The 57,671-nt window shown below is 41.0% G+C and carries 47 protein-coding genes (1 of these 47 only partly in view); 31 read left to right on the top strand and 16 right to left on the bottom strand.

From position 1 onward, the window contains the following. Nucleotides 1-122: 122 nt before the first annotated feature. The 7 genes from ACSFXN_RS00480 to ACSFXN_RS00450 all read left to right on the top strand — a co-directional run bounded on the left by ACSFXN_RS00480 (nucleotide 123) and on the right by ACSFXN_RS00450 (nucleotide 10,756). Complete coding sequence (locus tag ACSFXN_RS00480) at nucleotides 123-1,544, top strand: trypsin-like peptidase domain-containing protein (RefSeq protein WP_437148237.1); 1,422 nt, start codon at nucleotides 123-125, stop codon at nucleotides 1,542-1,544. Between the two features lie 228 nt (nucleotides 1,545-1,772). After that, complete coding sequence (gene galE, locus ACSFXN_RS00475; protein WP_437148236.1) at nucleotides 1,773-2,780, top strand: UDP-glucose 4-epimerase GalE; 1,008 nt, start codon at nucleotides 1,773-1,775, stop codon at nucleotides 2,778-2,780. A 44-nt stretch (nucleotides 2,781-2,824) separates the two neighbouring features. Continuing rightward, a complete protein-coding gene (locus ACSFXN_RS00470; protein WP_437148235.1) occupies nucleotides 2,825-3,616 on the top strand; it encodes an ABC transporter permease in 792 nt (263 codons plus the stop codon). A 26-nt stretch (nucleotides 3,617-3,642) separates the two neighbouring features. Then, nucleotides 3,643-5,274 (top strand): ABC transporter ATP-binding protein, encoded by a 1,632-nt coding sequence (locus ACSFXN_RS00465; protein ID WP_437148234.1) that lies wholly within the window; start codon nucleotides 3,643-3,645, stop codon nucleotides 5,272-5,274. Between the two features lie 31 nt (nucleotides 5,275-5,305). Next, the gene (locus ACSFXN_RS00460) at nucleotides 5,306-6,469 is read left to right on the top strand and encodes a glycosyltransferase (RefSeq protein WP_437148233.1); all 1,164 of its coding nucleotides are present in this window, start codon (nucleotides 5,306-5,308) and stop codon (nucleotides 6,467-6,469) included. Between the two features lies 1 nt (nucleotide 6,470). Next, complete coding sequence (locus tag ACSFXN_RS00455) at nucleotides 6,471-9,143, top strand: bifunctional glycosyltransferase/CDP-glycerol:glycerophosphate glycerophosphotransferase (RefSeq protein ID WP_437148232.1); 2,673 nt, start codon at nucleotides 6,471-6,473, stop codon at nucleotides 9,141-9,143. A gap of 17 nt (nucleotides 9,144-9,160) precedes the next feature. Further along, nucleotides 9,161-10,756, top strand: coding sequence for a glycosyltransferase family 2 protein (locus ACSFXN_RS00450; RefSeq protein WP_437148231.1), 1,596 nt, complete (start codon nucleotides 9,161-9,163; stop codon nucleotides 10,754-10,756). Between the two features lie 461 nt (nucleotides 10,757-11,217). On the opposite strand, the gene ACSFXN_RS00445 is transcribed toward ACSFXN_RS00450, so the two are convergent. Both ACSFXN_RS00445 and tagD read right to left on the bottom strand, forming a co-directional pair. Beyond that, nucleotides 11,218-12,288 carry a CDP-glycerol glycerophosphotransferase family protein gene (locus ACSFXN_RS00445; RefSeq protein ID WP_437148230.1) on the bottom strand — a complete coding sequence of 357 codons (1,071 nt, stop codon included), beginning with the start codon at nucleotides 12,286-12,288 and terminating at the stop codon, nucleotides 11,218-11,220. A gap of 122 nt (nucleotides 12,289-12,410) precedes the next feature. Continuing rightward, a complete protein-coding gene (gene tagD, locus ACSFXN_RS00440) occupies nucleotides 12,411-12,803 on the bottom strand; it encodes a glycerol-3-phosphate cytidylyltransferase (RefSeq protein ID WP_301854977.1) in 393 nt (130 codons plus the stop codon). Between the two features lie 467 nt (nucleotides 12,804-13,270). On the opposite strand from tagD, the gene ACSFXN_RS00435 reads away from it, so the two are divergent. The 3 genes from ACSFXN_RS00435 to ACSFXN_RS00425 all read left to right on the top strand — a co-directional run bounded on the left by ACSFXN_RS00435 (nucleotide 13,271) and on the right by ACSFXN_RS00425 (nucleotide 16,927). Continuing rightward, a complete protein-coding gene (locus ACSFXN_RS00435) occupies nucleotides 13,271-14,392 on the top strand; it encodes a CDP-glycerol glycerophosphotransferase family protein (protein ID WP_437149137.1) in 1,122 nt (373 codons plus the stop codon). 227 nt (nucleotides 14,393-14,619) lie between these two features. Further along, entirely contained in the window at nucleotides 14,620-15,696 is a 1,077-nt protein-coding gene (locus ACSFXN_RS00430) for a hypothetical protein (protein WP_437148229.1), read from the top strand. 130 nt (nucleotides 15,697-15,826) lie between these two features. Beyond that, entirely contained in the window at nucleotides 15,827-16,927 is a 1,101-nt protein-coding gene (locus ACSFXN_RS00425; RefSeq protein ID WP_437148228.1) for a threonine aldolase family protein, read from the top strand. Between the two features lie 80 nt (nucleotides 16,928-17,007). On the opposite strand, the gene ACSFXN_RS00420 is transcribed toward ACSFXN_RS00425, so the two are convergent. From ACSFXN_RS00420 to ACSFXN_RS00395, 6 genes are all read right to left on the bottom strand, one after another. Then, nucleotides 17,008-17,418, bottom strand: a complete 411-nt coding sequence (locus ACSFXN_RS00420) for a GIY-YIG nuclease family protein (protein ID WP_437148227.1) — start codon at nucleotides 17,416-17,418, stop codon at nucleotides 17,008-17,010. Between the two features lie 273 nt (nucleotides 17,419-17,691). Then, nucleotides 17,692-18,396, bottom strand: a complete 705-nt coding sequence (locus ACSFXN_RS00415) for an MBL fold metallo-hydrolase (protein WP_437148226.1) — start codon at nucleotides 18,394-18,396, stop codon at nucleotides 17,692-17,694. Nucleotides 18,397-18,642: 246 nt separating this feature from the next. Beyond that, nucleotides 18,643-19,389, bottom strand: a complete 747-nt coding sequence (locus ACSFXN_RS00410; protein WP_437148225.1) for a hypothetical protein — start codon at nucleotides 19,387-19,389, stop codon at nucleotides 18,643-18,645. A gap of 538 nt (nucleotides 19,390-19,927) precedes the next feature. Further along, nucleotides 19,928-20,692 carry a WecB/TagA/CpsF family glycosyltransferase gene (locus ACSFXN_RS00405; protein ID WP_437148224.1) on the bottom strand — a complete coding sequence of 255 codons (765 nt, stop codon included), beginning with the start codon at nucleotides 20,690-20,692 and terminating at the stop codon, nucleotides 19,928-19,930. 423 nt (nucleotides 20,693-21,115) lie between these two features. Then, nucleotides 21,116-21,778 (bottom strand): class D sortase, encoded by a 663-nt coding sequence (locus ACSFXN_RS00400; RefSeq protein ID WP_437148223.1) that lies wholly within the window; start codon nucleotides 21,776-21,778, stop codon nucleotides 21,116-21,118. 3 nt (nucleotides 21,779-21,781) lie between these two features. Continuing rightward, nucleotides 21,782-22,978, bottom strand: coding sequence for a processed acidic surface protein (locus ACSFXN_RS00395; protein WP_437148222.1), 1,197 nt, complete (start codon nucleotides 22,976-22,978; stop codon nucleotides 21,782-21,784). A gap of 618 nt (nucleotides 22,979-23,596) precedes the next feature. On the opposite strand from ACSFXN_RS00395, the gene ACSFXN_RS00390 reads away from it, so the two are divergent. The 10 genes from ACSFXN_RS00390 (at nucleotide 23,597) to ACSFXN_RS00345 (ending at nucleotide 35,203) form a co-directional block, all read left to right on the top strand. Then, nucleotides 23,597-24,604, top strand: coding sequence for a peptidoglycan bridge formation glycyltransferase FemA/FemB family protein (locus tag ACSFXN_RS00390; protein WP_437148221.1), 1,008 nt, complete (start codon nucleotides 23,597-23,599; stop codon nucleotides 24,602-24,604). Nucleotides 24,605-25,035: 431 nt separating this feature from the next. Further along, a complete protein-coding gene (locus ACSFXN_RS00385; RefSeq protein WP_437148220.1) occupies nucleotides 25,036-26,058 on the top strand; it encodes a lipid II:glycine glycyltransferase FemX in 1,023 nt (340 codons plus the stop codon). Nucleotides 26,059-26,414: 356 nt separating this feature from the next. Then, on the top strand, nucleotides 26,415-27,929 hold the full coding sequence (gene murJ, locus ACSFXN_RS00380; RefSeq protein WP_437148219.1) for a murein biosynthesis integral membrane protein MurJ: 1,515 nt from the start codon (nucleotides 26,415-26,417) through the stop codon (nucleotides 27,927-27,929). A 51-nt stretch (nucleotides 27,930-27,980) separates the two neighbouring features. Beyond that, nucleotides 27,981-29,261: a hypothetical protein gene (locus ACSFXN_RS00375; RefSeq protein WP_437148218.1), complete on the top strand. Its 1,281-nt coding sequence runs from the start codon at nucleotides 27,981-27,983 to the stop codon at nucleotides 29,259-29,261. After that, the gene (locus ACSFXN_RS00370) at nucleotides 29,258-30,547 is read left to right on the top strand and encodes a nucleotide sugar dehydrogenase (RefSeq protein ID WP_437148217.1); all 1,290 of its coding nucleotides are present in this window, start codon (nucleotides 29,258-29,260) and stop codon (nucleotides 30,545-30,547) included. The genes ACSFXN_RS00375 and ACSFXN_RS00370 overlap by 4 nt, the downstream gene beginning before the upstream one ends. A gap of 12 nt (nucleotides 30,548-30,559) precedes the next feature. Further along, nucleotides 30,560-31,180 (top strand): sugar transferase, encoded by a 621-nt coding sequence (locus tag ACSFXN_RS00365; protein ID WP_437148216.1) that lies wholly within the window; start codon nucleotides 30,560-30,562, stop codon nucleotides 31,178-31,180. Between the two features lie 104 nt (nucleotides 31,181-31,284). Next, complete coding sequence (locus ACSFXN_RS00360) at nucleotides 31,285-32,466, top strand: glycosyltransferase family 4 protein (protein WP_437148215.1); 1,182 nt, start codon at nucleotides 31,285-31,287, stop codon at nucleotides 32,464-32,466. Between the two features lie 30 nt (nucleotides 32,467-32,496). Next, nucleotides 32,497-33,549 carry a hypothetical protein gene (locus ACSFXN_RS00355; RefSeq protein WP_437148214.1) on the top strand — a complete coding sequence of 351 codons (1,053 nt, stop codon included), beginning with the start codon at nucleotides 32,497-32,499 and terminating at the stop codon, nucleotides 33,547-33,549. Between the two features lie 52 nt (nucleotides 33,550-33,601). Further along, nucleotides 33,602-34,780: a glycosyltransferase family 4 protein gene (locus ACSFXN_RS00350; protein WP_437148213.1), complete on the top strand. Its 1,179-nt coding sequence runs from the start codon at nucleotides 33,602-33,604 to the stop codon at nucleotides 34,778-34,780. 156 nt (nucleotides 34,781-34,936) lie between these two features. Next, the gene (locus tag ACSFXN_RS00345) at nucleotides 34,937-35,203 is read left to right on the top strand and encodes a YciI family protein (protein WP_437148212.1); all 267 of its coding nucleotides are present in this window, start codon (nucleotides 34,937-34,939) and stop codon (nucleotides 35,201-35,203) included. A 132-nt stretch (nucleotides 35,204-35,335) separates the two neighbouring features. On the opposite strand, the gene ACSFXN_RS00340 is transcribed toward ACSFXN_RS00345, so the two are convergent. After that, nucleotides 35,336-35,722, bottom strand: coding sequence for a DUF805 domain-containing protein (locus ACSFXN_RS00340; protein ID WP_437148211.1), 387 nt, complete (start codon nucleotides 35,720-35,722; stop codon nucleotides 35,336-35,338). Nucleotides 35,723-36,024: 302 nt separating this feature from the next. Between ACSFXN_RS00340 and ACSFXN_RS00335 the strand changes: the two genes are divergently transcribed. The 3 genes from ACSFXN_RS00335 (at nucleotide 36,025) to ACSFXN_RS00325 (ending at nucleotide 39,386) form a co-directional block, all read left to right on the top strand. Continuing rightward, nucleotides 36,025-36,729 carry a DUF459 domain-containing protein gene (locus tag ACSFXN_RS00335; protein ID WP_437148210.1) on the top strand — a complete coding sequence of 235 codons (705 nt, stop codon included), beginning with the start codon at nucleotides 36,025-36,027 and terminating at the stop codon, nucleotides 36,727-36,729. 189 nt (nucleotides 36,730-36,918) lie between these two features. Continuing rightward, the gene (locus ACSFXN_RS00330) at nucleotides 36,919-37,965 is read left to right on the top strand and encodes a HEAT repeat domain-containing protein (protein ID WP_437148209.1); all 1,047 of its coding nucleotides are present in this window, start codon (nucleotides 36,919-36,921) and stop codon (nucleotides 37,963-37,965) included. After that, the gene (locus tag ACSFXN_RS00325) at nucleotides 37,962-39,386 is read left to right on the top strand and encodes a glycosyltransferase family 2 protein (protein WP_437148208.1); all 1,425 of its coding nucleotides are present in this window, start codon (nucleotides 37,962-37,964) and stop codon (nucleotides 39,384-39,386) included. The genes ACSFXN_RS00330 and ACSFXN_RS00325 overlap by 4 nt, the downstream gene beginning before the upstream one ends. 36 nt (nucleotides 39,387-39,422) lie before the next feature. On the opposite strand, the gene ACSFXN_RS00320 is transcribed toward ACSFXN_RS00325, so the two are convergent. Beyond that, complete coding sequence (locus ACSFXN_RS00320; RefSeq protein ID WP_437148207.1) at nucleotides 39,423-42,623, bottom strand: hypothetical protein; 3,201 nt, start codon at nucleotides 42,621-42,623, stop codon at nucleotides 39,423-39,425. A 225-nt stretch (nucleotides 42,624-42,848) separates the two neighbouring features. Here ACSFXN_RS00320 and ACSFXN_RS00315 point away from each other — a divergent pair, with 225 nt between their 5' ends. Next, nucleotides 42,849-43,412: an HD domain-containing protein gene (locus tag ACSFXN_RS00315; RefSeq protein ID WP_437148206.1), complete on the top strand. Its 564-nt coding sequence runs from the start codon at nucleotides 42,849-42,851 to the stop codon at nucleotides 43,410-43,412. Between the two features lie 33 nt (nucleotides 43,413-43,445). Here the strand turns inward: ACSFXN_RS00315 and ACSFXN_RS00310 are convergent, their stop codons facing one another. Next, on the bottom strand, nucleotides 43,446-44,477 hold the full coding sequence (locus tag ACSFXN_RS00310; RefSeq protein WP_437148205.1) for a LysM peptidoglycan-binding domain-containing protein: 1,032 nt from the start codon (nucleotides 44,475-44,477) through the stop codon (nucleotides 43,446-43,448). 271 nt (nucleotides 44,478-44,748) lie between these two features. On the opposite strand from ACSFXN_RS00310, the gene ACSFXN_RS00305 reads away from it, so the two are divergent. The 4 genes from ACSFXN_RS00305 to ACSFXN_RS00290 all read left to right on the top strand — a co-directional run bounded on the left by ACSFXN_RS00305 (nucleotide 44,749) and on the right by ACSFXN_RS00290 (nucleotide 48,864). Beyond that, nucleotides 44,749-46,110, top strand: a complete 1,362-nt coding sequence (locus ACSFXN_RS00305) for an APC family permease (RefSeq protein ID WP_437148204.1) — start codon at nucleotides 44,749-44,751, stop codon at nucleotides 46,108-46,110. A 101-nt stretch (nucleotides 46,111-46,211) separates the two neighbouring features. After that, complete coding sequence (locus tag ACSFXN_RS00300; RefSeq protein ID WP_437148203.1) at nucleotides 46,212-46,685, top strand: Lrp/AsnC family transcriptional regulator; 474 nt, start codon at nucleotides 46,212-46,214, stop codon at nucleotides 46,683-46,685. 107 nt (nucleotides 46,686-46,792) lie between these two features. After that, on the top strand, nucleotides 46,793-47,671 hold the full coding sequence (locus ACSFXN_RS00295; protein ID WP_437148202.1) for a DUF1028 domain-containing protein: 879 nt from the start codon (nucleotides 46,793-46,795) through the stop codon (nucleotides 47,669-47,671). 53 nt (nucleotides 47,672-47,724) lie between these two features. Continuing rightward, the gene (locus tag ACSFXN_RS00290) at nucleotides 47,725-48,864 is read left to right on the top strand and encodes a nuclease-related domain-containing protein (protein WP_437148201.1); all 1,140 of its coding nucleotides are present in this window, start codon (nucleotides 47,725-47,727) and stop codon (nucleotides 48,862-48,864) included. Nucleotides 48,865-49,030: 166 nt separating this feature from the next. On the opposite strand, the gene ACSFXN_RS00285 is transcribed toward ACSFXN_RS00290, so the two are convergent. Then, on the bottom strand, nucleotides 49,031-52,180 hold the full coding sequence (locus ACSFXN_RS00285; RefSeq protein ID WP_437148200.1) for an efflux RND transporter permease subunit: 3,150 nt from the start codon (nucleotides 52,178-52,180) through the stop codon (nucleotides 49,031-49,033). A gap of 13 nt (nucleotides 52,181-52,193) precedes the next feature. Continuing rightward, entirely contained in the window at nucleotides 52,194-53,012 is an 819-nt protein-coding gene (locus ACSFXN_RS00280; protein WP_437148199.1) for a TetR/AcrR family transcriptional regulator, read from the bottom strand. Between the two features lie 306 nt (nucleotides 53,013-53,318). Between ACSFXN_RS00280 and ACSFXN_RS00275 the strand changes: the two genes are divergently transcribed. Continuing rightward, nucleotides 53,319-53,840 carry a GyrI-like domain-containing protein gene (locus tag ACSFXN_RS00275; RefSeq protein WP_437148198.1) on the top strand — a complete coding sequence of 174 codons (522 nt, stop codon included), beginning with the start codon at nucleotides 53,319-53,321 and terminating at the stop codon, nucleotides 53,838-53,840. 89 nt (nucleotides 53,841-53,929) lie between these two features. Here the strand turns inward: ACSFXN_RS00275 and ACSFXN_RS00270 are convergent, their stop codons facing one another. After that, nucleotides 53,930-54,400, bottom strand: coding sequence for a competence protein ComK (locus ACSFXN_RS00270; RefSeq protein WP_437148197.1), 471 nt, complete (start codon nucleotides 54,398-54,400; stop codon nucleotides 53,930-53,932). A gap of 239 nt (nucleotides 54,401-54,639) precedes the next feature. Between ACSFXN_RS00270 and ACSFXN_RS00265 the strand changes: the two genes are divergently transcribed. After that, nucleotides 54,640-55,125 carry a sigma-70 family RNA polymerase sigma factor gene (locus tag ACSFXN_RS00265; protein WP_437148196.1) on the top strand — a complete coding sequence of 162 codons (486 nt, stop codon included), beginning with the start codon at nucleotides 54,640-54,642 and terminating at the stop codon, nucleotides 55,123-55,125. 544 nt (nucleotides 55,126-55,669) lie between these two features. Here ACSFXN_RS00265 and uvsE read toward each other — a convergent pair. After that, the gene (uvsE, locus tag ACSFXN_RS00260; protein WP_437148195.1) at nucleotides 55,670-56,542 is read right to left on the bottom strand and encodes a UV DNA damage repair endonuclease UvsE; all 873 of its coding nucleotides are present in this window, start codon (nucleotides 56,540-56,542) and stop codon (nucleotides 55,670-55,672) included. A gap of 149 nt (nucleotides 56,543-56,691) precedes the next feature. Between uvsE and ACSFXN_RS00255 the strand changes: the two genes are divergently transcribed. Further along, the gene (locus tag ACSFXN_RS00255; protein WP_437148194.1) at nucleotides 56,692-57,177 is read left to right on the top strand and encodes an SRPBCC family protein; all 486 of its coding nucleotides are present in this window, start codon (nucleotides 56,692-56,694) and stop codon (nucleotides 57,175-57,177) included. Nucleotides 57,178-57,234: 57 nt separating this feature from the next. Here ACSFXN_RS00255 and ACSFXN_RS00250 read toward each other — a convergent pair whose 3' ends face one another. Beyond that, nucleotides 57,235-57,671, bottom strand: the 3' portion of a protein-coding gene (locus ACSFXN_RS00250; protein WP_437148193.1) for an NRDE family protein. It continues 322 nt past the right edge of the window; only the last 437 of its 759 coding nucleotides appear in the window; its start codon lies beyond the right edge, outside the window; its stop codon occupies nucleotides 57,235-57,237.

The following is a 57,671-nucleotide window of genomic DNA, read 5'->3' as shown; positions in this document are numbered from 1 at the left end:
AGATTTATTACAAAATAAACGACTTTATTACAAACTGAAACTCTTGTTAGTTGTTTGGCGTCAATGGGTTATAATGAAAGCAATTAAAGCGGATATCTACTATCCGTTAGGAGGAAATTATCATGTTATGTAAGAATTGCGGACAAGAGAACGAATCGAATGCAAACTTCTGTAAATCTTGCGGGTATTCGCTAACAAATAAAAGAGGAAAAAAACAAAAAGGAAAAAATTGGATTTACGCTTTGGTTTTGCTATTTGGAATAGGCGGCGCAGGATTTGGCGTGTCGCAAATGATGGAGGAACCACCTCAGCAGTCTGCCCCAACAGAAGATTTATCCGATGCAGAAGAACAGGCAGAGCCGGAAAAGCAGGAAGAGCCTAAAACGGAAGAAGCCGTAAAAGTAGAAGAACCGGAAGAACCGGCTAAACCGGAGGGTAATACTGAAGGAACCGTCACAAAAGTGGAAGATATTGTTCCACCTTCCGAACAGCCGGAAAAAGTGGAACCGAAAAAGAAAGATAAACCGGCAGTCATCAAAGAAACACAGCAGAAAGTCTATACTATTTTGACAGAAGGCGGGCAAGGATCCGGTTTTCTTTTCCATAATGCTGGAATGGTCGCAACTAACGCTCATGTGGTAGCAGGATATACTGATGTTGTCGTACGCAATATCAACGGGCAGGATCAGCCAGGCACAGTAATCGGGATTTCCGATGAGTCTGATATCGCGTTGATCAAAGTCGAAGCGTTTGCTGGCATCGATCCTCTTGTAAGTGAAATGAATCCGACAGATGTTGGAACAGAAGTGATTGCGCTGGGCAGCCCGTCCGGTTTTGAAAATACTGCTTCAATCGGTTATTTAACCGGTATTGACCGCGATTTTGAACAAGAATTTATTTATGAAGATATATATCAAATTGACGCGGCCATTGCACCAGGTTCAAGCGGGGGGCCACTCGTTGATGCGGGTACTGGAAAAGTAATTGGCATTAACTCTCTGGTCATGGAAGAAGGCGATTCAATCGGCTTTTCAATTCCCATGTATTCAATGCATGGCATGCTGACGGAATGGGTCAATAATCCGATGTCTGCAGAAGAAGTCACTGCAAAGTTTCATGTCTATGACGATTTCACTGATTATGAAGATGAGAACTATGAATTCGATCCTGATTTGGAATTGAAGTTTGAGGAATCAAGCCTAAGCGAATTTGTCGGCGATTTCCGTTATTATTACGAAACGGCATTAGCAGAAGAAGACTTTTTCTATGTCCAGAATTTGCTGGTATATGAAAGTGAAATTTACAATGGCATACTTGAGTACATTAACGATATTACAGGCAAAGGAATGGAATTCAATTTCACTAAATTAGATATCACCGGCACCGAGATCTTTGAAGACCACGCACTTGTCCATACGGAAGAAGCGTTTGACTTTAAAAATGCGGCAGGCGAATGGTCAGTGGAAGAGCGCAATAAAACTTATACAATTGTGATGGACGAAAATGGATTCTATTATATTTCGGACATCGTCAACAATGAATAAGGTGGAGAACCTTATTAAATAAATTCTTTTAACTGCCCTGCAAATCAATTGATTTGCAGGGCAGTTTTTTTATTGAAATATAAGCTTAATATCATAAATGTTAATAATTTAAATAGAGGAAAGGAAATCTAGGTATGTCAAATAGGATATCTTATCGTATAATTGAGAAAGAAAATGGAATGTTATAAAAAATCTAAATTTTTAAAAAACGGAAAATGAGGGATTCCTATGAAAATTCTTGTGACGGGCGGAGCTGGATATATCGGAAGCCATGCTTCTGTAGAATTATTGGAAAATGGATATGAGATTGTGGTTCTCGATAATTTGTCAAACAGCCGAATCGAGTCAATTGAACGAGTTAAAGAACTGACTGGAAAAGATTTTCCCTTTTATGAAGCAGACCTGCTGGATGCAGGGGCGGTGGATGCAATTTTTGCCGACAATAAAATCGATGCCGTCATGCATTTCGCCGGCCTTAAAGCTGTTGGCGAATCTGTAGACATACCACTTGCCTACTATCATAATAATATTACTGGTACATTGATTTTGTGTGAAGTGATGAAAAAACATAAAGTCAAAAAATTTGTCTTTAGTTCATCAGCTACCGTCTACGGTAATCCGGAACGGGTGCCGATAGATGAGTCCTTTCCTTTATCGGTAGCAAATCCATACGGCCGGACCAAATTGATAATCGAAGAAATTCTCCGCGATATATATAGGTCCGATCCTTCATGGCGCATTGCGATTTTGCGTTATTTCAATCCTATCGGCGCACATGAAAGTGGCAGAATCGGTGAAAATCCTACAGGAATCCCGAATAATTTGATGCCTTATATCACGCAAGTTGCAGTAGGCAAGAGGGAACAGCTTCAAGTATTCGGAAATGATTATAATACACACGATGGAACAGGCGTCCGTGATTACATCCACGTAGTGGATTTAGTGAAAGGACATATAAAAGCCCTGCAATACTTGGAAGACAATGAAGGCATTGAAACCTTCAATCTGGGAACCGGCACGGGGTACAGTGTGCTGGATCTAGTCAATAGCTTCGGGGAAGCCACTTCAAGAAACGTTCCGTACCAGATTGTTGGCCGCCGCCCAGGTGATATCGGAATTTGTTATGCAAATCCGGAGAAAGCAAAAACAATGCTGGGGTGGCAAGCTGAAAAAGATTTAATAGAGATGTGCAAAGATTCATGGAACTGGCAATCGCAAAATCCAGATGGATTTTAATGGATTGCTGGCCATATTCTATCGTGTATTAAAGGAGAAAGCCTATGTTCGATATATACAAGGAAATGTGGAATCGCCGAAAAATGATCCATTCCCTTTCCTTACAGGAAATTAAACGAGAGTATGCGGGTACATTATTAGGCTTTATCTGGGGACTTGTTAATCCGTTAATGCGCATCGCCGTCTTTTGGTTCGTTTTCAGCGTCGGGGCAAGAGCTGGCGGCCCAGTAAACGGGGCACCTTATTTTGCCTGGCTCGCCATCGGGATGGTCGCATGGTTTTTACTGAATGATGGATTCCGGCTGACACAGAAATCATTTCGCAGCAAAAGGTCGATCATCAAAAATACGCCTTTTCCGATTGCCATTTTGCCGGCTGTCCAAATTCTGTATTCCTATTATATCCACTTGATTCTGCTAGCCGTGATTTTTATCGGAATGGCTCTGACATTGCAGACAGTGTCGATTTATAATCTGCAGCTGCTTTACTACGATTTTGCGGCGCTTATGCTTCTTTTAGGCATTGGCTCGGTGACTGCTCCATTGGTGGCTGTAAGCAAGGATTTCGGCCGCTTTTTGGACACGATATTGGTCTTCCTTTTCTGGATGACTCCTATTTTCTGGTCTGCGGAAAATTTAGGAGTGCTGGAAAGAGTCATTAAACTCAATCCATTCCATTATATTGTCCAAGGCTACCGTGATTCCTTTTTCTATGGCGTCGGTTTTTGGGACCAGCCGGTTTACACGCTGTATTTTTGGGTCTTGGTTCTGGCCTTCTTTTTATTAGGGAATTATCTTCATAAACGGATGAAACCGATATTCCTTGATACGTTATAACTTTCACTTGTGAAAGGCGGGTTGAAATGGACATAGCTGTAAGTGTCAAAAATTTAACGAAAAAATATAGTCTCTATAAAGATCCATGGGGACCCATCAAAGAAGTGCTTACCCGGAAAAAGTTCCATAAGGATTTCTATGCGCTGCGTGATGTATCACTGGATTTTCCTCGCGGAGAGTCTATCGGGATATTGGGGAAGAACGGCTCAGGTAAGTCGACTTTGCTGAAAGTGATTGCCGGCATCACGGAACCGACAAGTGGAGCGGTGGATGTCCACGGTTCCATCGTTTTTCTGGATGTCAGCTCAGGCATCGATTCGGAGTTGAGCGGATACGATAATATCTTTATGAAAGGCACGTTGCTGGGCTATACCAAAGAGGAAATGCTGGGGAAAGCTGATGATATTATCGAGTTTTCGGAACTGGGCGAATTTATCGGCCAGCCCGTCAAAAATTACTCGTCGGGGATGAAATCGAAGCTTGGCTTTGCCATATCTGTCAATGTCGATCCGGATATTCTCATTGTCGATGAAGCGCTGGCAGTCGGAGATTCGGTGTTCCGAAAGAAATGCATGGACAAAATGAATGAATTTAAAGAACAAGGAAAAACGATTATTTTTGTCAGCCATGACAATAATGCAGTAGAGTCGTTTTGTTCAAAAGCGGCATGGATCCATCAAGGGGAAATGATTACGTACGGGGACTCGAAATTTGTAGGATCGTTGTATGAAGATTTTATGAGTGGAAGAAAGCCGATTGAATCGGTCCTTGCTGAAATCGAGTACAAGCATTCAATTGAACAAGTCGTTTTCGGAACAACGGATAAAGGTTTTACTATCGAATTGCAAGGCTATTTGCATGACCATAACCAGCAGGAAGTCTCTGAACAATTCGACTTGGCGGTTCGAGACATCCGAACCGGCGAAACTGCTGTGAAATCACTTTCGAAAAATGAAAATGGGTTCTTTGTTGAGCTCAGTTCAAAAGAATTCCCGATGTTCTTCAAACCAGGAAAATTCTCTTTCAATGCACGGTACCACGATGACAGTGGAGAACCGGTCGAATTTTCATTATGGGCTGGCAAAGCGGATATTCGTGAACACACTGATGGAGAAATCAACCGTTTCCAATATAAATTTGATACCCAGAAAAACGCCCTTGAATTGGCAATTGAAAACCGGGAGAAACTCGAACAGCAAGTAAACAAAATCTGGTTTGATGACCAAACTGTCTTCATCGAAGGCGTCGCATTTGTCCGGGGGTACGAAACGAGAACTCAGGATGCAGCCGGTATGGTTTTTTATTTAACCAACCTGGAAAATTTTGAGCGCATTGCTTTTCCGGCTGTCCTTAGTGAAACGGAAGAAATTACAGAAAACCCAGCATACAATCCACAAGGAAAAGTATATAACTTCTCTCAGTTCAATGTTGCCATAAATCTGGCACAGCTCGAAAAAGGCTCTTATGAAAGCCATTTGACTTATCGGATGAACGAAGAACCGGGCAATGAACTGGTCAATCTGGTGTGGGCGTCAAAACAGCCGGCATATCCTGCTGAACCATACCTTATGGATGGGCAATCCATTGAGATTAAAACGGCAACAAAATACCTTCGGTTAGAGAAAAAGGACCGCCAATTACAAGAAGCTATTCAATAGAACCAATAATATGTTCTTAAGGAGTAAATTCATGGATAGTAAGAATATTGTTTTTCTGATAAATGAATACAATAACCATGGAGGCGCACAAAGGGTCGCCTCTATTTTAACTGAAGAATTTTTGGCGGATTCCCATAACGTGGCCATTTTAAGCATAAACGAGCAAAAGAATGTACCCAGTTATTTTTCAGAAGAAGTGCCGGTAAAAGTGCTGCATCCGGAAGGATATCGAGCACCTCTTCCTATTGAACTATCTTCAAACTTGAAGGCTTTTAAACTGAGAAAAGTTCTGAAAGAATTAAAGCGCCGGTACCTCTTAAAGAAAAAAAGAAATGAGGTAATGCGCTTTTTCGAATCGTATGGAAGCGAAGAAGTATTTGTTGTAGTCATTCAAGTCTATGGAATGCAATGGATTCAACCTCTCCTCTATAAACGGAATGTGAAAATTATCGGCCAAAGCCATGAGAGTGTTGCGGCATCCAAAGGCTCACACCGGTATAAGAGAATATTGAGTCATTACCGCCAAGTGTCCAAGTTTTTATTGTTGACTGAGAAAGACGCGGACTACTTTCAAAAAATTGGCTTCACCAATACAGGCGTTATGTATAATCCCGCGCCATTCCGCCAATTTAACGCTCCGGAAGTTTTATATAGCAACAAGAAAATCATCTCTTCAGGAAGGCTTATAGAAGATAAAGGCTTTGATGTTTTGATTGAAGCTTTTAGTGTTGCAGCCAAGGATATGCCAGGTTGGACTCTCCATATTTACGGTGACGGACCGGAGGAAAAATCATTGAAAAGTTTGATCCGGATATTCGGCATGGAAGAACGCATTTTCCTTGAAGGGCAAACAGAGGATATTCAATCTGCATTGGCGGCTTCAAGTTTTTTTGTATTGACCTCAAAAGCGGAAGGCTTGCCGATGTCCTTGATCGAAGCTCAATCATGCGGATTGCCATGTATTTCTACTGACTGCGCACCGGGCATCCGTGAAATTGTAACTGAATACGAAGATGGATATATCACTCCTGTTGGAGATATTCCACTCCTCGCGCGCCAGATTAAGCGTCTTGCAAATAGTCCTGAAACATTCTTGGAGTTTAGTGAAAATTCTTTTATGAACAGTTTGAAGTTCGAAAAAAAGCTTATAAAAAATCAGTGGTATAAGCTTTTTGAAGAATTGGGAGGTCAGTAAAGTGGTCAATATCCTACAAAAAATCAAACAGCCAAAACTCTCAGTAGTTGTAATTGCCTTTAATAATGAATTGTATATAGAAGAAGCATTGGATTCTATAAATGAACAAACGTTTCAAGATTTAGAAGTCGTAGTAGTAAATGATTTCTCCACAGATCGAACAGGAGAATTGATTGACCGCTATATTGAAGACAAGCCAAAGTTTAGAGCTATCCATCTTGCCGAAAATAGTGGAGGATGCAGTACTCCCCGCAATACGGGCATTGAAAACACCACAGGCGAATATGTGATGTTTTTAGACGGAGATGACTGGTACACGATCACGGCTTGTGAAAAGATGGTTGAAGCCATCGGTCGGACCAAGTCCGACTTTGTAGCAGGACAAGCTATCCGCACCAATAATTATGAAGTTTGGTATTATAATCAAATTTATTCAAAAGAACGAATTAACATAAATATCCGGGAGTTCACGATGCTGTTATTCGACAGCATGTCAACCAATAAGATATACAATCGAATTTTCTTAAAAAAGCACAATTTGCGATTTCCGGAAGGCATCCATTATGAAGATGTCCTTTTTACAGGCCAAGCTTACTTTTTAGCTGATTCGGTAAGCATTATCCCAGAGCCGATTTATTATTGGCGTGTTGTGGAGAACGCGGCTGTGAAATCAATTTCCAATCGCCGTTTTGAATTTGAGAACTTTGAAAACAGAATTATTTCCCACCGCTATTATGATAATTTCCTTAAAGAAATAGATGCTCAACAATACCAAGGGTTCAAGAATAATCGGTTTTTGCGACATGATTTAAAATTGTATACCAATGACTATTTGTTATTTGATGAAGATTACAAAGTTAGATTCCATCAGCTGATTTATGAATACTTGCACGAAGTTATGGATGAATATGCGTTTATCCGATTAAATGAACGGGATCGTATTCTCTACTACTTACTGTATATTGGCGATAAAGAAGCATTTGATGATTATATTGCATATATCAACGAGTTGCCGACGAAAAACAACCGCATCTATAATAAAGGCAAATCATATTATTTTGCCGCTACCGTTCCAGGAAAAAATGATGAGAAATTCTTAGGAATCCAACGTCCGGAAATCCAATATGCGATATTTGATGTACATCTGGACTATGAACGGTTTTCTTTTAACGCCGAAGTGGAAGTGAATTCAATTGATCCTTTGGAAATCAAAGATTATTGGATGTTGAGAAACAGACAGACGGGAGCGCTTCTCGCTTCAGAAAAATCGGCGAAAGGAATTGTACAGTTCAATGTAAGAGAAATGACAGCTGGAAATTATTATTTGTCGTTATATGTAAAACATGGAGGCAATATTCATAAAGAACTTGTGAAGAATACCAGTGTGGCCGAATTGCCTAATATTGAAGTGAAAGATGACAATCTGGCGAAAGGTATTTTTATCAACCAGAAGAATTCTTTTTCTATTCGTGTATTGCCTGTTAAAACTTGGGATATGCTGAAATGGAAAGTATCCCAAAGCAAACTTATCCCGTCTAAAGAAAAATCAGAAAGAAAAAGGATTGTATACCAAAATCTAGTGAAAAAATTTATTCCCAAACTTCCTGTCCGTTCTCAATGGGTGCTTTTTGAAAGCCATATGGGCAAGCAGTATAGCGATAGCCCAAAATACCTGTATGAGCACTTATTAAAAAGCGGCCGTAAGTACAAATATATCTGGTCTTTTCAAGATCCAGACCAAGTAGAAGTGCCTGGACCAGCTATCAAAGTGAAGCGAAACAGTCTGAAGCATTTTTACTACTTAAACCGTGCGAAATACTGGGTGGATAATCAAGGAATTGCCCGGTTGGCAAATAAAAAAGAAAATCAGGTTTATATTCAGACATGGCATGGCACTCCTTTGAAAAAGATGGGATATGACCAGAAGAAAACTCCGAATAAAAATGAGTTGGCGGGTCTGAAGTTTCAAACAGAAGCTTGGGATTACTTGATTTCGCCGAATCGCTACACCAGTGAAATCTTGCGCAGAGGCTTCCGCTATGGCGGAGAAATCCTTGAAACCGGATACCCGAGAAACGATCTTTTAATCCATCAGCCTGAAACTGTCAAACAAAAAGCCCAACAACATTTTGGATTGTCCTCGGATCACAACGTGATTCTTTTTGCGCCCACCTTCCGGGACTGGGATCCGAATTCTTTTCAGCGGGTTCTCGATGATGTCCAAAAGATGAGCAGGGAAATTGAGGGAAACTCGATCATATTGCTGCGTCTGCATTATCTGTTGTCGGAGAAGATTTCTCAATTGGAACTTCCCGGGAATATCATCAATGCATCAAATTACCAGGATATCCAAGAACTCTATTTGCTGGCAGATTTATTGGTTACCGATTATTCGTCGGTCATGTTTGACTATGCTCTGCTGAAGCGCCCGATTATTTTATACTGCTACGACCTCGAAGAATATATTACACGTCGTGGAATGTATTTCGATTTCTCAAAACTTGCTCCGGGGCCAGTATGCCAGACGCTTGGAGAAGTCCTGTATTTAATAAATCATCAAGATGAGCTGCGTAGTTTCGATGCGGCTTTGGACAGGTTTGTTGCAGAGTTCGGAAGCATCGAAGATGGACAAGCTTCTGCAAAAGTGGTTGAGAAAGTTTTCAACCATAAATGACAAAAAGAGTTGCTAAAATGGCAGCTCTTTTTGTTTCTATTATGGGAGGAGGAGTGAGAACTGTGCAGGAACTTGTTTCTATAGTTATTCCTGTTTTTAATGCTGTTCCTTATCTTGAGGAATGCTTGGCTTCCGCAGCAGGGCAAACTTATCAACCTCTCGAAATCATCGTCATCAACGATGGTTCAACTGATAGCAGCGAAGATTTAATGAATAAATTCGCTGTTTCTGATAAGCGCTTTAAAATCTATAGCCAGAAAAACCACGGACTCGGTTATACACGTAACCGAGGAATCAGTTTAAGTGCGGGAGAGTATATTTTCTTCTTGGATGCTGATGATGTCCTGCCTAAAAATTCCATTGCTCTGCTTGCCTCAGCCATACGGAAAAACACTGCTGATTATTCTGTTGGAAAAGTACTGCGCTTTAATGAAAATCGCATGTATGTACCTATCCGCCACTTGGAGTTTGATTTGTACAAAAAGCCGGGACTGACTACACTTTTGAACAGTCCGGAACTGCTGCAGGATTCAATCGCCTGCAATAAATTATGGAGAACAGATTTTCTTAAGGGAAACAGTCTTTGCTTTAAAGAAGGCCAGTATTATGAGGATTTGGCTTTGACTATGAAAGCGGCTGTTTTAGCGGAGAAAATTGCAGTGATAGATGAAGTGGTGTATCACTGGCGTGTCCGGGATGCCGAAGACAAGCCTTCCATTACCCAGCAGCAGATGAAGCTCGAGAACACGCTGCACCGCCTCGAGGCGCTTGCTGAAAACCGCCAATGGCTAATCAATCATCATATTGAAAAAAGAATCATCGAAGAACACGATTTGAAAAGCTTGCTTGATGTTATGCGGCTGCATGCTGTTAAATTCACATTGATTGATCCGACGGAAAAGGAGGAGTGGAACCAGCAGACTTCTTCTTTTTTACGAGCCATTCCAACGGAAACTGCAATAAAATTGCCGGAAAAAGAAAGGGCAATGTATGGCCTCTTGATGGAAGGGAATACAGAAGACCTTTTTCTGTTTTCGCAAATGCTGATGGATACGGAAGAGCAACCGATTGTCACACAAGAACAAGACCGTTTTGTATTAAAAGGCTTTCGACAGGATATTGAGGTAACTCCTTTTTTAAAGCCGGAGATGATTGTTGAGCGTATAGAGAAAATGGAAGCTAAATGGCGATTGGAAGGAAAGTTGAGAATTCCAAAAGCATCCTATCCGGTGAATGGCGCATTCTACCTGATTGATAGAAAAAGTGGACAGGAAAAGGTTTTGACACCTCTCCAGTTAACACAGGCAGAGACATCTTCTTGTTATCCATTCGAAGAGCAAGTTTTTACGGCAGTGATCGATTCCAAACAGTTTGAAAAAGAGCATCAAGAAGCTGCGTATGACTTCTATTACAGGCTAGAAGCATTTCCAAAATCGCCGCCGGCCAGAGTCCGGGCGCTTCCCAAGGCGTTTAAAACTGCAGAAGCATTTAAGAAAGGAAATTATACATTGTCCCTTTACCGGACTAATTATGGCAATCTGAGTATGCAGATTCGCAAAAAAAGTGTGAAGGATTATGTGAAAAAGGCTTTGGCGCCTTTATGGAAGAAATGAATACAAGCTCAACAATTCTTTTACCCGGAATTGTTGAGCTTGTAGACAAAAGAATATTTATCACTCCAACGGAATCAGCCTACAGCTTTTACAGGCACGATGCCGGATCCTGCGCTCCAGCCGGACGCTTTCCGCGGGCTCGCGCCGAACTAACTCGGCCTAACGTCCGAGTGGATTTCGGCACTTCGCTATCCCGCAGGAAGCGAATTGTGCAAAAGTAATTTTGCACGATTCGTTTGCGACGAAGCTAGCGAAGCGATGCAGGAGCACAGTGTTTGCCCTCGCCGGCTTGCGCTCCGGATCCTGGAACAGGCTGGAAATCCAAGCGTCCACGATGAGCAAATTCTGCAGTGAAAGCAGCGTGTTGACATCGTCGCCATGTTTCAAAGTAGCCGGTCCGGTTGTTTTTATTCATCCAAATTCATCCATCATTCACTTTGTCTACAGTCTGAACAATTCCTCTACCAGGGATTGTTTTTTTCTTTTGTCTCCAAGTCTTTTTCATCATAAATAGCCTGAACCAATTGGCGGGTAGATTGGCCGGTGGAGAAGGTGTTCCAATGATTGCTGAACCGGTCAATTTTGCCGTAATCGACTTCAGAAGCTAAAATATGCTGAATAAGCTGTGCAGTCGTCTTCACAATCGGACCCGGGAAATGTGAACTTTCTTCAGTCCACAATCCTTGAGTGTCGTTATAAGTTTCCAAATCATATGTAAAGAAAATCATTTTTTTACGCAGCAAGGAAAACTCAACAGGTATCGAGGAATAGTCCGTGATTAATATATCACTTGCTATTAACAACTCATTAATATGCGGGTAATTGCTGACTGAGATGACTTTAGGATCTTCAGGCAGCTGCGAGCTACCTTGCACAGATGGATGCAGCCGAATCAGCAGCACGTACTCTTCTCCAAGTTTTTCAAGCATTTCCGCTATATTCAGCTTTAACTCCATTTTAGAAAGTCCATCTTTACGGAAAGTAGGAGCATATAATATTACATTTTTGCCTTCAATGGCTGGGTATGTTCGTTTTACTTTTATCATGCCGTTCGCTCTAGCGGCCGCATCAAAATAAAAGTCCGTTTGGGGCACCCCGGTGTACAAAAAGCGGTTAGAGTCGAGATGAAAAGATTCCGCAAAGATGTTGGCCATTTGTTGGGAACCGACCGGAATGTAGTGGAACTGGTCATAGACTTTTTGGAACCTGGACTGTGCGCGGTTGTTTCTCAAACTGGTTTCCGGATCGCACCAGCCAAATTTTTTGACGGCGCCTGCAGCATGCCAAAGCTGTACGCATTTTACTTCTTTTCGAAAACGTATAACAGATAAGATTCCTAAATAATTATCAATGAAAACATATTTAGAAGTAGCCAAATGATAAGCGGAAAATAAAGTGTGCAAAATATTAATAGTTTCGAAAGTATATATTTTTTTATTGGTCGTGTTGATTTTTGTGAAATCTATTTTGCAGCGGGAATGATTGGCAAAGATGAGTTGATGAGTTTGAAACTGCGCCAGCTCCTTAGCCATGAAAAAAGCATTGTCTCCAAAAGAAGAAAGGAAGAGGGTTTTGTTTTTCAGTGGAAACCAGCTAAAAAAGGCAAAGAGAGCTTTAAACAAGAAAAGATATAAAGAAATAATGCCTTCTTTCATCATTGCTTGTTATAAAGATCGGTTTTTATTTTTGTTGTTGAAACGCCCTCGGTGCGAGGCAAGTAAATCACGTCGCAAAACTCACTTAAATCATCGAATTTCCCTTCCCAATCTGAACCCATAACGAAAATTTCTACATTATGGGTCTTAATGTCGTCTACTTTCTGGCCCCAATTTTTTTCAGGAATCACCTCGTCGACGTATTTAATCGCTTCTAATATCAACTTCCTTTCTTCATATGAATGGTATGCGCCTTTTCCTTTAATCGCATTAAATTCATCAGTAGAGAGGCCGACAACTAAATAGTCACCAAGCTCTTTTGCTTTTTTTAGGATATTTATATGCCCATGGTGAATTAAATCAAATGTCCCGTACGTAATCACTTTTTTCATCTATAACACTGCCTTTCCTTTTTAAGCGTTTTATCTCCATTTGATTGCATATTGCTGTAGAAATTATGTTACTCTGGGCATTATTTAAGAAGCTTTAATACTTCTGATTTATTTACAATTGTTTAGAATATTTAGATTTTAAAATAAAGCTGATTTAAACATAGCAGAAAAATCAGAAATGTTCCATAATGATTTATAAATCTATTTCCTGATGTATAAAGAGAAGTTCAATCACCAGAGGTTCTTTATCTTCACTGATTGTGAGTCCAACCGAACGGACTTTTACAGACAGTGGATTTCCTGCTTAAATCAGCAAGAATCTTATTGCCTGTTTAGACAAGCTGGCCAAAGGGGAGGGGAAAGAGGCAATGAAACTTAAACTGATTTTCAAACATTTTTTAGAAAGGGTAAACTCTCTTAAGAAATCCAGAGTGTTTCTCATTGCCTTTCGCTTAATTTTTATTTTAATGGGCTTCTTGCCTCGAAAAAGAAAACTGGTCATATTTGAAAGTTTCCATGCCAGGCAATACAGTGACAATCCCCGCGCCATTTATGAGTATATGAAAGAGCATTATCCAGCCTATCAGCTGCTGTGGAGTGTCGATCGGAGGGCCATACAGTTGTTCGACCAATTTCAAGTGCCTTATATCCGCCGGTTTACACTGCGCTGGTTTTTAACTTTTCCTCGAGCGAAATATTGGGTTAATAATGTCCGGTTGCCAGGCTGGATGCCTAAGCCTCCTGGCACGGTATATGTTCAGACATGGCACGGGACGCCACTGAAAAAACTTGGAATTGATATTGATCAAGTACATATGCCTGGAACTAATACCGAGAATTACAAAAAAAACTTTGTCAGCGAGTCAGCAAAGTGGGATTACCTAGTGTCGCCCAATGCTTATTCAACCGAAATTTTCAAACGTTCTTTTGATTATCGTGGCAAAGTTATTGAATCGGGTTATCCAAGAAATGATGTATTGGCTAATCCGTCGCCAACTGTAACCAGTGCCATCAAACAGGAAATAGGCATTCCGGAAGATAAAAAAGTCATGCTGTATGCGCCAACCTGGCGCGATAATGAGTTTTTTGAAAAAGGAAAGTACAAATTCGAATTCCAGTTTGATTTAAAAAGATGGAAAGAGAAATACGGAGATGAATGGGTGCTATTGTCCCGGATGCATTATCTGGTGGCTGAGCGATTTGATTTTTCTGCTCATAAAGGAATTGTCTTCAATGTATCGGATTATCCAGATATCCGGGATTTATATTTGATTTCGGATTTGCTGGTTACGGATTATTCATCGGTCTTCTTCGACTATGCTATTTTAAATCGACCAATTGTTTTCTTTATGTATGATTTGGAGGAATACCGCGATCAGCTTCGGGGCTTTTATTTTGATATTGAGACTGATGCGCCCGGTCCTATTGTACAAACTGAAGCTGAGTTGTTTCGGGAAATCGGCGGAATAATGGAGTCGTATACACCAAAAAACTCTAAAATTATGACCTTTAAACAAAAGTTTTCTTCATTAGAAGACGGCCGCGCAACAGAACGTGTGGTAAAAACATTTCTTAAGGCAAAAAAATAATTGATAAAAGAAGCCATCGAAAATCGCTGATTCTCGATGGCTTCTTCATATGGCTGGAATTATGCTGTATTCAGGCAGAAACAGCAGAAGTTTTTAGCTGAGTTAATTTCTTGTTATAGGAATTAGTTCTTTTTAACCCATTTTTAACCTAGGTGAATTAGCATAAAATTAGTGAAATAGAAAATGAAACAGAAATATTAGTGAAATGGGAAAGGGGAGATGGCGAATTGACTTTTTACTATATCGCAGCAAAAGGTATTTTGGGAGTTAAAACTAATATAAAAGATTTTAGATGGTCTTTTGGCTCTAATATGCCGGAAGGCACAATGGAGGAATATGAAGAATGTGCAGTGAAGATGCATATCGTGCTGGAGGATTTCAATGATGATGAACTGCTCGGAAATCTAGGCAGATACCATTTCTTCAACGGAGCTCCGGGAGAGGACAAGATTTACTATACCCGTAATCTTCCAATGAAGAAGAAACTGAGGCTAAAAGCAGAAAATTTATTGTCAGATGAACCTAAAATTACAGTAAACCGCAACTACTATAAGCTGATTACACATAGAATCATGAATTTGCATTCCGTTCATTATATTGCTACCGATTTGGCGGCACTTCTATTGTTGAAAAAAGGTTATGCCTCTATTCATTGCTCGGCTTTCAAAGCAGAAGATTCAACGGTAGCTATTTTCGCCCCGCCGGATACGGGCAAAACCTTGAGTGCTATGACGGCTTGCGGAGATTTTGGAGCAAGCTTCATCGCTGAAGATTTGGCTATAACGGATGGCAGAAATATCTTTTCTGTGCCTTGGACCAATTCGTTTGACCATTATGCGAAAAACAAGGAAGCGCAAGGCTCGAAATTTAGGAAGAAAGCAACCAAAGTTTTTCCGCCTTTAAAGGTTCTGTCCGCTTCAGCTAAAGTTCCGGAACAGGAGAATGCTAAAGCTAAAGCGATTCTCGATGCAGAAATTGTAACCCATGTAGCTATACTTGAGAAAGGCAAAGATGAAGTGATTCCGCAATCTGAAAATACGGCTGTCAGCAAGCTGATGAATTTAAACAGATATGAATTCAACTTTTTACGGGCACCTTTGCTGATTGCTTATGAGTTTTTCAATCCCGGTCTTATGATAGATGAAGGAACGGTGAAAGAGAGAGAAATATTATCCTCTCTTGTTAGAAACAGCGAGAAAGTGTTTACACTGAAAAAGATAAACCCAACTCATTATGCTGAAACGCTGCTTTTTGAAATGAAGGAAGAGCCGATGGGATCAAAGAAAATAGTATCGCTATTTTAAAAGACACGCTCCCTAAGCCTGTGAAAGCAGCTGGGAGTTTTTTGTTTGCATGAAAGGTTTTAATGAAGAAGAGAAGTGAAATAGTAAGGATTAATGGATCTGAATCTCGAAAATGGCGGGGGAGTATTAAATGAACGAGAAGAATCCTTTAAAAGAAACTTTTGAACAAACACAGTTTCAACTAGCAGGGCATGGAAAGCGAACAGTAAGTATATTAAAAGACGTAGTTAATCAAGTGGATGAAAACATTCAAAGTGACCATTACGGAGCAGGAAAGGTGATTGATGACTTTCAAGTGAAAATGGCTGAGTTTTTAGGCAAGGAAACGGCTGTCTTTTTTCCTAGTGGTACAATGGCACAGCAGATTGCATTGCGCATTTGGTGCGATGAAAAAAACTTGAAAAAAGTCGCTTATCATCCGTTGAGCCATCTGGAAATACACGAGGAAGATGGCTTAAAAGAATTGCATCATATCGAAACTGTGTTATTGGCCGATAAAAACAGGGTAATCGAATTCGAAGATGTCACAGGGATGAATGAGGAAGTTGCTTGCATTCTGCTGGAGTTGCCTCAACGGGAAATTGGCGGACAATTGCCAAGCTATGAGACTTTGGAACAGATTTCTGAATGGAGCCGCGATAAAGGAATCAAGCTTCACCTGGACGGAGCGAGACTGTTAGAAGTGCTTCCTTATTATCAAAAGTCAGCTGCAGAAATCGTTTCACTTTTCGACAGTGTGTATATTTCGCTGTATAAAGGAATCGGAGCCATCGCCGGAGCGATATTAGCAGGAGACGAGAAATTCATCAAGCAGTCGAAGATATGGAAGCGCCGGCATGGCGGAGATTTGATTTCATTGTATCCATATATCCTGCCGGCTGACTATTATTTTGAAAAGCGTTCCGAGAAAATGGCGCAGTATTTTGAAGAAGCCAGGGAAGTTGCTCAGTATTTCAATTCATGTAAGGCTTTTTCCACATTGCCGCTAGTACCAGTTTCTAATATGTTCCACGCCTATTTTAGTCAGCCAAAAGAACGCATCGCCACCTTGCTTGCAGAAGTCCACCAGGAATCGGGAGTAGGCTTCAGCTCTTATTTAACAGAAAAGACAGAAGAGAGCTGCTATTTTGAAGAGAGCCTAGGAGATTTATATGCAGACATACCTAAAGAAAAAATGGCGAAAGCTTTCCGGCTGCTGAATGAAAAATTAAGCTCAGCTATTAAGCCTTAATAAATATATGCTAAAAAACCGCTGATGAAAACTTATTTCATCAGCGGTTTTAAGTTCCGTCACCGGGAAAGATTGCACCGTTAAACGATATGCCATTTCTTGTATGCGGGTTTCAAGGTATAAGCCAGCATATGCTCCACGATTTCTCTGGTTTCCGGCTGTTCAATTTCTACCCAGTGGATGGTAATAGCAGATGGGAGTTCTTGTCGCGGGGCTTCTTCGTGCATTGAAGGGCTGCAATTTTTAAGTTTAGCGAAATGGCGCCGGATACGATTGTAAATGGGGGCACCTTTTCCGATATAAAGAATTCTTTCATTAGAATCGCTGAAAATATAAATGCCTTTAGTTACACCCATATTCTTTTTAATCTTATTGAGTAATGGAGTGGTATCGGTATTGATGAGAAACGGAACATTTTCAATCGATTTCCATTTCTCTTTATCAAACGCGTAATTTTCCTTTTTTAATAGATCTTGAATTTTTTCTCTCATTTATATTCCTCCTCACTCTATCCCGCTTTAAAGCCCAGTACGGAACTGCTCCGCAGCATCCTACTGGCCCTAAAAGTCCGATTGGTTCAACTAGCACTCAGCGGGTAAAGCTCCGCTGAGTGAGTTTCACTTTATCCCGCTTTAATGCCCAGTACGGAACTGCTCCGCAGCATCCTACTGGCCCTAAAAGTCCGATTGGTTCAACTAATCTTCAGTGGGATGAAGCTTTCCACTAAAGGAAGTTTCACTTTATCCCGATTTTTTAAATTTTTATTACATCGATTCTATACTTTCTTTAATGGCTTTATGAAAAGCTTGTTCCGGGTTTTTGATCATTTTGCCATGGCCGACAGCAAGCAACCGAGGGTTTAAATCCTTTAACTTTACAGCACTTTCATGAGCTATGCGTTTGTTCCAAGTGGCTAATGCCGGGAAAGGGAATAAGGGTTTTAGCGTTCCGCATACAGCTGCACCGCCTTTTGTATATAAAGCGTCTCCAGCAATCAAACTGCCGTTGCGCACGTCGAGAAATGAAATCGAGCCTGGCGTATGGCCGGGCGAAAAAATTACCTGCAGCGATCCGATTCGATCGCCTTCATGCAGCAAGATATCCGGTTGGGTTTTAATACTTTTTGGAACACTGCCTCTTATCGGTGTGTTCGGTTCTTCTCCCAAAAGCCGCTTATCTCCTGCTAGTAGCCGGGCATCCCTTTCGGAAATGCCGACTACCGCAGATGGGTAGGCTCGCTTGATAGCGTCTAGTGCGCCTAAATGGTCATAATGGGCATGGGTCAGAAGAATATACTTAATCGGCTTTCTAAGTTTCATAGCGGTCCGAAGAATTTCTTTTGCACTGAAGGGAAGTGCTGCATCAATAAGGATTAATCCGTTTTCTTCTTCAACAAAATAGCAATTTACAGGAAACGTCCGGGGCATAAAAGATAATTGATAAACAGTTTCTATGTTTGTAAGCCGCATAAATAACCATCTCCTTGAATACTCAAGTCTTTTAATCATTCTATCTAATATATTGCATTTTAGCGATACTTTCTTAAAAATTTGAAAAAATGAATTAATTGAATCCCCTTACAAAAAAGGAATTGGGTGTGGATGGGGAGAAGAGGTTCGAAAATAAACCGCCTTCGCAATATGGATAATCATTACGAGGCGGTTCCTATAAGGGAGCTTATGAATATAAATGTCATTGGCAATAAACTCATAGGGTTACAATCCTGCAGTTTGTTTAAGGATGTCTTTACGTAATTGAGCTTTTCTGTTTTCGTATTTCTTGGACAATTTGTCTGAAAGACTGGTAGGAAGATTTTTTGATTTTAGGTCTTGCTCCATAACGTCCATAACGGCATAGAAGATTTGATCTGTACGTTTTTCCAGCTTGGAAGCAGCAGCGCTGTATTTATTATAAAAATAAGGATAACTGATTTTTTGATCGTTTGCTTCCATTTCTAAATACTCGCTTTTCGCTAAGTCTATTAAGCTGTTAAGACTATTATTTGCTTGACGTTCAATTTCCTCAATAGCGGGTTCATACTTTTTCTCAATGTCCCTTACTGTGATGCCTTCTTTTTGGGATTTAGCAGAATTGCTTGCCTCACCATAATCTCCTTTTTTTGAATCATTGCCTTTAGCAGCTGAATCCTTTTCAGTCCCGGTTTTCGTATTTTCACTGGTTACAGACGCTACTGCCAAATCACTCGATTCGGAATAAGGCATGCCTTCTCTAAACTTTTCTGTTTTGACCGCTTCATCCCCCTCTTGTAAATGGCGCAGCAAATTCCCGTTTTTATCCAGGATGATTTTCGATCCATCTGCCAGTTCAATTACATATTCCTCTTTGGTAAGGATATCCACTTCTGCATCCGCAACGTTATAATCTTTAAAACCAAATAAATAGATAAGATATCCAGCACCACATATCAATAAGATACCTAACAGAAGCAAGAATTTTTTCATTTCACCATCCTCCTATGAGAAATATATAAATAATGCAGGGGCCAGGGGCAAATAAACTATAAATATTAGAATTGTTTGAATTTTAACACAAATAAACATATTTATCAATGCGTAATATAGGGATAAAGAATCTATTAAAAACTGAAAATAAGGAAAAGTTATCATCGGTTTCATGGAAAGTGACAAAATACTAATTGAAGTACATTTGAATTTCAAAAAATTCTTTAACTTAAAGTGTGTTGAAATACCTAATTGATATTCATTGACAATATGCCAAAATTGTACCTAAATTCTTTAAAGGGGAGGCTTATTAAAAGACCATGTCATGTTTTTATGTATAAAAAATAAGATGCCTTCAAAAGCTGATAGGCAATCATACTTAGAAACACTGAGTAAAAAGAATCGGTAAAAGCACAAAATGAACGTATCTTCTTCATTCTTAAAATTCCTTAATAATACAAATGTGAAGGATAACTATCAAAAGACGTTCTGCTAATTTAAGCAAAGAAAAAACGTAAGTTTGATAACTTATTAAATTTCAAAATATTCTTCTCTGCTTTGGTTTTTTTTGTGAATTCAACCACTTTTGCTTGAATACTGTAATCATAAAAATGGGAAGCTGAACCATTCTTTTTCCGCGTGTTGGTTGAGTTAATAACCTGTATAACCACTCCAAGTTGTATTTAAGCCAAATTTGCGGAGCTCTTTTGACAGTTCCGGAAAGAACATCAAAGCTGCCGCCTACCCCCATCAATACAGAAGCCTCAAATAAGTACTTATATTTGGCCGCCCATTGTTCTTGTAAAGGCACGCCAAGGCCAATAAACACAAAGTCAGGATTTGTATTAGCGATTTCTTCCGCGATATGATCACCGTGGCCCGAATAACCGTCCCGTATTCCAGCGATTTTAATGTTTGGGTAAAGCTCAATGGCATTCCTTGCTGCCAAATCAGCTATTCCTTTTCTTGCTCCAAAAAAATAAACGGATTTTTCTTTTGCGCTGGCATATTTAAGGAAGGTATGAAGCAGCTCGTAACCAACTATTTTCTCTTCTAAAGGTTGTTTGAGAACTTTTGAAGCTAACATTATTCCGTATCCATCCGGAATAATAAAATCAGCTTTTAAAAGAGATTCACGATAAAGAGAAGATTTGCGGGCAGTCATTACAATTTCAGGGTTCGCCGTCACAATAAAAACGCTTTTTCGATGCTCATCGATTTTTTCAAATACTTTTTTCAGTAAGGTTTCTCTGCTCAAATTATCAATAAAAGTATCTGTAATCATTACTTGGGATTTTGCCATTTCACTTCACCTCCTGTGCTTATTGAATTTTACTTGTACTTTCATCTCGTTAAGATAGACTGAATAATCTAAATTTTAAGTTTTATATTAACTTAGCATAATTGAAGCTGATAAGCAAAAAGTAATTGTTTTAAAGTTTATTAGTTTATGGAAGCACTGAAAAAGAATCAGAATAGGCTATATTGAAATGAGGATTTGGGTAAAAAGGAGAGCTAAGATACATGGGGGTGTTACAAAAGAACTGGAAGTAAGAAAGAATAATAAAAAGCCTGTAAACAAACCGAAGTTTGTTTACAGGCTTTAAAATTTTATGGAAAATGATTCTTTAACCTATTTTGCCAAACGGAATATCTATTGATCCTAAAAGCCTGAGTAGTTCAACTAACACTCAGCGGGAAAAGCTTCCGCTGAGTGAGTTTCACTTTATTCCCTAGCTATCAAATCTGCTATTAGAATATACCGATCCGGCGCATAGCCGATAAAGTCAAAAGGATAGCAGGTGGAGACCGTTAAAGTGGCTTTTGGTTTAGGCACAATAACTGTGCGGTCTTCTTGATCAACAATGCGGACTTGCCTTACTTTATAAGTGAATTTGCCAGCAGAAGTTTGGACGACAAGCAAGTCACCTTTTCCAACTTCCCCGAGTTTCCGGAATACTGTATCACGATGGCCGGATAACACGGAATTATCCGCTTCGCCAGGTAACACGCTGTCCGCAAAATGCCCTACACCTTTTTCAAGTTCTTCTTCATCTGTGCCATGAAATATTGGAAGTGTAGCATCGAGTTTCGGAATATACAAATCGCCAATATTTTCTCCTTTTGCAGGAGCTTCTGGATAAAGTACTTCAGGCAATGGAACTTTTTCAGGAATTTCTACTTTTGCTGGAGCAGCTGCAACGGACTCTGTTAAGTGGCTGTCGTTTCCAGCTTGACCGATTTTAAAAAGCAGATAGCCTTTTAAAAAAGAGGACGCATTTGTGCTGCTGAACCATACTCCAAAAACAATAAGGGCAACAGACAGGGAAAGAAGAACCAAACGTTTTATAGGTTTGGTTCTTCTTTTTTCACTTTTATCCCTTTTCATTTATTAAATTCCTTGCGCTTTAAAGCGGCGGAACAACACCACTCCAAGCAGAGCAAGTGTCAAGCCAGCAAAAGTATTTGCTGCATAATCGGACGCTGTGTCAGGAAGTCTGCCACCCTGGATTGTTTGTTTCACTGGTACATTTACTGTCGCTGGCGTTTTAGAAGTTGGAGCGGCAGGAGCAACAGGAGCTAAAATAACAGTTTCCTCTGCTTCTTTGATATCTTTACCGGTCTCCTTAATGATTTCATCCCCAAACATTTCCGCAGTCAAAATAATGTCCGCTAGGAAAGTTCCTTGTGTATTGTAAATTTCAATCAAAAGGTTGTAGCCATTTAGTGTTTCAAGCGCCAATAAAGTGCTTAGACTAATTTCTTTTTTATCGGTGCCTTTTACAAGGAAATATTGAGTATTTAAATCAAATAGCTCAAGCAAATCACTGAAGATGTCCATGATTTCTGCTATTTCCTCTGCAGATAGATCGTCGGCTGAATCAAATTCGCCAATCATCATCATGCGATCAGCAATTGCTGATGCTCTTTCTTGGAAAGCTGGAGTTTCAATAGGAAGAGTATTTAAATGAGTTTCCAATCTTTCTATTTCTTCACTTGTCAGCCCGAGCTCTTCGAATAACCCTTCAAGTTCAAAGCCGAAAATCATATACAGAGCAACCGCTTCTTCTAGAGCTTCGATAGACTCATAGTTTTCGATGGAATCCCCATACTCGTTCAAAAGTGCTTCTAATTCTTCTTTCGATTCAAAGCCATATTCTTCGATGAACTGCTGAAGTGCCTCATCTGAGATAGAGGTTTCATTGCCGCCATCCAAGTAAAAATCTACATAATAGTCCAGTTCTTCCGCGAATATAATAGATTCCGATTTAAGAACATCAGAGCCTTTTTCAATCTCTCCGTTTTTAACTAACAAGGCATTCAATTCGTCACGAGTTAGTTCATATTTAGTCAGAACCGGGAGAATGGCTTCTTCCGATAAAGGCGTTCCCAATTCATCAACTGTCCCAAATTCTTCTAACGAGTATTCCTTTTCATTCAAGTAGTCGATATAATCCTGTTTTTCCCATCCAATTTCTTTCAAAAATGCATCAAACTCTTTTGAGTCCGCTTCAATAGCGAATGCGGAACCAGGAAAAATTGCAAATACTAATGCTGCTGACAATGCCAATAACAATAACCGTTTCATTTTCTACCTCCCAGGTAAATATTGTAATATCTTGAATAGTATAACCGTTGAATAGGTTGTATGGAATAGGTATAAAATACTATAGAAAAGGATTTATTTTAAATAATTTAAAGCTATTTTTTAAAGAGACATGGATTATTTTTGATTTTCTTCTTTAAAGAATAGGGAAATTTAATGAATTTATTATAAAAAAGAAAATGAATCAAAGAATTATTCCTTCGTTTAGAAAATGAAAAATATGCGTTCCAGCCCTACTGCGGTCTGAAAAAGGCTCTACTTTAACTTCTAAGTTCTTAAGCGGATCTGCTAAATCAACATATAATACGGAAAACGAAATAATTATAATAGCGCTTTTGTCGCATAAGATATATAATGCTAAATAAATCTAATTATTTGAAAAATTTTAAATTCGATACTTTTCTTGGCTGAGTTACTCAAGCTCGCTGCTCAAAAGTGAATAAAATAGTGAAGCCTAATCATTATTGCGTGGCAGAAAGACAGTACGAAATTTTTAATGTCAAAGAATAAGAAATTTTGATTATTGCATTAAAACAGCTCAGCATGGTCAGCTATCAAATGGATTTTAAGATTATACGCTTATGGAAAAGGGGCAAGGTAATGAGAGACATCTACTTTGAAGAAAATTATGGCCGGTTATACGAAGAAATTGAAAATGGAAAACACGAAGTTTTTGAATTCCACCATTCTTTAGGGACAGTAAGGCATTTATTTATTAAGCGCCCAATTCCTATGCTTCTGAATGGTGTCGCTTATTATGACCTGGTAACTCCATATGGTTATGGTGGCCCACTCATCATTGAATGTATAGAAGGCAAGGAGAAAGAACTGGTGAAAGAATTTGGGATAGCTTTCCAACAATACTGTACTGATAATAAAGTAATAAGCGAATTTATCCGTTTTCATCCAGTAGAGGCAAATGCAGAAGCTTTTCGCGAGTGCTATGAAATTGTCCATATCCGAAATACTGTCGGTACCAATCTTGCTGCTTACGAAGATCCGTTTGAAAAAGAATTTTCTAAGTCGGCCCGAAAAAACGTCCGCCAAGCCCTAAAAGCCGGGGTTGAATACCGGGTGACAGCCAATCCTCCAAATGTAAAAGAATTTAAGAAAATTTATTATTCTACGATGAAACGCAATCAAGCCGATTCGTATTATTATTTTGACGATGCATATTTCGAGAAGCTGATTGAATTTTTCAAAGAACATATTCTATTGGTCGAAGTAATTTATGACAACCAGGTAATCGGAATGGGATTAAACTTTGTTTACGGAAAGCTGATCCATACGCATCTTTCAGGCACATTGGAAAACTTCCATCATTTGTCGCCGGCTTATATCCTTCAATACGCTTTGACTGTTTGGGGAAAAGAAAATGGCATTGACTTGATCCATGAAGGCGGCGGAAGAACGAATAGCCTAGAAGATACTTTGTATCTGTTCAAGAAACAATTCGGCAAAAACACCGATTTCAGGTTTCAAATCGGAAAAAAAATCTGGAACGAAAAGATTTATGAAGAATTATGCCATGAACTCGGCATTGATGTAAATGCAGAGTTTTTCCCAGCCTATCGAACAAAAGTTTTGAAAGAATATAACAAAGTCTGAACGCAAGAAAGCATGAATAAACCTAAAAGCTTCCTGGGAATCTAAAATGATTTCCAGGATTTTTATTTTGACATTTAAAATTCTCCTGCTTGTAGAGAAATGAAAAATCAATTGACTATAAAAGGTGGATAAGGCTGTAAAATAACGGCTGTATAGGGCGTTTAAAAACACATTGTCCTTAGCCTTTGTTCTGCTTGAACAGTTGGAAAAGCTTTGAAATCTGGGTTTATTATTATTAAGTAGTAAAAAAAGAGGTCTTTTTTAAATTTGTCATAGAACTTTTGATACTCTCAAGGTATAATAGGAATAATATTTTAGATAATTCAGATAGATTTACTGTATATACCAATTTCAAAATTACATAAAAAGATAGATGAATTTTTATTTTTTGAGATTAATTTTAAATATATATATGAAAAGAGGTAATAGTATTGGGAGATTTATATTTTGATGAAAATTATGGGCGTTTGTACGAGGAAATCGAAAATGGAAAATGTGAGGTATTTGAATTCCATCATTCACTTGGAACAATAAGACATATGTTCATTAAGCGTGAAATCCCCTTGGAAATTCTGGGTAAAACATATTTCGATATTGTTACGCCATATGGCTATGGCGGGCCTTTGGTCACTGAATGCGAACCCGGCAAGCAAGAAGAATTGACCGCAAAATTTATGGAAGCTTTTCAGGAATATTGCAAAGAAAACGATATTGTTAGCGAGTTTATACGCTTCCATCCTGTAATAGCGAATGCGCATGATTTCAAAAGCTGCTATGAAGTCTCGTATATTCGAAATACGGTTGGTACAAACTTGAAAGATTATGATGATCCTGTGCAAAAAGAGTTTTCGAAGTCTACCAGGAAAAATATAAGAAAAGCGCTGAATGATGGCGTAGAATTTAAGATCACCGTAAATCCGCCGGATCTCGGAGAATTCATCAATATTTACCATCATACGATGAAGCGTAATAAGGCGGATACTTACTATTATTTTGATGAAGATTATTTCAAGGAAATTTTAGGGTATTTCGGTAAGAATATTTTACTGGTTGAAGCAGTCTATGAAGGACAAGTAATTGGAATGGGATTGAATTTTGTCTATGGCGAAACCATTCATACCCATTTGTCTGGCACATTGGAAGAATTTCATCGTTTATCACCTGCTTATATTTTGCAGTATGCTCTTGTTGAATGGGGGAAGGAAAATGGATTTAACTTAATCCATGACGGCGGAGGAAGAACGAATAGCTTAGATGATAAGTTATACGCCTTCAAAAAGCAATTCGGCAAAAATACAAACTTCAAATTTTATATTGGACAAAAGATTTGGAATGAACCTATTTACGATCAATTATGCCAGGCAGCAGGTGTGGAAAGAGAAACTGAATTCTTTCCTGCTTACCGGTCAGCCGTAAAGCGGGAATACAGTAATAATATAAAGCTGGAAATCTGAAGACCAAATGAAAAGAAGTGGACGATCCGCAAGCTGGCGGATTGCCCACTTCTTTTTTATGCTGATTATTTCAAAAATTGAAACAGTTTAACCTACTTTTAACCTAAGCGCTTTAGTATAAGTCTCAATAAACAGTTTAAACAGGGGGGAAGGCAAATATAACTCGACAACAAATAAGGCGTTATAGCTTCTTCTTTGAAGCACCAGGATGTAAAACGCAAACGGCATTTTTAACCGGATAAATATCAGATGACCGCTATACTTCCCAGGATTCTTGTGTTCCGAATAATGCTTTTTGCATGGCCAAGTGACTAGGAAAAATCTACAAGAATAAGCAAAAAATGAGGTAGAAGAACATGGAAAAGACCGTTATTGCCTTAATGACAGTAATTATCGTAACTAAAGTGCTGGGCTTCTCGAGAGACATCTCTCTTTCATATTTTTATGGCGCTGATGGTTTAACAGATGCCTATCTGGTATCGACAGATATTCCGACTGCGTTCTTTTCTTTTATAGGTATGGGAATTGTAGCCAGTTTCATTCCGATATTCACTAAAATTCAGGAAAAACAAGGAATTGCAGAAGCCAGAAAATTTACAGCAAACGTGATCAATATCGTTTTGCTGTTATCGACGGGCATTGTGGTGCTCATTCTGTTGTTTCCACAGGCTATCGTTAAAGTATTCGCTTCTGGATTTGAAGGCGAGACATTGAAAATCGCTATCGACTTTACTCGTATTGCTGCCTTGAGCATCTATTTCACCGCATTGATATATGTCTTTAACGGCTATTTGGAAGTCCATAAGAGTTTTTTGCCAACGGTTCTTGCCGGATTGCCATTAAACATAATGATGCTTTTTGTCATTTATTTAAGCTCTTTTACGAATATTTATGTATTGTCCATCGGAACTCTCGTTGCCGTAGTTGTGCAATTTTTGTTTCTGGTTCCGTGGATACGCAAAACAGGCTACCGGCACAGTTTCAAAGTAAATCCTAGAGAAAAAAATGTGAAGAAAATGATGTATATTGCCATACCTGTAATTATCGGGGTTTCTGCTGATCAGATTAATGTGCTGGTCGATCGTACATTAGCCTCGCAGATTGTAGAAGGCGGAATCTCTGCTTTAACTTATTCCCACCGCATCATATTCTTTATCCAAGCAATTTTTGTTACCGCTGTTGTGACCGTCATGTTTCCAAAAATTTCAAAGCTTGCTGTCAAGCAGAATATGGCTGAACTTAAAAATATCGTTGGGAAAATCATAACGACTGTAGCATTGATCGTCATTCCGGCAGCGGTCGGCATCATGATTTTTTCAACACAAATCACTGAATTGCTTTTTGGCAGGGGGGCTTTCGAAGCGAATGAGGTAATCCTTACTTCCGGAGTACTTTTCTTCTATGCCGTCGGGATGCTCGGCTTCGGGCTTCGTGAAGTTCTAGTAAAAGTCTTTTATTCACTGGAAGATTCCCGGACACCGATGATCAGTGCTTTTGGAGCCATGTTCTTGAATGTCATCTTATGCCTCATTCTATCGCGATTCATGGGAATTAATGGACTGGCACTTGCAACAAGCATCTCGACACTGGTTTTCACAGGCTTTTTATATATTTCCTTGGTACGGAAAGTCGGTTCGATGAATTCGTTAAAAATCGTTCAGGATCTATTCAAAGCTGTGATGGCTTCAGCTGTGATGGGCTTCTCAGCCAAATACATTTACACGCTGCTTGATGAAGCGGGAATGGGAATTTTGGCTTTGGCTGGAGGCATTGGAGCAGGTATTGTTGTTTATGCCAGCATGCTGTGGGTTCTTCAATTAAGTGACATCGGCTATTACAAATCCAGAATAGTCGCGTTGGCGAAGAGATAAAAATATTTCGCAATACAAGCTTTTATAGTTTTATAAGGGGGTGCTCCAACTATGCTCTTCATATTGGCTCTGTTTTTAATGGAGATTTTGGTTACGTATATGATTAAAGATTTTATCCCGCTGGGTGATGCTTATGGCATGTTGATGCTGCTTGTCAGCATCGTGGCAATATCCTTGTATCTGTACCGGACGCTGGAAAGGGAATGGCTGGCAATTATTTTTATCGGATTTGTGGTTCGGGTATTCGTGCTTTTCATTGATTTGTATATTCCGTCCATCACTATTTTCTCAAGTGGCACTGATACTGAATACTTTCACGAAGTTTCTCTCCTCATCGCCAATGGAATGTATCCGTTAGAAGACGGCGCCACGAATTATGTTCCTTTCCTTTCAGCGATTTACTATATGATTGGCGACCAGCGGCCTTTTGTGCAGTTTTTAAATGTAGCTTTTTGGGTATTTTCAGCAATTTATCTATTAAAGGCCATGATTCATTTGAAAACCGATAAGAAATTGATGTTCATAGCTTTGCTTATTTTCTCTGCTATGCCGAACAGCATTTTTATGTCGAGTATTTTATTGCGTGAATCTCTCATCATCTTTTTGATCACTGTTTCCCTTTACTTTTTCGTCAGATGGTTTACGGACGGCGGGTTCTTCCACTTCTTGCTGGCAGTCGTACTGGCTTTGATGTCGATGCTTTTCCACTCAGGAATGATCGGATTTGTGGCTGCTTATGTGCTGGCGTTTCTGTTTCTCAGTACGAAAACGTCAAAAAAATCGGGTCAGACCATCCTGTATCTCCTATTCTTTGCCGCATTATTCGCCTTCATCTTCTTGAATGCCGAAATGTTCCTAGGGAAATTTATTAGTCCTGAAGGGAAGGTCATCACCGAAGTGGAAATCGGGGGTGAAGGCGGATCGATGTATCTGGCAAGCTTGAATGGTTTGACGGGCGTGGCTGCGATTCTGGTGGCACCAATTAAAATGTTTTACTTTATGTTTTCTCCGCTTCCATTAGATTGGCGCGGTATGGGAGATATTGTGAGTTTCTTATTTGATTCTTCGATCTACTTATTTTTGGTAGGAGCCACTGTTTTGGGGCTTTTGAAGAGTGACATGCCAATCAGAAATAAAGTCTTCATAGCGCTGTTTCTGGTTGTGACTGTATTCGTTTATTCCTATGGGACACAATCCGCGGGAACAGCCATGCGCCACCGCAATAAAATAATTCCGCTGTTGCTGATTACATTCACGATGTCAAACACTAAGCAGCTCTTAACGTTAGCGAATATTCGTTGGAAGCAGAAAAAAGGAGAGAGGATAGCATGATGATCGACAAGTTGAAAATAGCGGTAGTTGGGCTTGGCTATGTCGGCTTGTCGATCGCTGCCACTTTCGCAAAAAAATACAATGTCATCGGTATTGATATTGACGATAAGCGTATAGAACAGCTTTTAACAGGCATCGATAATGACAATGAAATAGAAGAATGGGAACTAAAGGACTTGAATATTGAGTTTACAACTGATCCAGCAAGAATCAATGAAGCGGGATTTATCATTGTTGCAGTGCCAACTCCAATTGACAGCTTGAACCAGCCGGATCTTAAGGCTCTTTTGAGTGCAAGTGCAGCAGTAGGCAAGCATATGAAAAAAGGGGCTGTTGTCGTTTTTGAGTCGACAGTTTATCCCGGAGCTACAGAAGAGCAATGCATACCGGTACTTGAAAAAAACTCAGGGCTTGAGGCAGGAAGCGAATTTTTTGTGGGCTATTCTCCTGAACGCGTCCAACCCAAAAACAAGAAACAGGCTTTTACAAAAACGAAGAAAGTTGTTTCCGGACAAAATGAAGCAGTCCTGGACTTTGTAGCCTCCGTTTATGGAAGTGTAGTTGATGCTGGCGTCTTTAAAGCAAAATCAATACGGATTGCAGAAGCGGCAAAAGTGATCGAAGACACGCAGCAGGACGTCAATATTGCCTTTATAAATGAAGTTGCACTTATATTTAATCGCCTGGGCATAGATACCAACGATGTGCTGGAAACTGCAGGAACTAAAAAAAGTTTCCTGAAGTTTACTCCCGGACTTGTCAGTGGGCGCCGGGTAGGATTTGACTCGTATTATTTGACGCATAAAGCCCAAGAAGCGGGCTACCATCCTGAAATCATTTTAGCGGGCAGACGAGTCAACGACGGTATAAGCAGCTACATCGCCAGGACCGTTGTAAAAAAGCTGGTTAAAAACAACAGTGCAGTAAAAGGAATGCGTGTCACTGTATTAGGCATTACTTATAAAGAGGATATGAATGAACTGAGAAATTCAAAAGTGCTCGATGTAATTGAAGAACTCCAGGAATACAGCATTGAAGTGCAAATTGCAGATATTTGCATTGATCCGGAGGAGATGGAGCGGCGTTACGGGCTAATCATCACTCCGGAATCGGAGCTGCTTCCAGCATCCGCTGTCATCCTCGCTGTCCCTCATAAATTGTATAAAGAGGCCGGATGGAAGTTGATTGAAAAGCTTCTCATCGATAAAAAAGGACTGGTCTTTGATATAAAAAGTACTTTGGATCCAGATGAAAAGCCGGAAAACATCGAGCTTTGGCGATTTTAAGGAGGAATAGAAATGGCAAATGAACAAATTGCTTTTGTGTTAAAGCAAGCCAAGTGGTCCCAATATCTGGCCCGCAGCAGTGCGTGGCTTTTCGCGCTATTACTGTTGATTATTTTGTCCCCGCTGTTTGCTTTAATCGGAATCCTGATTAAATTGGAATCAAAAGGGGCCATCTTTTTTACTCAAGTCCGCGGCGGTTTGCACGGCCAATACTTTACCATTTATAAGTTTCGGACGATGTATGATGAGCCCGAAAAACTGAGTCTGGACATTGATGTAGTAGAAAATGATCCGAGGATTACAAAAGTCGGATATATTCTGCGGACTACCAGTTTAGACGAATTGCCGCAATTGATCAATATTGTAAAAGGGGATATGGCTTTTGTAGGCCCACGACCGACGATGCCTTCACAGACAGACAATTACAACGAATACCAGAAACAGCGGCTTTTTGTTAAACCTGGCGTTACAGGACTGGCACAAATCAGCGGAAGAAATGCGCTTACTTGGGATGAAAAAATTGATCTAGATGTAGAATATATCAACCGAAAGAACATTCGATATGATCTATACATCATTTTGCAGACATTCTTTAAAGTGATCAAATCCGAAGGCGTTTACAGCAATGAATAAATGGGGGTCTATTCATACAGATTGACCTGTTGCTTAAACATTCATTTTTCCTACAATCTAGAACAACATATGGCGCTTGTCACTATCCAAAGGAGTGAAGTTGAATGGGAAGTAAAGTAATTCAAGCAGTGACAGTTTCAGAAAGTCTTTATTTTATGAAAGGGCAGCTGAAATATTTGGCTAAATGCGGCTATGACATAAAAGCAATGAGTTCAAACGGCAGCTATGTGGCAAAGTTTGAAAAACAGGAAGAAACACGGGTTCTGCTGATTGAAATGGAACGGGAAATTTCCCTTTTAAAAGACTTTAAATCTTTGGTGAAGTGCATTCGGATCATCCGCAAGGAAAAACCCGATATTGTCAATGCCAGTACTCCCAAAGCAGGCCTAATTGTCACTCTTGCGGCTTATATTTGCCGAGTGCCAATCCGCATCTATACTCTTAGGGGACTTCGAATGGAGACCACTAGTGGACTGAAAAGACAGATTTTGGTTGCCGCTGAAAAAGTAGCGGCGGGTGCTTCTACTCATTGCCTAGCGGTTTCAGACAGTTTAAAAAGCCGCATAGCTGAATTCGGTATTGCTCCAATTGAGAAAATTTCCGTATTGGGCAAAGGAAGCGGCGATGGTTTTAATATTGCGGAGTTCCAGAAAACAGCTGAAGTCGAAGAAACAATAAAGGCAAATAGGAAGAAATATGGGCTTACTGAAGAGCACGTTGTATTAGGCTTTGTCGGCCGAATGACGAAAGACAAAGGCATTACAGAGCTGATTGATTCTTTCCTTGCGCTACATAAGACTCATCCGAATCTGAGGCTGCTGCTTATCGGGGATTACGAAATGGCTGATCCGGTAGAAGAAAGAATACAAAAAGAAATCAAGGAAAACCCGTACATCATCCATACCGGTTACCAAGGAAATCCGGTTCCTTTCTATCATATGATGGACGTATTTGTATTTTTAACAAAACGGGAAGGTTTCGGAAATGTAGCAATTGAAGCTGCTCTTTCCAAAGTGCCGGTTATTGCTGCAAACGTCACGGGGGCTAAAAATACCATTGTTGACGGTAAAACAGGATTTCTGGCAGATCCTGAAAATCCCCTGGATATCCTGGAAAAACTTGAATTATTGATACTTGCGCCGGAAATACGCCGCCAAATGGGAGAGCAAGGATACAACTGGGCGATTGAAAACTTCAGCAATCAGGTGATGTGGAAAGAACTGGACCGTTATTATCAAACTTGCCTGGCTGACAGCCTGAAGCCTGCCGGACAGACCCATATTTAAAATAACAGATGGATAGAAGAGGGGGATTTTATGGAATACTACTATGTTGCTGCAAAAAATATTCTAGCGGTAAAAACGAATATTAAGGATTTTAAATGGTCTTTTGGCCATAATATGCCCGAAAGCACCCGCGAAGAATATGAACAGTGTGAAGTGAAAATCAATTTAGTAATGGAGGAGTTCAACGAAGATGATCAGTTGGAAAGACTGGGGAAATATCATTACTTCAACGGCTCTCCAGGAGAAAATAAAATTTATTATACCCGCAATTTAGCGATGAAAGAAAAATTTCGGATCAAGGCAGAAAATCTATTGTCCGATGAACCAAAAATAACAGTGAACAAAAACTATTATAAATTTATCACACACCGAATCATGAACCTACATTCGATTGGTTATATCTTGACTGATTTAGCCGGTGTTCTTTTATTGAAGAAAGGGTTTGCGCCAATCCATTGCTCCGCTTTTCAAAAAGAAGGTTCCACAGTAGCGGTTTTTGCCCCTCCAAGTACTGGAAAGACATTGAGCAGCATGATGGCCTGCATGGAACATGAAGCGAAATTCATTGCTGAAGATTTGGCCATTACGGACGGCGAAAAAATTTATTCGGTGCCTTGGACCAGCTCGTTCCGCTTTTATTCAAATGTGGAACAAAGTAAAGGCGCTAAATTAAAAAACAAAGCAACGAAAGTGTTTCCGCCTTTAGAATATGTTTCTTTCTCAAAAGCGACACCTATTACGCGTTATGTGGACAGTGATGCGTTTCTGGATGCTGAAGTGGTGACTCATATAGCGATATTGGAAAAAGGGGACAATGAGGTCACAAGTCAGTCCGACCCAGAAGCCGTCCGGAAGTTAGTTAATTTTAATCGAAATGCTTTTCACTATTTGAAATCTCCTTTATTGACTGCTTATGAATTTTTTAATCCTGAACTTGATATTGATGAATGTGCAACAAATGAAAAAGAAATTTTAAGCTCTCTCGTAAAAAACAGCAAGAAGGTTTTTTCCGTGAAAGATACCAATCCTACGCATTATGCTCAAATGCTGATAGACCAGATTACGCAAGAAACTTTGGTTTAAAAATGTGCATGTAGGCAGCGTTTGAAGAAAAGAGTGATAAGGGGGATTTTGCATGGCCATTAAAGTCATACACGCTGTTACCATTCCATTAAGTTTAAAGTTAATGAAAGGACAGTTAGCTTATCTGAAGAGAGAAGGTTATGAGGTACGGGCAATTTCTTCCGAAGGCGATTATATTCAGGTATTTGAAGGATATGAAGGAGCGAAAGTACTGACGGTGAATATGGAGAGAGATATATCACTTATTCAAGATTTTAAGTCTTTGATGGCATGTATTCGGCTGTTCCAAAAAGAGCGGCCGGATATTGTGAATGCCGGAACACCAAAGGCAGGACTCATTGTAACACTGGCGGCATTCTTATGCAGAGTGCCCGTCAGGATTTATAATGTACTCGGTCTTAGATTGGAAACCACTGGCGGCTTGAAAAGAAGAATTCTTCATGCCGCTGAAAAGATTGCCGCTACTGCAGCGACAGATGTTCTGGCCGTATCTCCAAGTTTAAAAGAGCAGCTGATTAGCCTGGGGATTGCTCCGGAACACAAAATCCGTATTTTGGGACAAGGAAGTTATAACGGGTTTGATCTGGAAAGTTTCAAAATGACTGCGTCGCTGAAGTCGGAAATTGAGCAGATACGCCATGCTACGGGGCTGTCTAGTCAACATACAGTGCTTGGGTATGTGGGAAGGCTGACCAAAGATAAGGGAATAGACGAACTGGTTGAATCTTTTCTTTACTTGCATAAAACGAATCCGAATTTGCGATTGTTAGTTGTAGGGGATTTTGAAGAAGGAGATGCTGTCAGCCACGCTGCAAAAACAGAAATAATGGAAAACCCTCATATTATATACAAGGGTTATCAGCATAACCCAATTCCATTTTATTTTTTAATGGATATATTTGTATTCTTAACAAAGCGTGAAGGATTTGGAAATGTTTCTTTAGAAGCTTCTCTTGCCGGCGTTCCAGTTCTTGCAGCAGATGTAACGGGCGCAAGAGATACGGTAATCCAGGGTGAAACAGGACTGCTGGTTGATCCGGAAAATGTAAATGAGGTAATTACCCAATTGGATTACCTTATCACGAATCCAGATTTTCGAAAACAGATGGGAACTCAAGGAAAAAAATGGGGAGAAGAAAACTTCAGCAATGAAACAATATGGCACGAGATGGATGATTTTTATCAAAAAATGTTAATCGAGCGAGCGGGTTTTATTGAAGAAACAGGTTGAACAGTCAAACAAGAACAGTGCTCAGCGTTAAAAATGAAAATTAAGATGCCGCAGCCATGTCTATAGGACGTGGCTGCGGCATTTCTATGATTTTAAGGCAAGATGAGTTATTATTATGTCATCTGATTAACTAATAAAAAATAAGAGGTGCAGCTGATGAAGTATTATGCAGTGCTACTGCCTATGGCAGATCAGGAGAAAAGTGAAAGATTCAGGCCGCAGCATTTGTCTTTTTTGGAATCGATGCGCCATGCAAAACATGTACAGGCAAATGGCAAGTTTACTGATGGTTCAGGAGGGCTCGTCATTTACCGTGCTCCTTCTTTTGAAGAATGTGAGTATCTCGTTAAGCAGGATCCGTACATACAAAACGGCGCACGGAATTACAAGATACATGAGTGGGATGCGGTTTGGGCTGAATAGGAAGTTTTCTAGAAGTGACAGAGCAAGTTTTTTGCTATTGAGTATTTCTCATCAAGTCTGAAATAGGTTCATGCGAATATCTAGTGAAAAATAGCCGCTCTCCAGTCTAAAATGAGAGCGGCTTTGTTGTTTTTACTTCGCCATAGCGTAATCGGAGTTCGATTCTTTCAGGCTTGGACCATAGGCGTTGCTGCCTGGCTGGCTGTCCAATAAAGAAAAAATAAATAATACAATCCATCCAATAATCGGGATTAAGACAATAAGGAACCACCAGCCGCTTTTGCCGATATCGTGAAGCCGGCGGATAGTAACGGACAGACTAGGTATGATAATGAGAAGAGAAAAAAGTCCGGAAAGAAGCCCCATACCTTCAGCTATATTAAGCTCAGCAATTGCATCTACTATAGATAGTACAATGTTGAAAATTGCACTGAATAATACGAACATCCAATACTCTCTGCGTCTGGAACGACCTCTAAAGACAAATGCTTTTTTAAATACATTAATAAATTCATTCATAGTTTTCACCTCACTTTAATGATTGGAACTCAATTGATTATAGCAACAGGAGTTTTATTTGACTAGAAGGAATTGATAAATATTTCACCTAAATTGGAATTATTATACATATCGTTGAGTTTAATTTACTATACAGAATATTTGATATTAGGTTATAGTTTATCGCCTTACTCAGCTAACAAGTTGAATTATCGCTTTTAATCTTTCTTCTTAAAGTTTAAACCGTTAAGAGTTAGGCAATAATATTTACTATGGCTTTTAAGAAAATGAAGGCGTATTTTAAAAATAGGAAGTGACAAGGTTTGAAAAAGGTAAAGGCATTATTAATGGGATCACTGATTGTGAATCTATTGTTTATTGGAGCAGCCGGTTTTATTCTGTATAAACAGGGCGGAATTTCATTTATAAAAGAACAAATTGGGAATGCAGCTTCACCTCAAGAGTTCCCAGATTACTACCTCCAGAAAAAAGATATTTTCGAATCGCTGAATACGGCTAAGCCCGACAAAGTGTTTTTAGGCGACAGCATCACGGACCACGGTGAATTTCAGGAGTATTATCCCGATCAAGTAGTTTTAAATAGAGGAATTGCAGAAGATACATCTAAAGGGGTTTTAAACCGAATTGATGAAGCCGCGAAGCGGAATCCCAAAGAAGTTTATCTTATGATTGGCATCAATGATATAGCTGCAGGAGTAGAAGCTGATTCTTATCGCAGAAATATAGAGAAAATTATTCAGTCTTTTGATGAAAATTCCACAAAGGTCATTCTCCAATCGATTCTTCCAATCAATAACCAAGATTTCAATAACGAGATTTCAAATGAAAAAGTTCACCAGTTCAATGAAATACTTCAAGAAGTTGCTGAAGAAAACAGCTTAGAGTTTGTAGATCTACATACTGCTTTTGAAGCGCCAAACGGCCAATTGAGGAAGGAAATCACGATTGATGGCATCCATCTTAAAGGAGAAGGCTATGATATATGGTTTGAGCAACTAAGCAAATAGTAGACTGTAAAAACACTTTCATTTTGAAAGTGTTTTTTATTATTTTCAGCTTCTACTCTTTTCTTTTCAATTATAGTAAGATGGGGTTAATAATTGTTTTTTATTTACAAATTAACTGTACTAGGGTAACGATTATACAAAATAAAAGTCTTGAAATTAGAATGACGCAGTAAAAAGGAGCTAAAACAGATGGTTGAAGTTTTTCTGTGGGTGATTGGGGGGCTCTTAGCATTGCAATTCGCCTTATTGATTGGATTGGTCTTATGGAAAACGCGTACGCTTTCTGCTGAACAGAAAATACAGCAGGAAGTGGAACGATTGTTCCCTCAATATAGTGGACTTATAGAAGGGACTCTTAAAGAACAACCGGAGCTTCCAGCAGGAGTCCAATTTCAAGCTGCCGTTATAGAAAGAGTTTTCGATGCGCTTATGTCCGAAGCTGCATCAAAAGATGAAAAGCGGAAGGTGACAGAGTTAGCCGAACAAAACTTGAGTGCTTTTTATAAAAAAGTGTTAAAAAAAGGGGAATGGGCCGAGCGGATCAACACTTTATATTTTATAGAAGATTTCCGGATGTTTTCTTTACGCGAAGCAGTAGATCAGCATTTCAAAGGCTTGCGGAAACAAGATGAAGAATACCGCCAATGTCTGCGCACTGCTGCCATTTTGCAGGATTCCCGGGTCATTGATGTGTTGATTGGCAATCAGATGTTGTCAGTAGCTTTTATTAAAGAGATTTTGTACAGACTGGATGAAAATTTATTAGCAGACCTGTCACAGCGTATGTCTTTAGAAGACAGCGCCTCAGAAGATCTGCTTTTTGCCTTCTTAACGATCAATGGCGAACAGAAAAACAACCTCTTCTTCCCATTTGTTGAAAAAATGATGTTGGATGACCGAAAAGAAGTGCGCATCAAAGCGATGAAGAGCTTGTGCAATTACGAGAAACTGGAAGACCCATCAAAATTGTCGGCATTTTTTAAGTCGGAATTTTGGGAAGAACGGATGTATGCCGCAAAACTGACAGGTGCCTGCGGATTGAATGAATTCAAAGAATCTCTAATTGAGCTGTTTTCGGATCCGGTTTGGTGGGTCCGGTTTGCTGCAGCAGAGAATATTTACGGATTGGAAGATGGTACGGGATTGTTAAAGCACATTGGAGCAACGAGTGAAGACGCGTATGCAAGAGATATTGCGAAGCATATGCTGACAAGAAAAGGCGGTGAAAGCCAATGAGCGGGTTATGGAGCACAATACTTGAAGCGGGTTCTTGGACCATCATCATCTATATGCTGTCTGCTAACTTAATTTATCTTGGGATGTTTTTGGTGGCCGGCCCGAAAATAAACCGGGAGAAGAAATTGAACCGTTTGGAACAAATCGAAGAAATGATGATTAACAAAGACACATACCCCGTTTCTGTGCTGGTGCCGGCATATAATGAGGAAGCCGGTGTATCCAGCACTGTACAGTCCTTGTTGTCGTTGAATTATCCGCAATTTGAAGTAATCGTCGTTAATGATGGATCGACTGATTTAACAAGTGAGAAACTGATTGAACCGTTTCAGATGGCGCCGATTGAGCTTGCGACGCGCAGCTATTTTAAGACTGGCAAACTAAAAAAAGCCTATCAATCAAAGCTTTATCCTAATTTATTTTTAATTGAAAAAGAGAATGGCGGCAAGGCGGATGCTCTAAATGCAGGCATCAATTTTTCACATTATCCTTATTTCGCTGCAATTGACGGCGATTCTGTACTGGAAAAAGATGCTCTTTTGAAAACTGTGAAACCGATCATCGATTCTGGTGGAAAAGTCACAGCGACAGGAGGGACTGTCCGGATTGCCAATGGATGCAAAATTAATAATGGAGTTATAGAAAAGGTTCAGCTGCCGAAACGTTCGTTGGAAATTATGCAGATTATTGAGTATTTTCGATCATTCTTAATCGGACGCCTCGGATTCAGCAGAGCTAATATCCTGTTGATCATATCTGGAGCTTTTGGGGTTTTTGAAAAAAGCCGTGTTATTAAGGTAGGAGGCTATAATCCCGATACAGTCGGTGAAGACATGGAATTGATTGTGCGCATTCATCGTTCGATAAAAGACGAGAAATCCGATCAGCGAATCGAATACATTCAAGATCCCGTATGCTGGACCGAAGCACCTAGTACCATTGCTTCGCTTCGCGCGCAGCGGATTCGCTGGCAGCGGGGACTTGCAGAGACGATTTGGATCCATCGGAAAATGCTTTTTAATCCCAAATATAAAGGCATCGGAATGTTCTCCATGCCGTACTTTTTGTTCATTGAATTATTAAGTGCTCTTTTCGAAGTGATGGGTTACGCCATCATCATCAGCGGTTTGCTGTTTTCAGTAGTGGATACCGAAATTATCGTTGTGATGCTTCTGGTCATGATCCTGTATGGTTCGCTCTTATCTTCACTTGCTGTTTTGCTTGAAGAATGGACCTATCATAAATATCCGGAAAGAAAGAGTATTGTGATTTTATTCATTTACGCTTTGACTGAAACATTCTGGTACCGCATATTGATGAATTTCTGGCGTGTCCAGGGAATCATCGTTGCCATAACGAAGAAATCAGTATGGGGAGATATGGAAAGGCAAGGGGTCTTCTCGAAAGAAGAAGGCATATAAAAAAGAAAGTCCGCAATTGCGGACTTTCTTTTTTTGTTATTCTATATTGCTAAACAAGTCCTGCAGGATGTAATAAGACTGTTTTAAACGTTCTTCGGACTTCGGCAATTCCCATTCTTCCCATGTGTAGCTGCCAGGCTGTCCTTCGGCAAAATAGTCAGTGATGGTGCCTTTCTTATCAGTTAAAGTGATAGCTGTATTAATGCCTTCTACTTTAATGGAAGCTTCTATGCCATCTTTCCGCATGTCACCCATAAATTCTCGTTGGCTTGGATCTTTTGCATTTAACAGCATCCACGGAATTCTGATTTCCAGAATGCCGGTTTCTTCTGAGTAGTACCAGTCGTTCAAGGAATCATATTCTGCAGATTCCGGATCGGCAATGCCATACTTTAATATTCCAGTTTCATATGCAGAGAAAGGAAGGACTTCACCTGTATCAGGACGGGTCACTTCTTTATTTAAAGCTAAACGAATTGGGTGGAATACCTTGGCTACGTCCTGCTTTGATTTAGGTATCATTTTAAGGCGCTCTGCATAATCGTAATAAAACGAGTCGTAGTCACCTGCCACTAAAAGCTGTGCAGAATCTTTGCCGCTGATTTTCAAGTGGAAATCAGCATTGAACTTTTTGCCGGGTGCTGTTTTAACTGCAATGCCCTTGTCTTCTCTTAAGTTGAAGTAAAGGTTGAAATCTTGTTGGTCCCACCAATCTTTATCATTAAAAATGGCTTTGATGTAAAGGTAGCGTTCGTCATGATCCATGGTGAACGAATTCAATGATTTTGTGCCTTTTTCAAATATTTCCGTCCCGTCTTGCCAATCATCTTTGCCATCAATTTTTACTTTGTGGCGGTCAAAGCTGAGCAAGCCGAATTGCTGTTCGTTGGTCTGGGCATTTGACCAGAACGGACGGCGGTCGGGATTGTCATAATCCGCCGTATTCCACGTGCGTTTAAACCATTCATCTTGCCAAGCGAAGACTAGGGCTCCTAGCATTTCTTCGTTCAGGATATCCTCGTAAAGATGTTGGGCGATTTTCCCTTGCTGCTGTTCAGAAATAAATCCTTGGTTCCAGCCAAACGGGTTTTCGTGTGCTTTGCCACGAGAAGCAGGGACTCCGAATTCCGCAATCAATATCGGCAATTCGTGCGAATCGTTCAAGTCCTTTAAATAACCGGCATAGTTATTGCGTTCGCCTCTATGATCGATAAATTCCGTATATTTTTCTTCAATATTCAAGAATTCAGGGTAGTATGGATAAACGTGATAAGAAGCAAACATGCCTACTTCTTTTAAATCTTCTTTGATTTTGATGTGATTCGGATCCACTGAAGCGATGTCTTCTTCTGCATTCGGTTCGGCAGGCTGATCCAAATTATCGGTTGTGACCCAGTTTGTAAAGCTTAAAGGACGCATGCTGTCGTATGTGCTTAATTCATATTCCGAAAGCGAGTCCAGCTGCATCGCGAGCCAATGTTCCATTGGATTGGCGTTTTCCGTGTAAATATGTTCGCCGTCATAATCGCCAAGGTCTGGATGAAGATGATTCATCTCATCAACCATGTCAGGGAACCATTCAATTCCAATGACCCAGCCAATAACATAAGGAGAGACATCTGCTTTATAGGTTCCGGCTGCATGGCCTGGCTTTTCTTCAACTATTGCATTGCCATGCACGACATCAACAATTTTTTGGATTTCTGCTTGGAAATTTTTAGTGATATCTGCATCGAAAGCATCCAGTTTTTCAACGAGTGGTTCTTCATCTACCCAGACTCCATGGTACAGATACAGCGGCTCGTCAGCTGTTTCATTGTAACTTTTTAATGCTTCATAAAATGCCGGAGGATGAAGCGTATAAACCCGGATTGCATTGGCGTTCATTTCTCCAATTTGTTTGAACCAGCGGTCGTATTCTTCGCGGGTGATAGCGGCTTCTCCTGGGAAGGTACCAGGTTTTGCCATCCCGATATTAACGCCTTTAACCGTAAAAGGCTGCCATTTGCCGTCTTGATAAACTTCAAATGTTTGCCCGTTAATCCGGGAAGGATGCTTGATGCCTTTGCTTTCCGCTTGCTTAGCTGCAGCCGGTTCTATTGCTTTCCCGGATTCTTTCTGTTCGGTTCTCGCTAGGATGCTTTTCATCATCGGTGCATATGTTTTCCAGTAAAACGCAGATTCTGACTCCATCGCTTTAAAGGACAAGAGCGACTGGATTTTGGCGAAACCGCTATACTGGTATAAATCCGGAATGTCGCCAATGTCGACAAAATCTCCTGCAAAGAAATAAACGACAGCTTCATTTTTTTGCTGCTGCACAATTGCCGGGAATTGTGTGGGAATGCCATATTCTTTCAAGATGGCAGAACCTTCATCCGTTAAGTCCCATTGATAGTCGGCCAGCACTGTTCCGTTGACTGCCGGTTCACTGATATCGAACCAGTATTGAAATGCAGGAGACTGATCCAAAGCGAACAGCTCTTTGCCTTGATCGTTGAACATGACTCGAATTCCTTCGGGACCAACGTCTCCTTGCTGTTCAGACAATACAACAATTTCTTCTTTTTTGTCGTTGACCAGTACAAACCCAGCCCCCTTATAGTTCCAGCTCTCTCCGGACTTTTCATAACGGGAGACAACCCATTTCGGCACTTCTTCTTCTGACGTGCTTAACTCACCAAAATACCGGCCGCTCCAGCCGGTCCAGTCGACGCCAAGAAAGTCAGTCATATCCGATCGGACATCTTGGCTTGTAGGAGAGGCAAATGAATTGAACTCAACAATAAGATCAGTGCCCTCTTGTGTAACTTGATCTTTGATCGTGTTCCATTCATCGATCTCTAATCCGCCATATAAAAGAGAAGGAGCATTTTCTTCTTGCGGCTCATTCCACGATAAATCTTCGTTATAAACGCCGTAAGTATCAGCGACATAAATCAAATCGGTTCCTGCCAATGAATCAGGCATTTCACGGATGTCATAGGTTTGTTCATGTTCATTTGGAACAAAACCAAAGTAATCGGTGTTATTTGTATAAGTTGAGCCATCAGCTTTGAGATAACGGTTGTGATTAAGCAGCCAGGTTAGGCCATGGTGCTCCCGATAATTTTCGGTTGGAACTGTTTTATCGATGATGGCGACCTGCAGTTGTTCTTTGCTTTGTAAGCTCCAAATGATAAAAGGAAATGCCAGAACAATGATTAATGTAACGATTGAAAGGATAATTCTCCTCACGGATACGCCTCTTTTCTAATTAAATCTAAATGAAACCTTGGAATATTATATCGTAAATTGACAAAGAATAGGTACGAAAATAGGTATTTTGTTTATTTAATATAGAAAAAATTTACTTTTAATAAGATGGCACTTTAATATATTTTGGTACCCAAATCAAAAGTTGAATTTTGCGGAATGAAATCCGAAAATAGAGCCTATAGCATACTGAAAAGAGGAAGGTGAATGGCATTGGAAAATCTGATAGAAAAAGCGATTCAATTTGCAGCAGTCAAACATGCAGGCCAGCTGCGCAAAGGAACGGATATTCCGTATATCAGCCATCCTTTCGCAGTGGGAATGATGCTACAAAAAGCAGGAGAAAGTGATGAAGTGGTCGCTGCAGGAATATTGCACGATACTTTGGAAGATACAGCAGCAACAGAGGAAGAAGTAAAAGAGGTGTTTGGCGAGATTGTGTTGGAACTCATTAAATCTGCATCAGAACCTGATAAAACATTGCCGTGGGAAGACCGGAAGCGCCATACGATTTCAAAGCTCGCCTCGCTTTCACGAAATGAACTGGCGATCATTACCGCCGACAAATTGCATAATTTAAGATCTATCCGTATGGACTTAGAAGATTTGGGAGAAGGCGTATGGGACCGTTTTAACCGGGGGAAACAGCAGCAAGCCTGGTATTACCAAGGCATTGCAGAAGCTCTTGCAGAACGGAAAACGGAATTTCCGCTGCTTGCAGAACTGGAAAAAGAAATAAGACGGGTATTTCCGGGCAAACTAAAAAGCTGAGTGAAAGGATAGCCTTTCACTCAGCTTTTTGTATTATCTAGGGATTGTAAGAACTTGTCCGACCCGGATGATATACGGACTAGGGATTTTATTGGCAGCGGCAATTTTAGCGACGGTCGTATTGTATTTTCTTGCGATGCTGTAAAGCGTGTCACCGGCTTTCACCGTATATTTAATCACTGCGGCAGGAGGAGGGGAGGCTTTTCCAGGAATCGTCAGCACTTGCCCAACCCGGATGATATACGGGCTAGGGATTTTATTGGCAGCAGCGATTGCAGCGACGGTCGTATTGTATTTTTTAGCGATGCTGTACAGCGTATCTCCAGCTTTCACGGTGTATTTTGTTCCACCGGCTGGCGGTGTAGAAGCAGGCAATTTGAGCAATTGGGAAACGGTCACAAAGGTATAGCCTTTTGCTTTCAGTTTCGTAATCATTCCTTGAAGCGCACCAGGCGTTCCGGATGCGCCAGCTCCTGTATGCATTAAGACGATAGTTCCCGGCACAACGTTGTTTACCACTTTGTTCGTGATAGCAGTTGAGGAAACGCCTTTCCAGTCCAATGTGTCAATATTCCACTGAATGGTATGCGTATAGCCGGCATTGCCGACGGCCGCTAGGACCTTAGCATTGCTTGCTCCAAATGGTGCACGGAATAAGGGCTTGGTCGATTTTCCGGTAATGCCTTTTATAGTGGCTTCCGTCTTATCGAGCTCCGCTTTCATCTGGGCAGCGGTAAGCTTAGTGAAATCTGGGTGCGAATAGGAATGGTTTGCGATTTGGTGGCCTTGTGCTGTGATGTTTTTAATCGGCTGAGGATGATTTTTTGCTCCGGAACCGGTCAGGAAGAAGGTAGCTTTAACTTTGTTGGTGGACAGGATTTGAAGGATTTTGTTGATATTCGTTCCATCGGATCCATCGTCAAACGTCAAAGCAATCACTTTGCTTGTTGTTGCGCCTTTCATGACATATTTGGAATTGGCTGCTTCAGTTTGCGGGGAAAAAGAAAACAATGAAAATAACACCAATAAAATGACGGCGGCGACTTTGAAAAACTTGCTTCCCACATAACTCACCCCTTTTTTCATAACCTTTAAAAATTTAGGTATGTAAAGTGCAGAAAAAGATGAGGAACATGACCTATGTATGTGTTTTATATTTGAATATTCAGTGTTTTATCTGATTCGATTATATCATGTGAAGTTCTAAATATATAGTTTTAATTGATCATAATGACAATAAAATATTATGTAGTTTGGAAAATGATTTACAAAAAATCTGAAGAAGGGTAAGATTTCATTAAATTCCGAAAACTTATAGAAAAGGAGATGAATTTTGATGGCTGTTAACCAGAACGAGCCCAACAGCGAGACGGGCTATAAACAGGAACTGAAGCGGGCACTGACTTTTTGGGATCTGATGATTTACGGTCTTGTTTTCATGGTCCCGATTGCGCCGTTTGGCATTTACGGGATTATCGCTCAAGGTTCGAATGGCATGGTGGCCTTGGCTTATCTGATCGGAATGGTTGCCATGATTTTTACAGCGCTGAGTTATGCGACCATGTCAGCAGCTTTTCCGATTGCCGGATCGGTCTATTCTTATGCGCAGCGGGGCATCAATGATGCGGCAGGATTTCTGGCAGGCTGGCTTATTCTACTCGATTATATTTTTGTTCCGGCTTTATTGTATCTTGTCAGCGCGGCGGCACTCCATGATATTGTCCCGGAAATTCCGCTGCTGGTTTGGCTGATCTTTTTTATCAGCATCAATACAGTGATCAACGTAATTGGAATTGAATTCACCGCACGGGCAAATAAAATTATCATTGTGCTGGAATTGATTGTGTTAGCAATTTTTGTAGCCGTCGGTGTATTTGCCATCGCTCAAGGAGTCAATGGAGCCGAATTTACGTTCAAACCGCTTTATGATGAAGATCAGTTTAGTTTAGGGCTTGTTATGGGAGCGGTTTCGATCGCTGTTTTAAGTTTTTTGGGATTTGATGCAATTGCTACATTAGCGGAGGAATCGAAAGGCGGCAGAAAAGCGATCGGCAATGCCATTATCGTGTCCTTGCTAGTGGTTGGTGTGCTGTTCATTATCCAGACGTGGGTGGCTGCATTGATCTGGCCTGATTACACTACTTTTGAAAATGCCGACGTCGCTTTTTATCAGATAGCTGAAGTGGCAGGCGGCCCTTGGCTGAAATGGCTGACCATCATTGCCACAGCGGTGGCTTGGGGAATCGCTGATGCCTTGGTCGCACAAGCAGCGATATCCCGGATTCTATATAGCATGGCGCGCGACCGGAAACTGCCAAAAGTGCTTGCGAAAGTGCATCCAAAATTCCAGACCCCTTATATCAGTACGATTATTGTGGCAATCATTTCATTGATAGTAACTGGATTTTTCGCAAATCGGATCGGTGAACTGGCATCAGTCATCAATTTTGGTGCGCTGACCGCTTTTCTCTTCTTGCATGTTTCTGTCATCGTTTACTTTATTGGTAAAAAGAAAAGCAAAAATTATTTTAAACATTTAATTTTGCCGCTCGTAGGTTTTCTAATCATTGCATATGTCTGGTGGAATTTGGACGCCTTATCGAAGCAGCTTGGATTTATCTGGCTGGCAATCGGCATTGTCTATTTGCTTTTCTTGAAATTGACAAAACGGGATACGAAATTGAATTTGGGTGAGTAAGTACGGGATAAATTAAGAAAATAGCCCAGAAAAATCTGGGCTATTTCTTATACAGTGATCTTTTTCATGATTATAGAATCTGTATTATGGGAGATGAGTGGATGGCAGAACACGTGGAAGGCATCGATGAACTGGATTTAAAAATCCTGTCGTTTCTGCAGGATGATGGGCGAATGACATTTAAGGAAATTGCGGCACGGATTGGTGTTGCGGAAAGAACCATCCGGCTGCGTGTGTCAAGTCTGCGTGAAACCGGTGCATTGTCTATTGTCGGTTTAGTCAATCCGATAAAAATCGGCTTGAATATCATAGCGGCTATCCATATTGCTGCTGAACGTGATCAATTGCAGCATTGTGCGAATGCACTCATTGAAATGGACGAAGTGAGATATGTCTCGCTGATTACCGGTGAATACCATATTTTGTCGGAAGTCTGTGTTAGTTCCCATGAAGAGTTAAGTGAGTTTATCGCACAGAAACTAAACAAAGTCCCGGGAATCCTACGCACAAATATCATTGTCGAATTGAAGATTTTGAAAAATAAATTCAATTTTATGCGGGAACATAATGGATGAAGAACAGTCATTTAGTTTCTGCTGCTTGAGTAAACGTTGAGGCGTTTAATGTATTGACAGGCAGGGAAATGGCGTTTACATGAGCATGATATAAAGGGGGCAGTTGCATGACAAGGGGATTAGTCAGTAAAGAAAGTTTAGTTGCAACATTTTCAATCATCGGAGCAGATCCTGAAACCGGTGAAGTCGGGGTTGCTGTGCAGTCAAAATTTTTAGCCGTCGGTTCTGTTGTGCCTTGGGCAAAAGCGGATGTCGGGGCAGTGGCGACGCAATCATGGGCGAATACTTCGTATGGGCCTGAAGGACTGGCACTGCTTGAGCAAGGAGCGTCGCCAGAGGAAGTGATTGCAAAATTAGTGGCGGATGATCCCGGAAAGGACTTGCGCCAAGTTGCCATCATTAATGCAAGTGGGGAAGCGAGCGCGTTTACAGGGGAAGAATGCTACGACTGGGCAGGCCATAAAGTCGGCAAGCATCATTCGGCGCAAGGCAATATTCTAGTCAGCGAAGAAACGGTCACTTCAATGAGCAAGACTTTCGAGATGACAAAAGGCCCGCTGGCGGAACGTTTGCTTGCAGCATTAGCAGCGGCGCAGCAAGCAGGAGGTGACAACCGCGGCAAGCAATCGGCAGCTATTTATGTTCTGCAAAAAGGGGCGGGCTACGGCGGCTATAATGATGTCAAGGTGGATCTCCGTGTGGATGACCATCCCGAACCGATTGAAGAACTGCAGCGATTGTATGAGTTGCATAAATTATATGGCATGCCTTCTGAGGAGTTTGTTGAAATTGAAGGCGGCGTTTTTGAAGAAATAAAAAGCCAGCTTATCAAATTGGGCTTGCTTGAAAATGCCGATCATCCAGTATATGACGGTGAAGTCCAGGTAGCGCTGAAGACATTTGCACTCCGCGAGAATTTTGATGACCGCTGGACGGAGGAAAGCAAGATTGACGAGAAAGTACTGGAATTTTTAAGAAAGCAGTGAATTATTGGGGCCCACGGTGAAGAGATTCTTCATCGAGGGCCCTTTTTAGGTGAATGAATCGTATTTTCTGGGTTACTGGTTGTATTTCCTCGGCTGCTGGTCATAAACTTGCAGTAGCTGGTCGTATTTTCGATGTAACTGGTCGTATTTCAGAATTCGCGAGGAAAATAAACTTGCCTCACAACTTGAATGGTCTTGATTTCTTTAATTTGAAAGGCTATATTTACTTCAACTCCAATGAAAGGATGATGTCTTTGCTTATAGCAGAGCGGCCACGGCCGCGTAAATTAATTTATTTCGAAGCTCTATTGGCCCGTACTTCTTCGAATCAGCCGGGTTTTCTGGAGTTGAAGGAGAATGTCAGGCGGCGGGCTGCTGGATATGCCGGTGAATTATGGTTTGACCGGATGTGGAGAGACTATGAAACAGAAGAAGATTATAGAGTGATTCCCGATTATACAATTCCTGGCCACCAAATCGACAGTCTCTACATATTTTCTTCGTTCATTCTCCTCATTGAAATCAAAAACATCAGTGGGTTGATAGAGATGGATGGAGACAAGCGGCAGTTCTCCCGCACACTGAATGGTGTTGTAACAGGCATGGCAAATCCAGATGACCAGCTTTATCGCCACGAAAAGCAGATTGTGAAGCTGAGCGGCAATAAAATCCCGGTAATTGGAATAGTGGTATTCACTAATTCTTCATGCGTGTTGAATGTGAAAAATGTAGAACGCCGGGTTATTCAATCTTCAGGTTTTCCTTATGTTCTTGATCAGCTTATTGAGCAGCATCGAACTTCTCCTAAATACAATACTCAACAGATGTATGAATTTCTCCTTTCCTTGCAGCCCCCAATGCAAATTCATCAACCAAATCCATTACTTCATGAAATTATGACCGGCGTCTTATGTCCAGATTGTTCATTTTCTCGAATGGTTTATATGCGTAAATTTTGGCGTTGTACTGCTTGTGGTAAAAAATGTGCGGACGCTCATTTGCTGGCGCTGCAGGATTACCGTCTGCTTATCGGTAATACCATCTCGAACCGCGAATTCCGCCATTTCAGCGGCTTAACTTCCAGGAGTAATGCAGCGGTCATTTTACAAGGATGCAATTTTGAGACAATCGGCACTCATAAAAGTCTTCGCTATATCATTCCGGAAATCGACCTGCGTAAAAGCATGAAATAAGCGCCAGAATCGTATTTTCATGGTTATTGGTCGTATTTCTTCGGCTACTGGTCGTATTTTCGATGTAACTGGTCGTATTTCAGCAACTACTGGTCGTATTCCGAAACCCGAAACTTCATACAAACAAAAAACCGCTTCAGCCGCAATGGCTGGAGCGGTTCTAACATTAATTCACTTGTTTCTTGCGGAATTTCGATACCACTTCATAAACGATTGGCACGATGACCAATGTCAATAACGTGGAACTCGTTAATCCACCGATTACGGTGATGCCGAGGCCTTTTGAAATCAAGCCGCCGCCTTCTGCTCCGATTGCAAGCGGAATGAGTGCGCCGATTGTCGCAAGTGCCGTCATCAAGATCGGGCGGAGGCGGGTAGAACCTGCTTCAAGCAAGGCTTCCCGTGTGGTGAAACCTTCTTTTTCTTTATTGATAACGCGGTCCACCAAGACGATTGCATTGGTGACAACAATACCGATCAGCATCAAGACGCCAATCAAAGCATTAACGCTTAAAGCTTCTCCTGAAATCCACAATGCCACCAATACGCCGATTACTGTGAACGGCAATGAGAACAGGATGGCAAATGGTGCCAATGCGCCGCCGAATGTGACCACTAATACGAAGTAGACGATGGCAATCGCTGCAAGCATCGCTAAACCGAGCTGAGTAAACGATTCGTTGATTTGTTCTGTAACGCCGCCGTGGTCGATCGACACGCCGCTCGGCAATTCCATTCCATTTACTTTTTCGTCCAGTTCTGCAGTAATGGCAGCTGCATCGTTGCCCAATACGTCAGCTGATAAAGAAGCGTACATCTGGCCGTCGCGCCGGCTGATGGTATCCGGAGATTTGCCTTCTTCCACTTCCATCACATCTCCGATGGCAACAGTCGTACCGAGCGCCGTTGGGATCTGGACGTCTGTTACGTCGTTAATTCCTGCATATTCTTCCCGCGGAACTTCCACATAAACGTTAATGTCTTTATTGTCATGCTTGACTGTGGTCAATACCGGCGATTCGCCTGTGCCTCTCAGCGCCATGCCAATTTGCGCCGCCGTCAAGCCGGATTGTCCCAGGCTTTCCTGGTCAGCAACCAAGGTGTATTGGTCATAAGCTTCGGTCAAACTTGACTCAACTTTCTCCAAGCCTTTATTTTCTTCCATCAACGGCTGGATTTTATCGATGGCCGTTTGAATGTCTTCAATATTGTCACCGTAAACGAACATTTCAATGCCGCTTGAACCGGTTGCGGAGAAGTCCAGGCTTGCCCATTCCCCCGTACCCGTCTCGCTGTTCAATTCTTCAATGAGCTTATCGCTTTCGCCATTGAAATTTTCAAAGTCATTATCGTATTCAATGAAAAACAGCGCAGAGTTGTTGCCGCCTCCGCCCATCGCAGCCATTGGGTTGCTGCCGCCAAGAGAATACTGATAAGTGGTTACGCCATCACGTGTGCTGATCATCTCTTCAGCATCGAGTGCAATTTGTTCGACATTTTCAAGTGTCTGGCCAGGTTCCGGGCTGTACGTTGCCATGACCATTTTTTGTTCTTCTTCCGGAAGGAAACTGACGCCGATGACCGGAATCAAGAATAAACTGGCAATCAAGACAACAGTAGCGCCTCCGAATGTAATGATTTTATGGTTCAATGTCCATTCCAGGATGCGGCGGTATCCACCAGCCATTTTTCCGGGACCGTGTGCTTTTTGCTTTGGTTTAATAGAATCCAAGTTCTGCAGCTGTTTGCCGTACATTGAATGGGCAAGCATCGGCACAATCGTAACCGCAACCAAGAGGGAAGCGGAAAGCGCGAATACTACTGCAAGAGCGAATGGCAGGAACAATTCACCGATTTGTCCATCGACTAATGCGAGCGGCAGGAATACCGCAATGGTAACAATAGTTGAGGAGAAAATCGGGATGAACATTTCCCTTGTTGCTTCACGGATCAATTCTTTGCCGCGAAGTCGCTCGCCCGGCAGTGCCATGCGGCGATAAATATTTTCAATCACGACAATCGAATCATCGATGACTCGTCCAATGGCGACAGTCAAGGCACCGAGAGTCATGATATTCAACGTGATATCCATTTGGTTTAACAAGAAAATCGCCATCAATAGGGACAATGGGATAGAAATAATCGAAATGATTGTTGTTTTAAAGCTGCGCAAGAAGATCAAAATAATCACCACAGCGAATAAAATGCCATAAAGCGCTTTGCTGAGCATGGTTTCAACCGATTGCTCAATTGGTTCTCCTTGGTCAAATGTCGTTGCAACAGTTAAGCCATACTCTTTCTCAAGATCAGAGGCAATGTCTTTTACCGCATTTACCACTTCCACCGTATTGGCATCAGGAGATTTAACGATTTGAATCCCAATCGATTCCTCACCATTTGTCCGGGAAATCGATTCAGCTTCACTGACCACTTCAATATCAGCCAATTCACTGAGTGCAATGGTCGGTACTTCTGTAACAGCAGGCACTGTTGCTGCGGGGTTCTGAGGTGAATCCATGCCAGAAGAGCCGGGAGGCAGTTGCCCTGGAGCCATTCCACCAGCGGTTTGCTGCGGCACAGCGGGGATCTGCAATGCTTTCAGATCTTCCACTGTTGTCACATTGCCGTCAATCACAAGGTTTTTCAGCTCGCCATCAAAATTGGTCAATCCAAGGGGAAATGAAAGGTTGGAGCCTTGGATCAATTGCTGGATTGTTTCTTGTGTCATGCCGTATTGGGCCATTTTTTCTTCATTGAAGGTCATGGTCACTTTTTGGATGCGCTGTCCGGAAATTTGTGCATCGGACAAACCTTCCACACCTTCCAGTTCAGGCAGCACGGTATCTTCTACAGTAGCGGTCAGTTCTTCCAATGAATGTTCCGAATCGCTGATGCTGAGTGTCAGAATCGGGAATGCGTCTAAGCTGACGCGTGACACTTCAGGTTCGTTGGCGCCTTCCGGCAATGAAATTTCAGAAAGTGCTGTTTCAACTTGGCGCGCTGCTTCATCCATATCCGTTTCAAATGTATATTGGACTTGGATTGTTGCGGCGTTTGCCATAGAAGACGATGTCACCAGTTCAACACCGTTCATGTTCTGGATTCGCTGCTCCATCGGGATGGTCAATTCTTCGACGATTTCATCCAAAGCAGCTCCAGGATAAGTTGCCACTACCGTTAAAGCCGGCAATGTAATGCTTGGAATCGATTCTTGTTTCATCGTAAAGCCGGAATACAAACCTGCGGCGATTACCATAAAAGTTAGAATCCAAATAGCGAACTTATTGTTCAGGGAAAAATCAATGATTTTCTTCAATACCGGCACTCCTTTATAAAAACTTCTTTAATTGAAGAAGTTCTTTTTCAATTTTCGGTTCTTGCGTTAAATACAGCCATAATGCTTCTATCAGGAAATCTTGGCGCTCCTTCTTTGCTGCTTCTTCTTTAAGGAGCTGTAGAGTAGAAAGAAGCTTTTCTTTATCCGGTGCTGACATCCTGATTTTTTCCTCGACCTTCAGAAAACTTTCTTCAAATGGGCTGAGCGGTGATGGGATGTCGGTTAAGACCGGTTCCATCTGGGAAAGTTGGCCGACAATGGCATCCAGACTTGAAACAATAAAACCGGCTAATTTTGCTGCATCTGCTTCCCTGTTTAAAAAAATCAAGTTAATGAAGTATTCGCGTTTGATTCCTTCGAGTATTGTTACAAGGTCGTATATGAACGGCTGAACTTTTTCACCGTAGACTTCCAGCAAATTGTTTTTATGTACCGTTAGCTGAGAAATCCGCAATTCCTGAAACAATTTCTCCAACTGTTCATTTTTATCCTTGGGGAAATCCTTGAATGCCATTAAAAAGAATTCTTTGTTGGTAACAGTCCGTTCAATTTCAAGTACCAGTTTTTTGGTGAAGATTTCTTTGCTGGTCGAGTCCAGAGAAAAATGAGGGGAGGCCAGGTCAGCATACAATTCCTCATGGTAGCGTATTAAGATGTCCATAAAAAGGTTTTCTTTGGAATCAAAATGCTTGTAGAATGCCCCTTTTGAAATTCCGGCTGCGTGGGCGATTTCCTGTACAGAAGTTTGATGAAAACCTTTTAATGAGAAAAAATGAACCGCCTTATTCATAAGTTCCTGTCGTTTGTCCAAAAAATCCCTCCTTGTAACTGGCTGGTCATTGTAAGTGACCACCTGGTCATTAGTTAAAGGATATAGTTTAAAGCTGCAAACTGTCAATTTATCCCTCACTGTTTTCTATGTCATTATTGTGGCGGGGTGGTTTAAGAAGTACTAAGGAACAATCCTTTACATATCGATTTGGGCAGGTCAAAGACTTATGTTTCTGCATTGCAACCGCCATGTCAACTTGCCTTATTGCCATGCAGGATTTTAGCTGATTTCATTGAATACATATGTTAGAAGAAGTTTTATCTGCAGGAGAAGGGAAGAGGTCAGATGACTTATAAATATATCAATGAACCTACGGTCGAATTACGCATGGAACAGCCCTATGTAGGGATTCCTATACAGGCAACTTTAAAAGACTGGGCTAAGACTACTGTGTTGCTTCCTGAAATCTATGACTGGCTGAACGCAAAAGGCATCGAACCTACTGGCGAACCGTTTTACCGGTATTGGTGCATCGGCAATGATGATACGGAATATAGTCTGGAAGTCGGTGTTCCAATTGAACGGATGGCATCCGGGGACGATCGGGTGATTGCCAGTTTTATCCCGGGAGGTTCCTATGCAACAGCAGTGCATCATGGACATCCAGATCAGCTGGAGCATTCTCTGAAGGCATTGGAAGAGTGGACGGCAAGAGAAGAGCTGGAAATTGACAAACGATGGGAAGAAGATGAGGTCATTTGGAATGGCCGCTTCGAATTTTATTTGACGGATCCTGAATTGGAACCCGATTTATTCAAATGGAAAATTGAAATAGCGTTTTTATTGCTGCGGGATGATGCCGCATAACAGGAAAGACACCTCTCTCTGAATTGGATGTGCGGGCCAATTCACAATGAGGTGCCTTTTTTGTTTTAATGGAATTCCGAATACAAACTTTATGTATTGTGCCTGTCTTGGATTTTCATATAATAATAAAGCATTTCATACATACGTGTCCGCTGCTTTTCCAGTGTATGGATGGACACATCCAATTCAACAGAAACATTATGCTGTTCGTAAATGATTCTGGTTTTGCCGGCAGCAAGCTTTTCAGTGCGGTAATCGTGATTGAATATCCAAATGCATTCCGGATGAGTTGGAGATTTTGTCGGAAATGCAGCAACACCGTCATTGGATATAAGAATGGGTGTTTTCTTATGCTGCTTAAGATTGTACCGTGTCGCTTTGACTCGACCGTCATAGGTTGAGGCATAAAGCATGCAGGCCTGATCAAGCAATTGCAGGGCGGGGAGGCGCGAATAATACTCTCCATGCTTTGTTACCACTTTTGTCTTGCGCTCTGTTTCAAATGAAGACATTAAAAATAATGCTGATCGATCTATGAAGTTCTCTTCGTATTTCTCCAACTACTTGCTCCCCTTTCAGTGTTCTAGAGAATCTTACCATTCACATTGCAGGGAATCAATACAGTGTTCAGAAAAAAGTATGTATTTTGACTTTTTATTTATAACATAGGGCATATATCTATTCCTTTAAAGGGAAGAAAAATAGATCCTATTGCTTATTTGTTGCTTTGTTTCTTTCATGAACCTTTATTAAGCTGAGTGTACCCGGGAATAATAAGAACGTTCAGAAGGAAAGTCCATTGAAGAATTTTGAAGAAGCAATTGTCCAATATTCACCCATGATTTCTGCCATTATCCGTAAACTGCATATTTACCGTGATTATGAGACTTATAGGCAAGTTGGTAAAATAGCACTTTGGCAAGCTTGTCTCCGGTTTGATGAAACAAAAGGAAATTTTACTCCGTTTGCATATCGCAGTATTCACGGTGCAATGCTTGACGAACTCAAAAAGGAAACCCGCTTTGCCGATCGCTTTACTGTGACAGAAAATGAACAGTTTGAATGGATCAGCGATAATCGTGTGACAGATGAATTGCCTGAATGGATCCATACGGCTTTACTGGCGGAAGCGGAATATATATTACTTGAAGATTTATTTGTAAAAGGGAAAAGCTTAAGGGAACTAGCTTCTATTTCTGGAATCTCGCATGCAGGTATGAAAAAGCGGCGGGAAAGAGTGCTGAAAAAAGTGAAAGACCGCATAGCGGCGGATATTTTTGATTGAAAAGCATTGAAGAGAACAAAAAGGCTGTCAAGAAACTCTCGGCAGCCTTTTCCATTTCGCTCCAGGCAGGACGCTTTCCGCGGACATGGCTTCAGCCGCTTCCTTCGCTCCGCTCAGTCCAGGGTCTTCAGCCCATGTTATTTCCGCAGGAGTCGCCCACCTTCCGCTGCATTCAGCTCTCTTTTGTTACCTTTAGAGATTCTCTGGAATAAGGAGCTGATTCGGAAAGCTCTCGAATGTCTGTACCTGCTCTCCAGATATGGAGCCAACCAGCGGAGGAAACCGTACTGCTCCTGCGCAAGCTCGTCGCAAAGACTTAGCCTCGCAGGCTTCGGCTAATGTCTTGCCTGCGGGAAAGCGAGACAGCCGAGACCCTGCAGGAGCGTAAGCGACGAAGCGGCTTGGTGCTCGCCCGCGGCTGAAAACCTATGCTCCTGCAGCGCTATGCGCTTCGTCGCAAAGACATGGCCTCACAAACCTCGGCCGATGTCTTCGCAGCTGGTTGGCGGAATATCGGTTAAGAGATAATGGCTAATACAATTTTTTACTTATTTAACAATTGTTTTAAAAATGGAAGGACTGCTTGTTCTTTTAACTTTGCTTCGAACATAATGTCCGCATCCGTATCCCCTAACAATAGAAGCAATTCATTAAAGTCTGTCTCCGAAACTAAGTCGTGGTGGCGCAAATCGGTAAAACCTTCTTTGCCTGTACTGATATGAATTTTGGGTACACCGTAGCCTTCCCAAGTCGCCAGGATCTCGGCAAAATCGACCGGTGTTCCATCATTATTGCAATTATGATGATGGATATCGAAGCATACCGGAATGCCGCACATTTTGCTTACTTCCAGCACATCACGGATGGTAAAGGTTTTATCATCGTTTTCAAGACGCAGCCGCCGTTTGATGCTATCAGGCAACTTCAAATAATTTTCAGCGAATCGGGCTTTAGCTGCTGCCTTATCGCCATAAGCTCCGCCTGTATGGACGATTAAATCGTTGCCGCCGAGCAATTGGATAAGCCGGTCATGATACTCCAAATCCTGAATCGATTTTTCCACCACTTCAGGTTTTGGGGAATTTAATACCGTGTATTGGCCAGGGTGCATTGAAACGCGCATATGATGGGTCTGTACCAAATCCCTAATTTGTCCTGCGATAAACAAAAACTCAGGGTCTTCCCACCACACCCAATCGTTTATGGGATGGGTAGATAAAGGGATCAAATTGCTTGAAGCCCGGTAAAATAGAATATCATTCACTAGATTCCATTGAATGATTTCAAGTGTGGTCTGCATATTTTTTAATGTCAGCTCTTTTATTTTAGCTGTTCCCTCTGTTTCTGCAGTTGCCACCCGCAATGTTCTGAAGATGGTTTTTAATTCTGTGTTCATACATGCATAGCCTAATCTCATATAGTTCAACTCCTTATGAGCACTATACCCGATTTTAAAGTGTGATATCGCCTGTTTTAAGATATCTGATAGATTGTCCGAAGTTCTAAGGGAAATGAGAAAGCGCGGTTCATGTATAATAAAGGAAATCATTTAAAGGAGGAAGTTCAATGAGAGCAGAAATTATTCGAAACGAGCAAGGCTATACCGCTACGTTCGAACGGCAATTACAGCAGGAATCCGACCAGGTTTGGGCAATGTTAACCGAAAACAGTAAATTGCAGCAGTGGTTCGCAGAACTGACGATAGAGGATTTGCAAAAAGGGGGAAACATTACATTTGATATGGGAGATGGCACATTTGAAAATATGGCCATTCTTGATTACGAAGAAGGAAAGTCGATTGCCTTTGAATGGGCGGAAGACGAAGTTCATTTTGAAGTAACACCAGAAAATGGAGGGACAAAACTCGTACTGGTGGAAACAATCAATAAAATTACTCCACATACGGCAAGAGACCTTGCTGGCTGGCATGTCTGCTTGGATGCAATCGAAGCTATTTTAAACAAAGAAGAAATAGCCCGCCAGGAAGAATGGAATAAGGAATATCCTGAATATCAGCGTCTATTGGAAAGCATGACTGGATCAATCGAATAAAAGAGAGAGCCGGCCGCATAAACGGTTGGCTCTCTTAAATTTTAATAGGATTAATAATCACTCCACATCAAATTCAAAGACATTCTGTTCTTTAAATTCCCCTTTTTCATAAACCCTTTCCACAAATGTTACATGGTTATCGTTATCGATCAAAACGACTGTTGCCGAACGTGTTCCATACTCCGGTGTCTTGATGAACATGGAAGAAAGCATGCGTTCGAATTCAATTCCAATACCGGTTTCCGGCAGGGAAGAATCGTTCGCTTGCTCATTGTCTGCCAAGAAGCTGAATAAATCATCTGCAGCTACTTCCTCATGTTCAGATAAATACCTCTCCAGATAATTTTTCCCTTTAATCACTTTTGGCCAAGGCGTATTGAGTAAATGATTGCTCAGCCCATGGATTCCGGGCTCAATTTCTGTGATGCGGTTTTCGATATTGTTGTAGTAGTATAAGTGATCCGCATCTCCGACAAGAATATTAAAGCCCGTGT

Source organism: Planococcus sp. 1R117A, from assembly GCF_051417975.1.
Classification (GTDB): Bacteria; Bacillota; Bacilli; order Bacillales_A; family Planococcaceae; genus Planococcus; species Planococcus shenhongbingii.
This window is presented reverse-complemented; position numbering and strand designations above follow the sequence as displayed.

Excerpts from the sequence above, each read along its gene's own strand:
- ACSFXN_RS00480 (WP_437148237.1), top strand. The coding sequence starts at position 123 with ATGTTATGTAAGAATTGCGGACAAGAGAACGAATCGAATGCAAACTTC.
- galE (WP_437148236.1), top strand. The coding sequence starts at position 1,773 with ATGAAAATTCTTGTGACGGGCGGAGCTGGATATATCGGAAGCCATGCT.
- ACSFXN_RS00470 (WP_437148235.1), top strand. The coding sequence starts at position 2,825 with ATGTTCGATATATACAAGGAAATGTGGAATCGCCGAAAAATGATCCAT.
- ACSFXN_RS00465 (WP_437148234.1), top strand. The coding sequence starts at position 3,643 with ATGGACATAGCTGTAAGTGTCAAAAATTTAACGAAAAAATATAGTCTC.
- ACSFXN_RS00460 (WP_437148233.1), top strand. The coding sequence starts at position 5,306 with ATGGATAGTAAGAATATTGTTTTTCTGATAAATGAATACAATAACCAT.
- ACSFXN_RS00450 (WP_437148231.1), top strand. The coding sequence starts at position 9,161 with ATGGCAGCTCTTTTTGTTTCTATTATGGGAGGAGGAGTGAGAACTGTG.
- ACSFXN_RS00445 (WP_437148230.1), bottom strand. The coding sequence starts at position 12,288 with ATGGCTAAGGAGCTGGCGCAGTTTCAAACTCATCAACTCATCTTTGCC.
- tagD (WP_301854977.1), bottom strand. The coding sequence starts at position 12,803 with ATGAAAAAAGTGATTACGTACGGGACATTTGATTTAATTCACCATGGG.
- ACSFXN_RS00435 (WP_437149137.1), top strand. The coding sequence starts at position 13,271 with ATGGGCTTCTTGCCTCGAAAAAGAAAACTGGTCATATTTGAAAGTTTC.
- ACSFXN_RS00425 (WP_437148228.1), top strand. The coding sequence starts at position 15,827 with ATGAACGAGAAGAATCCTTTAAAAGAAACTTTTGAACAAACACAGTTT.
- ACSFXN_RS00420 (WP_437148227.1), bottom strand. The coding sequence starts at position 17,418 with ATGAGAGAAAAAATTCAAGATCTATTAAAAAAGGAAAATTACGCGTTT.
- ACSFXN_RS00415 (WP_437148226.1), bottom strand. The coding sequence starts at position 18,396 with ATGCGGCTTACAAACATAGAAACTGTTTATCAATTATCTTTTATGCCC.
- ACSFXN_RS00410 (WP_437148225.1), bottom strand. The coding sequence starts at position 19,389 with ATGAAAAAATTCTTGCTTCTGTTAGGTATCTTATTGATATGTGGTGCT.
- ACSFXN_RS00405 (WP_437148224.1), bottom strand. The coding sequence starts at position 20,692 with ATGGCAAAATCCCAAGTAATGATTACAGATACTTTTATTGATAATTTG.
- ACSFXN_RS00400 (WP_437148223.1), bottom strand. The coding sequence starts at position 21,778 with ATGAAAAGGGATAAAAGTGAAAAAAGAAGAACCAAACCTATAAAACGT.
- ACSFXN_RS00395 (WP_437148222.1), bottom strand. The coding sequence starts at position 22,978 with ATGAAACGGTTATTGTTATTGGCATTGTCAGCAGCATTAGTATTTGCA.
- ACSFXN_RS00390 (WP_437148221.1), top strand. The coding sequence starts at position 23,597 with ATGAGAGACATCTACTTTGAAGAAAATTATGGCCGGTTATACGAAGAA.
- murJ (WP_437148219.1), top strand. The coding sequence starts at position 26,415 with ATGGAAAAGACCGTTATTGCCTTAATGACAGTAATTATCGTAACTAAA.
- ACSFXN_RS00375 (WP_437148218.1), top strand. The coding sequence starts at position 27,981 with ATGCTCTTCATATTGGCTCTGTTTTTAATGGAGATTTTGGTTACGTAT.
- ACSFXN_RS00370 (WP_437148217.1), top strand. The coding sequence starts at position 29,258 with ATGATGATCGACAAGTTGAAAATAGCGGTAGTTGGGCTTGGCTATGTC.
- ACSFXN_RS00365 (WP_437148216.1), top strand. The coding sequence starts at position 30,560 with ATGGCAAATGAACAAATTGCTTTTGTGTTAAAGCAAGCCAAGTGGTCC.
- ACSFXN_RS00360 (WP_437148215.1), top strand. The coding sequence starts at position 31,285 with ATGGGAAGTAAAGTAATTCAAGCAGTGACAGTTTCAGAAAGTCTTTAT.
- ACSFXN_RS00355 (WP_437148214.1), top strand. The coding sequence starts at position 32,497 with ATGGAATACTACTATGTTGCTGCAAAAAATATTCTAGCGGTAAAAACG.
- ACSFXN_RS00350 (WP_437148213.1), top strand. The coding sequence starts at position 33,602 with ATGGCCATTAAAGTCATACACGCTGTTACCATTCCATTAAGTTTAAAG.
- ACSFXN_RS00345 (WP_437148212.1), top strand. The coding sequence starts at position 34,937 with ATGAAGTATTATGCAGTGCTACTGCCTATGGCAGATCAGGAGAAAAGT.
- ACSFXN_RS00340 (WP_437148211.1), bottom strand. The coding sequence starts at position 35,722 with ATGAATGAATTTATTAATGTATTTAAAAAAGCATTTGTCTTTAGAGGT.
- ACSFXN_RS00330 (WP_437148209.1), top strand. The coding sequence starts at position 36,919 with ATGGTTGAAGTTTTTCTGTGGGTGATTGGGGGGCTCTTAGCATTGCAA.
- ACSFXN_RS00325 (WP_437148208.1), top strand. The coding sequence starts at position 37,962 with ATGAGCGGGTTATGGAGCACAATACTTGAAGCGGGTTCTTGGACCATC.
- ACSFXN_RS00315 (WP_437148206.1), top strand. The coding sequence starts at position 42,849 with ATGGCATTGGAAAATCTGATAGAAAAAGCGATTCAATTTGCAGCAGTC.
- ACSFXN_RS00305 (WP_437148204.1), top strand. The coding sequence starts at position 44,749 with ATGGCTGTTAACCAGAACGAGCCCAACAGCGAGACGGGCTATAAACAG.
- ACSFXN_RS00300 (WP_437148203.1), top strand. The coding sequence starts at position 46,212 with ATGGCAGAACACGTGGAAGGCATCGATGAACTGGATTTAAAAATCCTG.
- ACSFXN_RS00295 (WP_437148202.1), top strand. The coding sequence starts at position 46,793 with ATGACAAGGGGATTAGTCAGTAAAGAAAGTTTAGTTGCAACATTTTCA.
- ACSFXN_RS00290 (WP_437148201.1), top strand. The coding sequence starts at position 47,725 with ATGAATCGTATTTTCTGGGTTACTGGTTGTATTTCCTCGGCTGCTGGT.
- ACSFXN_RS00275 (WP_437148198.1), top strand. The coding sequence starts at position 53,319 with ATGACTTATAAATATATCAATGAACCTACGGTCGAATTACGCATGGAA.
- uvsE (WP_437148195.1), bottom strand. The coding sequence starts at position 56,542 with ATGAGATTAGGCTATGCATGTATGAACACAGAATTAAAAACCATCTTC.
- ACSFXN_RS00255 (WP_437148194.1), top strand. The coding sequence starts at position 56,692 with ATGAGAGCAGAAATTATTCGAAACGAGCAAGGCTATACCGCTACGTTC.